We start from the raw sequence: 57671 nt of genomic DNA on the forward strand, positions 1-57671 counted from the left end.
ACAAGCTTGCCGACGTTCCTGCAGACAAGTTCCACGAAGAACTCCAGAACCTTCTCCAGAAGATCGTTAAGGAACACAAGCGCGTTATCTTCAACGGCAACGGCTATACCGACGAATGGGTTGAAGAAGCTGCAAAGCGCGGCCTCCCGAACACCCGCACTACCATGGAAGCCCTCCAGGCACTTACCAAGAAAGAAAACGTCGCCCTCTTCGAAAAGTACGGCGTGTTCAACAAGCGCGAACTCGATTCCCGCTACGAAGTCAACATGGAAGACTACCACAAGAAGATTCACATCGAAGGTGAAATCGCTCGCGACATGGCGAAGGACATCATTCTCCCGCAGGCTATCGAAGCTTACTCCGCTGCTCTCAAGGCAAACGAAATGGCTCTGAACCAGGGCTTCCCGGCTCTCGATTCTTACGCCAAGCCGCTTGGCGAAGGCATCAAGAAGTTGCTCGCAGCTATCGAAGTGATGGAAAAGGCTCTCGCCTCCAAGCACGAAGATATCTTGAACGGTATGCTCGACCTCCGCTTGGTTGTGGACTCTCTCGAAAAGATTGTTCCGGACGAAAAGTGGCCGCTTCCGAAGTACCGCGAGATGTTGTTCATCTACTAATGATTTAAGCACATCAAAACCGAAGACAAAATCACTCGTCGAAAGGCGGGTGATTTTTTTGCTAAACTTCTTTTTGTTGTAAAAACTTACATCGGGATTTTGTCTAAACCACTATAAAAAGTGGCGAAATGAAAATATAATTGTTTTCATGAAATCAACAAAACTTTGTGCATTCTCTCTTTCCTTGCTGTTCAGTGCCGCTATGGCCACTGCAGCTGATACCGCAGGTAATTTCTTTGATGAAAACGGCGCTTACTACGGCCCGGACTGCGAAAAAGATGGTTCCCAGTTCAACGGCGCATATTACACCGGCAACTATGAAAGCCCGTTCAAGACCTACTTGGGCAAGACCGACGCAGAAATCAAAGAAAAAATGGATGCGATGTGGGAACACTATTTTAAGGGCGACAACAATTCCAAGGTGTTCTTCGACAATGGTAACGAAGGTTACATCAAGGATATCAACAACAACGACGTTCGCTCCGAAGGTATGTCTTACGGCATGATGATTGCCGTGCAGACAGGTCACAAAGAAGAATTTGACAAGCTCTGGAAATGGGCCAAGAACCACATGTGGCACAAGGGTGGTGACTGGGACGGTTACTTTGCCTGGCAGCGTGGTGACAACGGCATGGGCGGTGACGACAACTGCGCACCTGATGGCGAAATGTACTTTATGATGTCACTCTTGTTCGCAGCAAACCGCTGGGACGATGATCAGTACAGAAAAGACGCTCTGTACATCATGGACAAGATGTGGAACAACCCAAGCCACAAGCTCTTTAACCAGGGCAACTACATTATCGTGTTCCAGCCGCTCGGCAACGGAAACGATTTCTCTGACCCGTCTTATGACTTGCCTGCTTACTTGGAACTCTTCTCCCGCTGGGCAGAAAAGGATACTGACAAGTGGAAAAAGGCAGTCACCGCTGCTCGCGATCACCTTTACAAGTCTTCTAACACGAGCTCAGGCTTGTTCGCCGACTATAGCTCCTTCAACGGTCAGCCGCAGTCCTATTCTTACAACTCCAACTCCACCAAGTACATGTACGACGCCATGCGTTGCGCTATGAACTTCGGTATGGACTACTACCTGTTCGGTGCTGACTCCACCAGAGAAATTGAAATGGCAAATCGCATCATCAATTTCTTTGAAAAGGACGGCTACAAGCACGCTCGCTTTAACTGGGATGGTTCCAATCCGCAGGAACAGTACACGCAGGGCGAAGCCGGTGCAAACGCAGTTGCCGCCATCGCTTTGAGAAGCACTGCTGATTCTGAAGAAAAGATCAAGAAGAATCTCCAGAACGCTTGGGACACGAAGTTCATGACCGGTCAGTACCGCTACTATGATGGCTTGGTCCACTACCTCGCCATGCTCCACTTGAGCGGTAACTTCAAGATTTGGAAGCCGAAGCCGACCGTCGAAGAAAAGTCTGTCGAAGCAAGCGAATACTGTGGCGTGAAGATTGAAAAGGATACCACGTTCTACGCTTTCGAATCTTGCAAGCTTTACAAGGTTAGCGCAAAGCCGGAAACCATCGCCATTGGGTCCAAGATTAAGTTGAACAACGCTGTGAGAGTTTGGTCTACCAATAGCGCCATCGTTATTGAAAACGCTGTGGTTGGCACCAAGTTCGCTGTTACGGATCTCAATGGTCGCGTGCTCAAGTCTGCAAAGACAAGCTCCGCCATGCAAGAAGTCCGCATCAATAGCAGAGGCAACTTCCTCGTCATCGTTGGCGATAAGACCTACAAGGTTGTGAAGTAATAAGACATAGAGATTCCTGCTTTGTGTCGGGATCTATAAATGGGCGTGCAGAAATGCGCGCTCTTTTTTTGTAAGTTGTGATTACATAAAATGTAAAACAAAATTGAAAATTTACATTTTATGTAAAATATTTTCGTGTGGAGTTTGCGTCCGTTATCGGAAAATTCGCAAAAATCGCCATATCTCCACTTTTGGCACGTCTTTTGCTTATAGCGACAAAAAGAATTACAATTTGTGTAAATTAGGAAAATTAAAATGGCATTACAGCATAGATACAACGGAAAGACTAAGTTTATTATCGTCACCGGAGGCGTCATCTCCGGACTCGGCAAAGGGGTAGCGGCAGCGTCCATCGGGGCGCTGCTTTCTGCTAGAATGAAGGTGGTTCCGGTCAAGTGTGATGGTTACCTCAACACAGATCCGGGCACGATGAACCCGACCGAACATGGTGAAGTTTTTGTTTTGGATGACGGTGGCGAATGCGACATGGACTTCGGCCACTACGAACGCTTTTTGAACGTGACCGCCAAGAAAGATTGGAGCCTCACGATGGGTCGCATCTTTAAGATGATCCTCGAGAAGGAACGCCGCGGCGACTATCTTGGCCATACGGTGCAGTTCATCCCGCACGTGACCGACCTTATCAAGGAACAGTTCTACAGAATTGCAAATCAGGAAAAAGCCGATGTGCTGTTGATTGAAATCGGCGGTACCGTGGGCGACCTTGAAAACCAGTTCTACATCGAAGCCGCTCGCCAGTTGAGCCATGAAGTTGGCGACCACAACGCCATTTTCGTACACCTCACCTACGTTCCGATTCCGTCTGGTGTGAACGAACAGAAGTCTAAGCCTACGCAGATGTCTGTGCGTGACTTGAACAAGCTCGGCATTTACCCGGAAATTGTTATCGGTCGTTGCGAAGAATATATCAAGCCGCACCTCAAGGCAAAAATCGGCTTGTTCTGCAATCTGCCGGCAGACCATATCATTTCGGGCATTGACGTGAAGCACGTTTACGAATGCCCGCTCGTTTACGATGCCGAAGGCATTCCTGAGATTCTTTCCAAGACGCTTGGCATTTACGCCCCGCCGAAACTTGATCAGTGGAGCAAGCTCGTGGACGCTCTCAAGCGCAATTCTGTAAATCCGCGCAAGACGCTTACCGTTGCCATTTGCGGCAAGTACCTTGCCCTAGAAGATTCTTACGCATCCGTCGTCGAAGCGATTACGCACGCCTCCGCCCATTTGGATTTGCATGCCAACATCCGCTGGGTCGATACGGAGAAAATTGAAAATGGTACAGTCTCTGTCGAAACGGCTCTCAAGGGCGTCGATGCAGTCATCGTGCCGGGCGGTTTCGGTAGCCGCGGTATCGAAGGTAAGATTCAGGTTATCCGCTACGTGCGCGAAAACAAGATTCCGTTCCTCGGCATCTGCTATGGCATGCAGCTCTCCGTCGTGGAATTTGCACGCCACGTCTGCGGTATGCAGGGCGCAGGTACGGTCGAAATGGAAAGCGAAACGAACCACGTCGAAGTTCCGGTCATTGCATTCCTCCCCGGCCAGGAACACATCAAAGATCTGGGTGCGACGATGCGCCTCGGTGGTCACGATGTCGTCATCAAGGAAAACAGCCTTGCCGCCCAGGTTTACGGTTCTACCGCCATCCGCGAACGCTTCCGCCACCGCTACGAAGTGAACCCGCAATATGTCGAACAGATTGAAAAGGGCGATCCGACCGGCGCAAACCAGCAAAAGCTCGTTTTCTCCGGAAAAGCTGCCAACGAAGACATTATGCAGATTATGGAACTCACGGACCACCCCTACTTTATGGCCTGCCAGTTCCACCCTGAACTGAAGTCCTCGCTGATTCACCCGGCACCGCTCTTCCTCGGACTCCTCAAAGCCGCAGACGAGAAAAATTAAAAGCAAAAAATCTTAAATAATGGATTGTCGTAAACCTGTCAATTTACTATAATTAGCCCCCGATGAAAAGAATGGAACTTGTCGACTTCGAACTCGCCTTCAAGGAAGCAGTTTCGGCCCACAAAAAGGTCGGTTGGGTTTCAGTTTTTGACAAGACTATTCATTTTTTTAAGAGTTTTATTTTTAAGGCAAAGGCATTTAGCTTTTGCCTTTCTTTTTATACACAGCCTTTTAACTATAGCAACGAGTAAATCATGAACGAAAAATTTCAATGGAAAGCAAAGCGCGAGCGCAAGGCTTTTATAGCCTTGGCTGACGGAGCCGTATTCCACGGTTACGCCTTTGGCGAAAAGAAAGACACCGTCGGCGAAGCCGTGTTCAACACAGGTATGGCTGGCTACAAGCAGATTTTGACCGACCCGTCTTACGCTGGTCAGTTCGTGGTTTTCACCACGGCCGAAGTTGGCGCTTACGCTACGAACTTTGAAAAGTCCGAATCCCGTCAGGTTTTCTTGAATGGCATTGTCGTGAACTCCCTCGACTGGGTTTCCAAGGAACTGAACGAAGAATCGCTTCATGATTACATGCTCGCCCAGAAGAAGGCTGGCATTGCAGGCGTTGATACTCGCGCCCTCACGCTCCACCTCCGCACGCACGGCGCCCAGAAAGCTTACCTCCACGTCGAAGACACGGAGATGACCGAAGCCGAAGCAATCGCAAAGGCAAAGGCTTGGGAAGGCCTCGATGGTCAGGACTACGCGAGCAAGGTGAGTGACCCGAACGGCTACGAATTCAATAACGAAGGCAAGTACCACATTGTCGCTCTCGATTTCGGTATCAAGACGAACATCTTGAGAAACCTCGCCGCTCAGGACCTGCGCATCACGGTCATGCCGATTGGCATGAGCTACGAAAAGATCATGGAACAGAAGCCGGATGGCGTGTTCCTCTCCAACGGCCCTGCCGACCCGAACAGCCTCCCGCAGGTTTACAACATGGTCAAGCAGCTCCTCGGCAAGATCCCTCTCATGGGTATTTGCCTTGGTAACCAGCTCCTCGGCCTTGCTCTCGGTGCTAAGGTTTCCAAGCTTAAGTTCGGCCACCACGGCTGCAACCATCCGGTCAAGAACCTCTTGACGGGCGCTGTCGAAATCACGTCACAGAACCACAACTACGCCATTGACGAAACGTCTCTCCCCGCCGATGTCGAAGTCACGCACATCAACCTGAACGACAATACGGTCGAAGGCATCCGCCACAAAAAGTTCCCGGCATTCAGCGTGCAGTACCATCCGGAATCTGCCCCGGGTCCGAACGATTCCATGTACTTGTTCGAAGAATTTAAGAAGATGATTGAAGATTTCAAGGGAGGCAAGAATGCCTAAGCGTACCGACATCAAGAAGATTATGCTCATCGGTTCTGGCCCGATTGTGATTGGCCAGGGCTGCGAATTCGACTACTCCGGCGTGCAGGCTTGCAAGGTGCTCCGTCGTGAAGGTTACGAAGTGGTGCTCGTGAACTCCAACCCGGCAACCATCATGACCGACCCGGAAATGGCTGACCGCACCTACATCGAACCGCTGAGCGTCGATATTCTCCACGAAATCATCCGTCGCGAACGCCCCGATGCATTGCTCCCGACTCTCGGTGGCCAGACCGCCTTGAACCTCGCCATGGAACTCAACGAACGCGGCATTCTCGACCGCTACCAGGTGGAACTCATCGGTGCTAAAGCCGAATCCATCCAGCGCGCCGAAGACCGTCACTTGTTCAAGGAAGCCATGCTCAAGATCGGGCTGGACCTCCCCCGCTCCGGTTCCGCACACTCCATGAGCGAAGCAACCGCTATCGCCCACACCATCGGAAGCTGGCCCTTGATCATCCGTCCGGGCTTTACGCTTGGTGGTACTGGTGGCGGTATCGCCCACAACGAAGAAGAATTCGAAACCATCGTGAACCGCGGTCTTGACGCCTCGCTCAACAACGAAGTGCTTATCGAAGAATCGCTCCTCGGCTGGAAAGAATTCGAAATGGAAGTCATGCGCGATAAGAAGGGCAATGCCGTTATCGTCTGCTCCATTGAAAACCTCGACCCGATGGGCGTTCATACGGGTGACTCCATCACGGTCGCTCCGATCCAGAGCCTTGATGACCGCGCTTACCAGGCCATGCGTGACGACTCCCTGAAGGTCATGGAAGCTATCGGCGTGGAAACCGGTGGATCTAACGTGCAGTGGGCTATCGAACCGAAGACCGGCCGTCGCATCATCATCGAAATGAACCCGCGTGTGTCCCGTTCTTCTGCTCTTGCATCCAAGGCAACGGGCTTCCCCATCGCAAAGATTGCAGCACTTCTCGCTGTGGGTTACACGCTTGACGAACTCCGCAACGACATCACGCAATCTACTCCGAGCTGCTTTGAACCGGCTCTCGACTACGTTGTCGTGAAGGTTCCGCGTTTCACATTCGAAAAGTTCCCGAAGGCAGATTCCACACTCGGCACCCAGATGAAGTCTGTGGGCGAAGCCATGGCAATCGGTACGAACTTCAAGCAGGCTATGCAGAAGGCTCTCCGCTCTCTCGAAACGGGATTCGGCGGATTCGGGGCCTGCGCCAAGTGCGAAAAGTTCAAGGAATATGACGACGAAACACTCGCCAAGGAAGTCGCACGCCCGAGTGCAGAACGCATCTTCGTAGTCTACGAAGCATTCCGCCGCGGTTGGGACATCGAAAAACTTTACGAAGTCACCAAGATTGACCGCTACTTCCTCCGTCACCTCGAAGAACTCGCCTGCTTCGAAGACGAAATCACGGCTGCAGGTTCTATCGAAAACCTCGCCAAGGATAAGGCACTCTTCCGCCAAGCCAAGGAATTCGGCTTCAGCGATATCCAGATCGGTTACCTCTTCCACAAGACTCCGGAAGAAGTCATGGGTGTGCGTAAGCAGATCGGTCTCGTCCCGAGCTACTACTCCGTCGATACTTGCGCCGGCGAATTCGAAGCCATCACGCCGTATTACTACAGCTGCTACGCCGACAATACCGAACCTGTCCGCGAAATTCCGGGTCACCAAAGCAAGAAGCGTATCATGGTGCTCGGCGGCGGTCCGAACAGAATCGGTCAAGGTATTGAATTTGACTACTGCTGCTGCCACGCTGCATTTACGCTCCGCAAGCACGGCTTTGAAGTCATCATGGTGAACTCCAACCCCGAAACGGTTTCTACCGACTACGATACTTCGGACAAGCTCTACTTTGAACCGCTTACGCTCGAAGACGTGATGGGCATTTACGAACGCGAAAAGTGCGCGGGCGTGATTGTTCAGTTCGGTGGTCAGACTCCGCTGAACCTTGCTATGCGTCTCAAGAAGGCTGGTGCAAATGTCATCGGTACAAGCCCCGAAGACATCGACCTCGCCGAAGACCGCGACTTCTTCAAGCAGCTCGTCACCAAGATTGGCATCAAGCAGGCTGAAAGCGGCATTGCACACAACGTCGAAGAAGCCCTCGCCATTGTCGATAAGATCGGCTACCCGGTTCTCGTGCGCCCGAGCTTCGTTCTCGGTGGCCGCGGCATGGTGATTGTTTACAAGGAAAAGTACCTTCGCAAGTTCGTGGAAGAAGCTGCCGCCATTGGCGAAGGCAAGCCGATTCTCATCGACCGCTTCCTCGAAGACGCAACCGAACTCGATGTGGACTGCATCAGCGATGGCAAGCACACCGTTATCGGCGCTATCATGGAACACGTGGAACCCGCAGGCATCCACTCTGGTGACTCCGCCAGCGTTATCCCGCCGATGACTCTCTCCAAGGAAATTCAGGACAAGGTCCGTGAATTCGCCAAGGAATTTGCAAAGGAACTCCACGTTGTCGGTCTCATGAACATGCAGCTCGCCGTCAAGGATGGCGAACTCTATATGATCGAAGTGAACCCGCGTGCATCACGTACGGTGCCGTTCGTTTCCAAGTCCATCGGCGTGCCGCTCGCAAGCTATGCAACACGCTGCATGACCGGCGAAACGCTCGAACAGATTGGCTTTACCGAAGAAGTCCGCGTACCTTACGTGAGCGTCAAGGAAGCTGTCTTCCCGTTCGTCAAGTTCCCGGGCGTCGACATCACGCTTTCTCCGGAAATGAAATCCACTGGTGAAGTCATGAGCCTCGATCGCGACCGCGGCCTTGCCTACCTCAAGAGCCAGCTGGCATCGGGCAACAAGGTCCCGAGCCAGGGCAACATTTTCGTCTCGCTCAAGGACGAAGACAAGCAGAAGGCAGTTCCGCTCATCAAGCGCCTCGTGGACATGGGCTACCAGATTTACGCCACCCGCGGCACCTCTACGATGCTCTACAACGAAGGCATCAAGACCCGCGCCGTGTTCCGCATCTCCCGTGGCCGCCCGAACCTGCTCGACCTTATCCACGATAAGGAAGTGCAGTGGATCGTGAACACCACCGAAACTGGCGCAGAAGCCATGGTCGACGAAATCCAGATGCGCTCCAAGGCCGTTGTCTCGGGCATTCCTATCACGACGACCATCGCCGCCCTCACCTCTACCGTTGAAGGTCTCATGGACAAGCATGACTTCGGAAGATTCGAAGTGTGCAGCCTCCAAGAGTATCATAGGCATGTGAAGAAGTGACACGACGTGTCATCCTGAGTCCCGGAATAAGTCCGGGATAAACTCCGCCCGTAAAGCGCGAAGTCGAAGGATCCAGAGTATTAAAAAAGAGAATTGCTTAATAGCAGTTCTCTTTTTCATATGGAGGGAAACAATATTATTTACCTTCACCTTCATTAAAACCGAATTTTTGGCGAGCCCATGTTTCCATATAGGGCAGAATTTCCTTGTAAGGTACCACAATCATCACGCTACCGTGGGTATGCCAGCCGATGTCGAACGACAAACCGTCAAAACCGATACCGTCCTTCAAAAAAGAAGGCTCCAGCTGGAAATCCATGCCGATGGCTTCGGCCCTGGCATCGTATTTTTCCGCATATTTGCGAAGAAGCGATATAATCGCTTTCTTTTCATTTGGATTGAAAATAGTGGAATCAACCAACGACCCGTCTTTCTTCGAGAAGGTCCGGTGATACTCGTAAAAGTATCCTCCGGCAGCACCGGCTTCGTACCCGGCGTTCGAAATATAATAAGTCGTCCACAGCAGTGAATCGAATGCGACATCTATACTGTCCTGGCGTTCGTAATGGAGGGTGGCGGCAACTTGCGTATGGGCGCTGTCATAGTACCAGTCATTGGGATAATTCCTGAGTTCGGACTCAATGTTCCTCATGTATTCTTCCGCCTGACGGTAAAGGGCTCTTTTATGAATTTCTCCTAAATGTTCAGAATCAAGGATCGTGTCGGCATCGGTCAATTCCTCGCCCAACAGCCCCTTGATGATTTTCCGGTGGACCCGTTTAGGATAAACCTGGAACCTCGGCAGCACCCAATGCAAGGAAACCGTGTAAAACCTGTTGCTGTCGCGTTCCGTTCCATAATTGGTAAATTGCAAACAGCCTTTCATTTTTGTGGGGTCGCACTCAATCAATTCGTCGTCATGTAAGGCAATCTCCGCTTTGATCCGCTCCAGATCATCCGGAGCCTGCAATGCAACGGTTGGTTCCGTTTTGGGGGCTTCTTCCGATTCTTTGAAATTGTTTTTGAAAAAAGTAAGTGGGCAGACAATTACCGCGATAAGGTATGCTGCCGATAAAAACGAGCTTGCGATTTTTTTTGCCTTGGAACCCGTTGGACTCGGCCTGTTCATAATAGCGAGCACGAACGCCACTATGGCAAGCGGAAGCAAGAATAGGTACATTCCGCCCCGCGACACAAGGCCAATGAGAATCCCTGCCATGATAAAAAGAGTTTCAAAAACTGCCATATTTTTCCTTCGGCTAATAAAAGCCCTATAAGATGTTTGGATTAATGTCGAGATTGGAAGTGGAGATGTTCGTTCACGGTTCCCTGGCTTTCCCATTCTACCTTATATTCCTTGGGCAGGGTTCCTTGTAGAATTTTGACGACTCGTCTTCTCTTGTAGTATGGTAGGTCCACGAGGCTGATATCGACAGCTCGACCTGTTTTATGATGGGACCACTTGTCATGTCTATCGAAGGAGTCATGGGCGGATATAATGGTCGGGGCGAAGTCCTCTCCGAACTGGCTTTTGAACACTTTGATGACATACACGAGGCCTCGTTCAAGGGCGGGTGTAAGCTCCATGACGACATAGCCCTTCTGGATGGTGTTCTCCATGATGTAGTCATGGTTTTCACCCACTTGGACAGGGACATTGGTTCGGAAGTCGTAGTTTTCTTCCTGGGTCTTGGGTTCCCTACGCTCGGGATTCGAATATGTCTGTTCTGCTACAGGTCTATGGGACCAGCTGCTGTTAGGTGATTCGGGTCTATACGGATCGAAGATGAGCTTATAACCCACGATAATCATGATGGCAATCATGATTAAGCCTAGGAAGATTTTGATAAGGTTGACAAGGCATCCCATGGTGACAACTCCGTTGTTGATGGTTCACTTCCCGTATTGTTCCTCATAGAGGCGTTGCAAAGCCTCCTTGTATTGTGCGTCTCGTTCAGCCTCGATTTTCTGTTTCTGGATTTCTTGAGAGTGATCCACATAAGGGTTCTTGTTGTGCCTGTTAGTTGCGAGGGCAAGCAAGACGACTGCGAGAACGATGATGATTAACAAGACCACCTGCGTGAAGAAATACGTTATGCGTTCTAGGATGTTACTGATGAAGTCAAACATGGTTATGCCTCTGTTGGTTTTCCTCTCTGTATAATTATCGATGGATATCCCGCCAATGTAAAGCAAGTCCGCACTCTTTATTTGAGAACATTATGACGCTTTAATATTTTTCGAAGCCGAATTTTTTCAGCACATCCTTACGGATTAGCGGAAGAATCTGGCTGTAAGGCACCACAACCAAGCCGTCTTTTGTGTTGAAATCGGTAGTGCCGATATCGAAATATTTGAATCCGACACCGTCTTTCAAGAATAAGGCGAGCCTTGGCTGGATTTCCTGGTTAATTTCGTGGACATTGACGTGCCCGGCCGCATTTTTTCGGATAAGGGCGGCTAGAAGGTCTTGCGACCCTGGCAAGAAAATGGAACTGTCTACTACGGAACCGTCTTGCTTGGAGAACGTCATGTAGAGGTTTCTTCTCCAATGGACGGCTTCACAGTCTTTGTCTTCCCTTTTGTGCAGCAGGTAGGTCGCCCAGGATTTCGTTTCGTATATGGGGGCAATGCTGTCAACCAATTTCATAGGTATGGTGTCATAGCTATAGCGTTGTTCTAAAACTTGAATATTTGTGGTGGTATCTGAAGGATACATACATCTGTGGATTTGGTCTTTGCGCACGTCATCGGCGAATCTTTTTAAAATCGCCTGCATGTGCGACTTATCTAATGTCAAATCGGTCTTTTGAACCTTGTCACCTAGAAGCGTGCGGATTATCCTGTTTCGGGCTGTTTTGCTTATACCCTTGGCGGGGAGCGTCCAATGAGCGTAAACTTCACTGAAAGGCCTTTGCACCGTGTCTATGGAGACTGTGAAGTGTTCAATGTCGTTGTTTTCCGCGAGAGCCTCGTGTGCGTATAGGCTGTTTTGGAATTCGTCTCTCAGCGAATCCTCAAGTAAGAACTGTCGAAGCGTGGAGTCCAAATTTTTTGACCGTTCCTGTGACAATTCTAATTGTTCCTGCAGGATAAGCTTCTGGTCATGCAGGGCGCTCTTCTGCTCCTGCGTTTTGAACAGCAGTTCCCTCGTCTTCCGTAGGTTGCTTTTTGTCTCTTCCTGGTCATGCTTGATTAAATTAAACAGCCAAAATGCATATATGCATGTAATCAGCACTATTACAATAGACGTAATTATTTTTTTCACGACCTGGTCTCCTGCGGAAATTCGCACGTTTATAATATAGTTTTATAGAATGTCATATTATGACATTTTGAGATTTTTGTAAAAAATGAGAAAAAAGTAAAAGCCTTGTGCAGATCCGCATCAAGGCTTTGTGTGCTAAGGAAGGGGTGCCCTGCAAAAGCTGGGCGTTTTTATTTATGAATTTTTTAACCGAACATGTTCGAGGTGTCGCAGTCAAGGCGTATTTTCCAATTGCTGATGATGTCTCCATTGAAATCACTACGGAAAAACATCTCGCTCATATCGGTCACATTGGACACATTCCACTTGCTGATATCACTATTGAACGCACTTCCTTCGAACATTCCGCTCATATCGGTCACATTGGACACATCCCACTTGCTGATATCACCATTGAACGGGGTACCGAGGAACATCCCGCTCATTCCGATTGCTTTGGACACATTCCACCTGCTTAAGTCTCCATTGAAATAGCTATTCCAAAACATGCAGCTCATTTTGGTTACTTTGGACACATTCCACCTACTTATGTCGCCGTTGAATGCGCTTTGGGAGAACATACTACTCATGTCGGTCACATTAGATACATTCCACCTACTGATGTCACCGTCGAATTTGCAATCCCAGAACATACAACTCATATCGGTCACATTGGACACGTTCCACTTGCTGATATCGCCATTGAACGGGCTACCGAAGAAAATCCCGCTCATTTTAGTCACATTGGACACGTTCCACTTGCTGATATCACCATTGAACTGGCTGCCGGAGAACATCCCGGTCATGTCGGTCACATTGGATACATTCCACTTGCTGATGTCGCCGTTGAATTGGCTGTCAAGGAACATTCCGCCCATATCGGTCACATTGGAAACGTTCCACTGACTGATGTCGCCTTTGAAGTTGTTTTCACGAAACATCCTACTCATATCGGTCACATTGGACACGTTCCACTTGCTGATGTCACCATTGAATTCGCATCCTTTGAACAACTCGCTCATGTCGGTGATGCCCGAAACATCAATGTCGTTCAAGTTGCACTCGGGCCCCTCGGTCTGAATGCGGTTCTCGATGATTTTCTTCAGTTCTTCCTTATTTGCGGGTTTGAGCATAGTCTATTCCTTTAAATAGTAATGAGCCACTAGTTGCAAAGTAAATATAATTCTTTTCATCGCTCCACTAACCTTGTGCTTAGTCCCCAAATAAGGAAACACTCGCCTAAGCCTCGCATAATAGGTCTTTTTCTCACATTTATCCATAGAAAAAGACCTACTTAACTCTATCAACTTGGTCTTTTTCCCACTTTTTTATCGAAAAAAAACAAGTTTGAGTAAAAAGCGGCGTTTTTGACGAAAATTCGACAATTTTAAAGAAAATTTAAAAAACTTAACGAATTTTTAACGAATTTCCAAAAATTTCGACGAAAAATTTTAAAATTTAACGAATTCAAAAATGCGTTAAAAACGAACAAAACTGCAATCTCTTGCATTTTGAAATTCTTTCATAGATATTTAAAAATATGAAAGAATTATTGAAAAATCAATCCGTCAATTTAGAGTTCAATGGCAACAATCCAGTCCTCACCAAGAAACTTATCGAGTCCATCGATGAGGGCGAAAAACTCGCTCACGCCCTGAATGCCAAAACATATTCGACACCACAGGAACTTTTGGACGAACTGGGCTTCTAACAAAAAAGTCGTCCCTTGCGGGGCGACCTTTTGCTTATTTCAACACCACTCGTTGCGTCTTCGCATTGCCGAGTTTGACCATGTACACGCCGCGGCTTAAGCCTGCGCTTGTCATGGCGTTGCGAAGTTCGCCGATGTGTTCCGCTTGGAATTCGCCGATAAACGTACCAATCGGGCTAAATACTTTATATGAGCTTTGATTTTTTTGTACAGAACGTATCCTGAAGGCTATGGCGTCTGTTGAATCTTTGGGCGGTTCCACCTTTGGCTCTTGCCATAGAATGAATTCGACTGTCGTTGCGCTGCGGGCCGGGACGCTGTAGCTGCACTTTGTACCGTCAACCTTGACTTCGTTCCCTTCCTTGAGGTTGTTATTGTCGTCGGTGACATAGGGCTTAAAGCTTCCAATCTTTGTGCTTCCGAAGTCAAAGTCCGCCTTGAATTCCTCATTCTTGGAATTGAGAATGACGACTGCGATTTTCGTCTTGAGGGAGTCGCGGTAGGCGGTGACCTTTACATCTCTTTCGGGATTCTTGGTAGCATCGATTCTCCAGGAGCCGGGGCGTGCGAAGCGGCTATAGTTTCCCATGACCCAGAGTCGTTTGGTGGGCTCCACGTTATCGGGGTTGCCTTGTCCTTGTGGCCAAAGCGCTCCGTTACCGCAGCTGGGTTCGCTGCATGAATAAATCCACCAGAAATGCCAGGCGTTCATATTCGAAATCGTAAGGGCGTCGTGGATCATGTTTGCAACGCGGAGAGCGCTTCCCATGCCAACGTCTTCCTTGTTGCTTCCGAGATCGTAGACTTCTGTTTCCCAGAATTCTTTGCCTGCTTCATGGATTTCGGGGTAAGCGGCTGGGTCTCCACCGTATTCGTGCGTTCCAAAAATGTCCGTGTATTTTAAGGCGGCAGGATTGTTGAAGAATGCTTTTTTGTAATTGGGGAATCCGTACCAGTTGATGGCTTCGGTGCCTATGATTTTGATGCCCGTGGTATCGAGGGTGGGACCAAGATAGTCGCCTACCCAACGAGCCAATTCATCGGGTTCGTAGTGGTTATCGCCGGTGCCGTCAGGCTCATTTTGCGACGAAATCGCGTACAGGTTGACTCCAGCTTTACGCATGTCTTGCGTAAACTTTAAGATGGTGTTTGCCCAGTCTTGAGCATGATTGAAATCCAGATGCTTTTTGTTGCCATCGTAATTTACGGTGTATTTGGATGTCCATGGAGCGGCCCAGACTTTGACGCCGTATTCACTCGCCTTTTTTGCGATACTTGTTTCGGAGGTGGAGCCGTCCGGAGCAATGCGGATGCGATGCAGCGTAAGCCCCGCGCCGCTAGTGGAGTCCCAAAGGAAGGCTGCGTTTTTGTCGGTAATGGAACCCGCCCATGCCGATGCTGCACCAAAGCCGCTGATGCGCTGGTATTCCTTGCCCATGTCAACGTTTATCGTTGCAGCACAGGCAAGAGTGCTCAAAAATGCGATGGAACCTGCAAAAAGAGAAAATCCCTTAATTGAAACCGTCATATAGCCTCCTTTGGACCTTACTTACTTTAAAGTAAGTTGAAAAGTTCACTTTTTATGAGGCTAAAAACGAATTTGTCTTGATAAAATGACAATGATAATGACTTTATTGCTTTATCATTGCAATGCGATTTCCGTCCTTTGCAATAAATTTCATCATGGCAGCCCATTCGATGGCTCTGTCGATGACATCCTTCATTTGCGAAGTGCATTTCGTAAATCCTGAAACTTTCGCAATCAATCGTTCCATTTCTTCGAGCTCGATGCTTATTTGACTATCGACAATCGCCTTGACTGCAAATGCAATCTCCTGCATGGGGATGTCGTCCACATTGCGCTTGAATCCGTCTGAAGGTCTCCTAAATTCAACAAGTCCCTTGCTATCCGGGTTCCAATAGAAAGTCTTTCCATTTTCTTGCTTTTCGGCAAAATGGAGATACTTACAAAAACCGTGTATGCGATTTATGAATTTTTGCGTGCGCTTGGCATTCCACAAATCCGAGAGACGAGCGTCGAGTACGGTAGACGAGATTGGAGATTCCGCTCTTACGATTTTCTCGATCTGACTTTTCAGAAGTTCTGTAGAAGACATATCATATATGTCGCGACCTTTGGGCGGGTGCTCCACATTTGCGAGCTGATACGTTTTGAACATCGACTGGAATGTTTTTAGCCCGGTGGTTTCATCGGAGACATTTGTCCCCGTATCACCACTTGCGTTTTCCGCCGGAAGCGCCGTTTCTTCGACTGGGCTTGTTTCGACATCATCAATTAAAACGGGCTGCTTTTCCTTTTCGATGATTTGGTCAATCTTTTGCTTTATTCCCTGCACAATGCGGTCGCGGTGTTCCCTGTTCAAGAACCATTCAAATGACCACAAGCGGACAATGTTCCATCCGAGTGTTTCTAGGATACTTTGTTGTAAAACGTTTCTGTCTTTTGCTGTGCGGGCTTTCTTGTAGTTTTTCCCGTCGCAAAGAATTCCCAAAATGAACTTCTTTTCGTTTTCGGGATGTACAATTGCCAAGTCCATTTTAAACTTCGAACAACCGACATCCAGTTCAACGTTATAGCCTAATTTTTTCAGTTCATTTGCAATTGAAATTTTGAAGAAATCTTTCGCAGACGTAGCCCCTGCAACATGCGATACCGGGAGCGCCCTCTTGCCGTATTTTGCATAAGTCAAGAACGCTTTGAGTCCAGCGACACCTTCGGACGAAGACCTATTCAAGTCAATCTGTTCCGGCTGCAATGTCGAATACACAAGCATTTCATAACGCGAACGGGAAACCGCCACGTTCAAGCGACGCCATCCGCCGGCATTGTTGATCGGTCCGAAATTGAGCGACACGTTTCCATTATGGTCCGGTCCGTACCCAATAGAGAAAATAATCACGTCGCGTTCATCACCCTGTACGCTTTCCAGATTCTTGATGAAAATCTCCTCGCCAGACGTTTTCGACCATTCTTCCAATTTCGGATTTTTGGAGAATTCATCATCGAGCAAGTCATCAATGAGATTCTGCTGAACAACGCTAAACGTGACGACCCCGATGCTTTTTTTGCGTTCGGATTTGTCTTTTAAGCGTCTGATTATTTCTTCCACTATTAGTTTCGCTTCGGCGAGGTTTTGGCGGGTCTTGCTTCGATCGTATGTACCCTTGACCGGAATGAACTTCACGCAACCTTCTATATCGCTTGGCGACGGGAACGTAAATAACTTATGGTCATAGTATTTGTAGTTACTAAAAGCAATGAGGCTTTCGTCTTTCGAACGGTAATGCCAAAGCAAGTGCATTTCGGGCATAGAGATTGCCAAGCAATCGTCCAAAATGCTTTCCAAGTCTTCCTTGTCTAGATTGTCTTCGTCAGTATATCCCTTTTTGAAGAAACTTGTCGGGGGCATTTGTTTGGGGTCGCCGACAACGATGAGATTTTCTCCGCGTGCAATCGCGCCAACCGCTTCGCAAGTCGGTAGCTGGGACGCTTCGTCAAAAATGACAAGGTCAAATTTTGGGAATGTCGGACCGATATATTGCGCCACAGAAATCGGGCTCATCAACATGCACGGGGTCAGCTTGCGTAGTAAAGTAGGGATTGAATCGAACAACTGGCGTATGGATTTTCCCTTGCATTTGCTTGCGATGCTCCTCTTCAAAATGCCAATTTCAGATGACGACGCGACCATTGTAGAAGATGGAATATTCGCCGAAAGTTTTGCAATAAGTTCTTTACGGGTAAGCTCGGCAAATTTTTCGATGGACTGCTTGTAATGCTTGATTTCGTGTTCAATCAAGCTAGCGTTGATGTTGCCTAATTCAGAATCTTCTTCGATGTAAAGGATTATCAGTCGATAAGCAACGTTTGTTCTAAACGCAGTCGTCACATCAGAAATTGCAACTCGTCCTGATTCAATCGCACGAGAAACGCATTTTATGCCTAAATCAGCGAGAGTCTTTTTGCAGGCATTGTAATTACACCAGTCACGCAATCCGTGGAGGTTGGCTTTCCATGAACGGATTTTTTCTAGGAGCCCTGTTGTCCAATTATCGCCAAATGGAATTTCTCGTTCCATGTTTGTTAAGGTGCGAATGAACCTCCAGAGATTTTGCATTTCCTCATAGGTTCGCTTAAAATCAGCGAGAACTTTGTTGTTTCTTTCGCGGAATGTTCCTAAGTCTGCTATATCTTTGCATGCAGCGCTAATGTCGTTTGGATCATTGTATAGGCGGCTTATTATTCCGTACTGTTTCGTGCCTAGAGCGTATTGTTGTTCAAGAAGATTCCAGTCGCTTTTGTACGATTTCCAGAAATTGCCATAGGCATTCGAAAGAACTGCTGCGGATTCGTCAATCGATTTTGAGTGCCGTTTGAATTCAACCAATTTGTCCAGTATTTCGGCGACGTGGTCTTTATCAATTTTCGGATTTTTCGCCAGACGCCTAAGTGCCGAAATTGTTTTTCTCTGACCGAAAAATTTCGGAATGAACCATTTGGCAGATGCGTCCTTCCATTCTCCGCGTAAAGCGACGGCATCGATGTCATAGATTTCAGGTTCAAATATGTTATCTATTTTATCCTGAATTTCATTTCTCAGGCGTCCATTTTTACAGGCATCCGCCAAAGCATTTTCAAAGTCAGAATTTCCCTTAAATAAAACGCCCAATGGCAATGCATCGATTGTTCCGAGATTATCACATAAAGATGATAACGCTTCGGCTTTATCTTGCGAATCAATATTCAGCGTTGTAAATTTTTGTTTGAGTTCCGAAAGGATTTCCGAAATGTGGATGACGCAATGTTCAAGTTGATCTAAGAAGTTTGAAATGTTTTCTCGCTCCGTCTCGGAATATTGGTAACAGTTCCAATCTGAAAGCGGATGACTAGACACATTTCCACAAAGTTCGCCCATGATTTTGAAACGATCACTAGCGTCGAACCATTCTTTCAATTTTGCGGAATCTGCGCTCTTTACAAGATTGTTCTTGACAGGAATTGCTCCGACAAATTCCGGATGTTCCTCGAAGAGTCCAATGACGTCGTAAAGGGAATATCCTGAAGCGCGAACCTTGTGGATTTTATCCATAAGGCTATTCAAATGGACGCGCATCTTGTGGAGATTTTCGGCTTCAGATTTGTATTCGCTCGGTGCTTGGCGTTTCCCAAATTCCAATGCTGAATTCAGTTGCTTCATGACCGAAGACTTGTTTGCCTTATTGGAATGGAGCTCAAGACAAAAAGCACCAAGTCCTTGCTTCTCAAGACGGTTTTGAACAACAGAAAGGGCCGCCATTTTCTCGGCAATAAACAGCACGGATTTTCCGTTGAACAAAGCATTTGCAATCATGTTTGTAATGGTCTGCGATTTTCCGGTTCCCGGAGGACCATGCAGCACAAAGCTACACCCTTTCGCAGCAGAACAGATTGCCGCCATCTGTGAAGAATCGGCGCTTAGCGGAATTGCCATGTCCGAAGGCTTGAACGATGCATCCAATGTTTCTGATGCAACAAGTTCCGGCAGAGTTTCTGGAAGTACTCCGTCAATAAGCCCCTTGACAATCTTATTCTTGGAAAGTTCTTCACTACGTTGTCTGATATCGTTCCACATGATATATTGCGAGAACGAGAACTGTCCAATAAATGCGTAATCTACAACATCCCAGCGCTTCTTGTTTTTGATAGCTTGGCGGACTGTCGCGAAAATTTTCTTTATATCTAAACCGCTCCCGTCAATTGGCAACGGATCAAGACCGTTTATGACAAGATTGAATTCCCCACGCAGTTTCTCAAGTAACGTAATGTTGAATTGCGGTTCTTCATCGCGTTCGCGAATGATAAAGTTTTGTCCAGCCGATTTATGGACAATTTCAAGAGGCAACAAAACAAGAGGAGCATAAAGAGCTTTTTCGCTGACCTTCGTCTCGTACCATTTTAAGAATCCAAGTGCGAGGTATAGCGTGTTGGAGCCGTTTTCTTCTAGGCTGGCTCTTGCGGCGCGGTACAGTGCACGAATTTTATTTTCTGTTTCCGTCTTCCCCATGAAAGTGCGAAGGCGTTTGTTCTGGAATTCATGATCCAGAAGTTCATCGATATCATCGTCTTTGGCGATGGAAATGAAGTTGTTTTCAAATTCCTTTTTCCGTCCGTCAAAAAATTCAACAATCTTGAATTCCTCTTTTGCTGTAAGGGCGTCTTCCAAAATTCCCAAATCATTGCAAATCAGCTGAATGGACTTGCCTGTCGGTTTGAAATTCAAAAGTGAATTTCGGAGCGTCATGTTCAGGAGCTTGTTCTGCCAAATTCTCTGCTTGCTGTGTTTTACGGGACCTTCGCTTTCGTCCTTTTCTGCAATTTCGATTTCTTCGGGAGCGCTCCACGTCGTTTCATCTAGCTTTTCTTCTTGATTTTCAGGCAGTTTTTCCAAATTGCCTTCTGCATCATATTTTCTCTGCGGAATCGGGCGAATTGAATTGCCAAATCTGGCTTGTTTTACATCGATAAAAAACTGAAAATAGTTTTCTTTCAAAAGATGATTTTTCGCTTCGTTGACGGCTTTGTCAAAATCAATCTGTGTTCCTTGTGCAAAAAGAGTACATTCAACAAGACAAATTTCACCGACATCGTTGCTGACGCGTTTCGAAAGAAGGCTTAGGTCATCCTGGACTGCACTGGCAAACGTCTCTTCAACAAGCCAACAGCCTGCAAATGCGTGGTCCTTTGTCAGAACGATAATCGGGTGGAGCCACGCTTGTTCCAAACATGAGGCGTAAAGAATCGAGAGGTCTAGGCAAGTTCCCAATTTTTGCGTTGCAATTTCATCACAAGTTCTGATTTTCTGTCCTGAAATTTCAAAGCCTTGCGGAGGCATGGAGTAATGGATATCCAACTCTTCTAGAGCTGCAAAAATGGCAGCCATCTGCTTTAGCACATGATTTTCACTTTTCCTCTGGTAACCACATAATGCCCCATCACCCGTCCACGATTTCAGCTTTTCCGATGCTCGGCGCAGTACCTGTGCTACAAGCGGATGATTCGGTGTAATGTAGGCGGCAAGTAATTCGGGCAAGACATAATCGCCACCCCATTCATTATAGGCAAGTAAACTAATTTCTTGCGTCAGCCGTTCTACTTCGACCGAGTTCACGGATACCACAATTTCAAGGAGCCCTGCAAAGCGTTCTGTAATACCCATGAAAAAATTGGGATCTAGATGCAAGTCGACCACTTCCGAAAATGTCTGCCGGTCATCTGGTGATGTAATATCCACCAATTCCTGTGGGTCGAGATTTTCAAAGGTGTATTTCGCTGGAGCTGAAAATTCCGGTTTTGCAAAAATTTCAACCGTTATCTTTTCCAAACGTTTTTCTGATATGTTGGCAATCTGCAATGAACGGATGACAGGAACACGATTCTGCTGCATTGCAAAGTTTAAGACTTTCGAAAAATCACACTTGACTTTAATTAACTTGCCCATGTAAACCTCGTGATGAAATATATATTAATGGGAATTCTCTTTTTTGCTGTGCTCTCCTCCCCTATATAAAACGCTTTGTTGCATATAGAAAATGTTTTGACAATTTTCTCAACAGAAATAGCGATATTTCAAAAATTTACACATTTTTGTTGTGTTGCTGAATTATATTTTAAGTTGTGTAAAACAAGAAGGAGGTGTTAACATGAAAAAGAAATGGTTGGCGGTTATAGCGTTTTCGCTATTGAGTACCGCTTGTAGCGACGATAATGGCGCTAATTTTGCGAGTACCGCGGGCATCGACGAAACTCCCGTAAGTGCGGGGATCGAAAGCTCCGGTGCAGAAAGCTCAAGTGTCGAAAGCTCTGCCGATAGTCCCAAAGCCGAAAGCAGTTCTGCAATGTCTTCTAGCATTGAAAGCTCTGCAGAAAGTTCTACAGAAAGCTCCGCTGAAAGTAGCTCGGGAACAGAAAGTTCCTCAAGTGTTACGCCCAAAAGCAGCGCGGCAAATACCACAGATACGCCTTTTGGTGACTATGAATTTGCCCTTACTGATAGCTACGAAGGCGGTGCGGGCGCTCCTGGTGGCTTTGGCGGCGGATTCTCTGATGCAACCACTTCTACGAAAGGCGGCGGTGCCGGTGGCGTAACAGGTGGTGCCGGAGGCGTTAGCGTAACAGGCGGATCTCCAGGGGGCGCTGGTGGTGTCGGCGGAACGAGCGGCGCGGGAGGCCTTGGTGGCACAAACAACAGAACATCGGGTTTGCTCACGGCTGGTGAATGGAACGATCTCGACAATTGGAAGTTCTGGAGCGACCTCCTCAACGAAAACAAGTATTACGAAAAAACGAGTTACTGGAAATTCTATCCCAAGAATTTAGTGGCAGTACAAGTTGTCGACGGGAATAACACGGCCATTGCAAACGTCCCCGTGGAACTCCTTAAGGGAGGCTCCGTACAATTCTCCACAAAGACGGATAATGCCGGGTTCGCTTACTGCTGGCAGAGCCTTTTTGCCAATGATGATAGCGATATCGTAGCGGCCGATTATTCTCTTAACGTCAATGGCGCAAGCTATATCGAACCGCTAAAGTTCACAATGCAGGGCGATGAACAAGTCAATCTTAACGTTGTCGTAAGTGCCGACGCCCAACAGGCCGCAGCAAAAGCCGATATCGCATTCATCGTGGATGCAACAGGCTCCATGACCGACGAAATCCGCTTCCTCATTTCGGACCTCAATTACATTATCGACCACGCTAGTTCGGGCAACAACATCGCTTTGCGCACTGCAGCATTGTTCTACCGCGATGTCCAAGACGAATACATCACTCGATACGATGATTTTTCAGATAACGTTTCTATGACTCAGGAATTTGTCGCCAAACAGAAAGCAGGCGGTGGTGGCGACTATCCCGAAGCTGTTGACTATGCACTTGAAGCTGCCTTGCAAAAGCTTTCCTGGAACGAATCGGCTCGTGCACGTATCGCTTTCTTAATTCTTGACGCCCCTGCGCACCATAAGGACAACGTCATCGAAAGCCTGCAAAAATCTATTGCACTCTTTGCCCAGAACGGCATCAAGATCATCCCGGTAGCTGCTAGCGGCGTGGACAAGGACACCGAATTTATGCTGAGATTCTTTGAACTTGCAACGGGCGGCACGTACGTCTTCCTCACTAACGATAGCGGCATCGGAAACAAGCATATTGAAGCTTCCGTCGGCGATTATGAAGTGGAAAAGCTAGCCGATTTGATGGTCCGCCTCATCAAGAAATATATAGAATAAATCGTAACCAATAACATACTCAAAGTGCCGCGACGTTAAGCCGCGGCACTTTTTTAATTCCTTTTTGGATTATTTTTCAAGAGGCGTTTCTTTAACGACTTTTTTAGCAATCCCCTTTATGACACTTTCCCAGTCGCCCTTTGTCATGGCAAAAGTGAAAGAGCTCTTGTCGTAAGCTCCGCCATAAGCTAACACTTTTGTATCATCCACAGAAACGATACTGTACATCACTTGTAGATTAAGGTTGTTGTTGCCTATGCAGCCGTTTCGGTTATGGCAAATGTCGGTGTCTCTCCAAAAGCGGATTGGATGGATGGAGACGACAATACCGCTTATTTCCTCGATCTTTTCTTTCTCTGGCAACGGGATAGCGATATAGCCATCTTCAAGAGGGGCTTGGCTCATGATAAAGGTTTCGTCTTTGGCTTGCATTACCGTATGAGGCACTTCTGTGTACGAAGAAAATGCGCTATCCATATATGCAAGCAACCATTGCTTAAATGAGTCCTCATCGCCAAAGTCATCCGTGACATCGTCGGAATTTGCAACATAAGGTTCCGAAATGAGAATCGTAAAATTCTTGGGCGGGGTTTTCCATTGCGGATCAACCGCCAAACGCTTGCCGCCACAGCCGACTAGCAAAAGCGAGAATACTGCAACTAAACATGCTCTAAACTTCATATAACCTCCTTAGTACCAAGATGCCGGCTTCGGTTTCCAGAATCGAATGCCAACACCAATGCTTAATGTCCATTGAATTCCGTCCCAGAATCTTTCGGTTTCTGCTTTATCGTCATTCCTGTTTGGGTCATTGCAATAATAACCGTAACCACGAGGATCGTAGTTCCAGTAGCTATCCCTGCAATAGTTTTCGACAAAATTCATGCGGGCTTGGGCAAATGCGGTAATGTCCCAGGAATCCGAAATCGGGAAATAGTAGTTCCCTTGTACAGCAAATGTCCAGGATTCATCATCGAGAATAGCGGCAGGCATGTCATTGCTTTTCGGGTAGACATCGACATACATGATACCGAACAGAATATCGACGGTAAACTTCTTTTTAGGGCCTATTGCGGCTCCTGCCATCAGAGAGTAAGACTTTTCCGAAATGGAGCCACCCTTGTTGTTATCGCCGATAGAAAAGTTATACTGGTATTGGAAAAATGCCCTACGGTAGCTTGCTCGTAGCGCAATTCCAAAAGCGTTCGAAACATCAAAGTTGTCGTCAAAGCCTGAAGTGGATGTCGAAGGTATACCGAACATCGCAATACCCGTCAATGCTACCCAGACATCGCGTTCTGCGATTTTCTTGGCAATTTCCTGTTCTCGAATTTGTTGCTTGATGAGCTTGTTTTCTTCTTTTGCTTGTCTCTTTTCTTCGGCGGTTCTATCAGCAAAGCCAGGCATCTGTGTTTCGACAAAGCCACGATATTCCGATTCCGGATATTTCTTCAAGAATGCATTCTTGTCTTCGCCAAGCCAGCTTGTATCGCACCTTATAGCAGGCTTGATGCTGCAGCGGTAATGGTAATCATATTTAGCTTTAAGGTACTTGAAAAAAAGTCTCAGCACATCTTTATCTTCGCGAGAGCCGTTCAATTCGGCTAGTTTTCTTTCGATGTATTCTGCTGAAACATGGCGCAAAGCGAGTTCTTCGTCATATGTGTTGAACTGGTCAAGAACGTTAAAGCCGGCTTCAGATTCCTGAACTTCTTTATAATGAGTTATGTACGATAGTAGTTCATTGAAGGCTAATGCTTTCAGGTCGTCTTCTTTTGCAGCCCAGTAAAACAGGTAAGAGTTTTTCTCGTCTGTAGAGTAAAAAGATGTATTCGGATGGTTTGTCTTGAGGCATGTCACAAGGGTCTTCAATGTGTCTATGTACTCTCTAAAGCACCTTTGTTCTTCAATCTGACCCGATTCGCCTTCTGCCACCGTGAAAAAGAGGATGGAGATTGAATAATGCGAATATTTTTCAGTGCATTCGCCAAATTTCTTTGCCAGATTTCTCTTTTGTAGTGAAAGTTGCGCTAAGTTATCCGAACATTTGGCTATTTGCGTTGATGCTGCTTGTTGATTCCCCGTCTCGGTTGGTGTGAAATTGTAGTAGAAATCTGCCAATGAGACTGAAATTGCAATTAAGATAAAGAAGAATATTTTATTTACCATAACGTAAATATAGTTTATTTCATAGCCAACTTGTTAAAAAAAATAAACACAAAATAAAAATCCCCGCTACCTTTGGGGTAACGAGGATTTTAAAGTTCCTAAAGGGAACAATTATGCCTTATTGAGGCGATCCTGGATCATGTCGATGATTTCAGAGAGTTCCTTCGGGAGGTGCTTGCCGAACTTCGGATAGTGGTTTTCCTTAACGTCAGCGAGTTCCTTCTTCCAGCCTTCCACGTCAACCTTCGTGATCTGCGGGAGAGTTTCCTTATAGTAGTCAGCGAGACCATCAGTATTGATGGCGCCTTCCTTCGGCATGTAACCGATCGGAGTTTCGACAGCGTTGTCAACACCGTTGCAGCGGTCGAAGATCCAAGCGAGCACACGGCTGTTGTCGCCGTAACCCGGCCACATGAAGCCACCCGGAAGCTTTTCGTTGTTGGCATCCTTGCGGAACCAGTTCACGTAGAAGATCTTCGGAAGCTTGTCTTCAGTGGACTTCTGACCGATTTCGATCCAGTGCTTGAAGTAGTCACCCATGTTGTAGCCGCAGAACGGGAGGATTGCGAACGGGTCGCGACGGATCTTACCGACCTGAGAGGCGTCAATCGTAGAGGCAGCCGTGATTTCGGAACCCACGATGGAGCCGAGGAACACGCCGTGGTTCCAGTTCAAGGACTGGTGAACCAGAGGAATGGTGGACGGACGACGACCGCCGAAGAGGATTGCGGAGATAGGAACGCCTGCCGGATCTTCCCATTCCTTAGCAATGCACGGGCACTGCTTAGCCGGAGCGGTGAAGCGAGCGTTCGGGTGAGCCATTTCTTCGCCCTTAGGAGCCTTGTCCTTCGGGAGAGCGTCACGGGTCTTGCCCTTCCAGTCAACGAGCTTGCCCTTAGCCGGGTAGCCGATGCCTTCCCACCACACGTCGCCGTCTTCAGTGAGAGCGCAGTTCGTGTAGATCGTGTTCTTTTCAGCAGAAACAAGAGCGTTCTTGTTGGATTCTGCAGAAGTACCCGGGGCAACGCCGAAGAAGCCAGCTTCCGGGTTGATAGCATAGAGACGGCCATCCTTGCCAAACTTCATCCATGCAATGTCGTCACCGATGGTTTCGACCTTCCAGCCCGGGATAGTCGGGATGAGCATGGCGAGGTTCGTCTTACCGCAAGCAGACGGGAATGCGCCAGTCACGTACTTGACTTCGCCCTTCGGGTTGGTGAGCTTGAGGATGAGCATGTGTTCAGCGAGCCAGCCTTCGTCGCGAGCGAGAACGGTAGCAATGCGGAGAGCAAAGCACTTCTTGCCGAGGAGGGCGTTTCCACCGTAACCGGAACCGTAGGACCAAATGAGGCGTTCTTCCGGGAACTGCGTGATGTACTTGTATTCAACGTCAGCGCACGGCCAGATGCCGTTGTCGCTTTCGCATTCGCGGAGCGGCTTACCAACGGAGTGGAGGCACGGAACGAAGTCAGCGTTCGGGTCAGCATTGAAGATATCGAGAACCTTCTTGCCAGCGCGAGTCATGATGTCCATGTTGAGAACGACGTATTCGGAGTCAGTGACTTCGATACCGTTCTTGGAAATCGGGGAGCCGAGCGGGCCCATGCAGAACGGGATCACGTACATGGTACGGCCGTGCATACAACCCTTGTAGAGCTTACGCATCGTCTGCTTGAGTTCAGACGGGTCGATCCAGTGGTTGGTCGGACCTGCATCTTCTTCCTTGACGGAGGAGATGAACGTACGGGATTCGACGCGAGCCACGTCAGACGGAAGAGAACGGAACAAGTAGCAGTTTTCCTTCTTGGCAAGCTTCGTTGCGAGGCCAGCCTTGACGCACTTCTGCATGAGGGCATCATATTCTTCCTGGGTACCGTCAACGACGACGACGTTGTCCGGTTCGCACATGGCAATCATTTCATTCACCCAAGTACTGATTTTCGGGTGCTTGATATCGTTAAGAGTAAGACTCATTATGAGCTCCTATTGGTTTAACGTGTTAGATTTCGAGATATTTCGAACGCGCTACAAGATAGCAAAAAATATGGGTATTGGTCAATGAATTTTAGCGATTAGTAGGCGGTAGGAAGTAGGCAGTAGGAAGAAAATGGAAAGATTCAACCTAAACATTAAACCTGTCATGCCCGCCGGAGCCTGTGCTGAGCGAAGTCGAAGTAAGCGGGCACCACCCTTTCAAGAACGGCATCACCTTATAACACAATGTAAGGCTCTGTCGGGCTAAACTGTACACTTGTGCCCGGCTAGCAAAAAATCCTCAATCCGTAAGCCCTTCCAAAACTGTTTTTCGGCTGCATGACCGATGTTTTTACGCTGAAATGACCGTTCGGCGGTCCGCAGCATGTTCGCAGCTATACGGCCTGGCCTAACAGAGCCAGAGGGTCATTTTCGCAGCTTTTTCGCAGTTTCGACCCAAAAGTACGGCCTGGCCCGACAGAGCCTCGGGCTAAACTGTACACTTGTGCCCGGCTAGCAAAAAATCCTCAATCCGTAAGCCCTTCCAAAACTGTTTTTCGGCTGCATGACCGATGTTTTTACGCTGAAATGACCGTTCGGCGGTCCGCAGCGTTTCCGTAGCCGTACAGAATGACTGGACAGAGCCAAAGGGCCATTTTCGCAGCTTTTTCGCAGTTTTGACCCCAAAGTACGGCCTGGCCCGACAGAGCCGTTTTTATTAGTGCTTTTTTGTTCATTACATTTAGCTCACCAAAAATAGTCCATTACCGTTTTTTTGCCTAGAATCGCCATATTCGTGTTTCGGGGTACCTCTGGACTCACGAAACAAAGCCCAAATAGTTGAACATGGTTTTAGCCCCAAAATCAGCCCAGAATCGCGCCGTGGAATCACAAATAAAGCTGTTTTTGCTAGTCCTAAAAAGACCGCCAGAAACAACGAAAAAAACGAGCTTTTACACCCGTTTCGTAACCCTGGGAAAACTCGTTTCCAATAATGTCTACAAACACCCCTACTCAGAGTCCTTGACACAGCGGACAGAAAGTCCGTCGTTTTCGTTATCGGCACAGACACTTATCATTCCTGCAGAACTATTGCTGAATTCGACTATCACAGGACAGTCATTATTTCTTGTGTCTATGGTAGATGTCCAGAAATAGGCGGAAGTTCCGGGCTCAAAAAACTTTTGGAATTCTGCGGAATATTCGCCGGCAGGCAGAGCGGCAAAGCCGTATTTGTCAATTGCTTTTTTCCAACCTTGGGCGGCATAATCGTAAAATGCCGAATAGCCCCCATTTCCACTGAACGGCCATTCCTCTATTGAAGGAAGGTGCCATCCTGAAGGACATACAGAATTGGCTGCCTTGAGAGTATATAGGCGCCCATACTTGTCGCAGTTTTCCGTCTTGTTTTCGTTACACCAGCTCTGGACTCCGTCTTCCATTTCGTAGTTGAGGTTTTCAGCCATCCAGACGCCTTCTTCTAATTGGACCGTCTTATAAGTTTTGCTATCACGGGAATCGTCCATAACGGAATAGTCGTGTTCGCGTTTTGTAGGCTCTGGAGCCGATCCTTCGCTGATTTCGTAGGTGATTCCGCTGAACCGAACAAACTTGACATTCTTGTTGTTCGCATCAATGTCGAACCAGTGATCACTATAGCACGAACATGTCGTTTCCATATAATGCTCTCCGTATTCGATTTCCAATGTATCACCGGAACGCTTTGTCAACAGGTCTGCTTCAACTTGACAGAGATCCATTACGTTCAAAATCATCACTTGGTAATTTCCTTTACCGTCTTGAAGAATGTAAGCCTTGGGCAATTCTTCTGATGAGTCTTCTACACTAGCAATGAGGGCAGATCGTTTGGCTAATACTCGTTGCTCTAAACCAGATGAAATGCAAAAGCCGAGTTTCAAGCCTCGTTTAGTGTCTTCTGCAAACGCATTTGAAGGCTCTGCTTTGTCACTAGAACTAGATTGCAACTCACTTGATGAAGAATGTTTGACGTCTACGGAACTGGACGAATTATCTACGGAGCTCGAAGAACTATCGTTCTGCGCCACGGTGTTGTCAATTTCTGTAGTCCCCGCCTCGTTAGGAGAATCGGAGCAGGCCCAGAGCAGAGCTACGGATAAAGCGATTACGAAATTTGTCTTATTCATATTCATTAGCCTTTCCTTGATTCAATGTTGCTAATCTTGTCTGTCAAAGGGAAAATTTGCAAATTCATTTGGTAGACCTGATCTATCTTTTGACACTCGTTGGCAATGTCGATAATCTTCTTGCGGAAAATTTCGATTTCCCTGGTGATACGATCATAAGTGCGCTTGTCAATGCCCATGGTGATTCCCGAAAAGTTGCGTTCCTCGACAGAATCGTTGGCGATGGAGCGTGCCGCCAGTTCGGTCATCTTTTTATTCATGGTTCGAATGACAAGGGGTATAGTTTCCTTGGAGCCCTTCACGGCCTTTTGCGTTTGCTCATATGTTTCGTCAGCATTCTTTTTGAGCAGGTCTGCCTTGACAAGGAACTGCAGGGTGTCGCGGACTTGTGCCGCCGTCGTCTCGCTACGGATTTTGGAAGCGATCTCACCAAAAGTAGCTCTCGGCATGACGGGCGCAAGTTCGCGGACGATAGGACAGGTCGGGTCTTCATAGTAGCGAAATGCATCTGCATCAATTATTCGGATCTTATTCATGCGGGCTTCGCGTTCAAGCGCCATAAGGGCCGCTTCCTTTTCGCTGTCGTTCTTGGCGTTGCCAAATCTTACGAGCAAGGCGAAATAGGTGAAATCAAAACCTTCTAGATTCATGGCACGAGCCACCTTAGCGACACCCGGCTTGCTCAAGCTTGTTTTGCCATCGCAGACCAGTTTCAGGTATGCCGGAGAAGCAAAACCAGCAAGGCTTGCGAATTTACGCCATGTGAAGTAAGAACTTCTTTTGCGTTCTTCATAGAAGTCTTGCATATATTGGCGGTAGTCTTGATATTCAGTAACGGGTCTCATGTTATGAAAAATAAAACAAAAATAGCGATTTTGCAACAAAAATCACCGTTTTTCAAAAAATTTTCAAAAGAAAAACGAATATGATACAAATGCGTTTCATAAACAACTTACAAAAAATCAACTTTCCACATTTGCGTTAGCCTGGCTCTGTCGGGCTAGGCTCTGTCGGGCTAAACTGTACACTTGTGCTCGGCTAGCAAAAAATCCTCAATCCGTAAGCCCTTCCAAAACTGTTTTTCGGCTGCATGACCGATGTTTTTACGCTGAAATGGTCATTCGGCGGTCCGCAGCATGTTCGCAGCTATACGGCCTGGCCTAACAGAGCCCAATGTAAACCTGCACATCTGGATAGAATTTTTAGCAAAAAACAATTATATATTAAAGCCTAGCTATGATTACAACGATTATTTTAACAGTCCTTTTCATTTTGGGCGATGCGGGCGTTCTGTTCCTAAGCCAAGATAGCTTTGGCAAGCTACCGCAAGGCAAGCGATTGGAACGCGTCAAAAAGTCCCCGCATTACGATGGCAAGCAGTTCGTGAATGACGAAGAAACGGAATTCATGACAGGCAACAAGAGCACGCTTACCGTCTGGCGTGAATTCATGTTCAACAAAAAAAAGAACACCGTCCCCGACACGGCTTTGCACGCGATCAAGACGGATTTGAGAAAACTCCCGAATGACAAGGATTGGATTGTTTGGTTCGGCCATTCGTCGTACCTTGTGAACCTTTCGGGTAAGAAAATTTTGGTGGACCCGGTGTTTTACAAGGGCTCCCCCGTCAAGTTTGCCAATAAGATGTTCAAGGGTACGGACATTTACAAGCCCGCCGACATGCCGGATATCGATTACCTGGTTATTACTCACGACCATTGGGATCACTTGGATTACGAGACCGTCACGGAGTTGGAACCGCGCGTCAAGAAGGTCATAACCGCACTTGGCGTAGGCTCGCATCTGGAATATTGGCACTACCCCGTGAGCAAACTTATTGAGCTCGACTGGTGGGAAAAAGCGCAGCTTGGCGACAGCACCCGCGTTACGGCAACGCCTGCAAGGCACTTCTCGGGGCGCGATTTGCACAAGAACAAGACGTTCTGGGCGTCGTTCGTTTATGAATCACCCAAACGTACAATTTGGATAGGCGGAGATGGCGGCTACGGATCGCACTACTCAAAAATCAAGGCAAACTTCCCGAACATCGATTTAGGGATTCTTGAAAACGGACAATACAATCCGGATTGGGCGCAAGTCCATACGATGCCGCAATATTTGGGTCGTGAAATGCTTGAGCTAGGCGCGAAGCGCTATCTGACGGTTCACCATTCCAAGTTCTGCCTGAGCAAGCATCCGTATTACGAGCCTCTCGAAAATGCGAAAAAGGCCGCCAAGGAATCTGGCAAGCCTTTGCTCATGCCGCTAATCGGCGAAGTTGTGTATTTAGATTAGTTACACCCCGCGCATGTCGGGGTCCCACACGATTTTGTGGAGTTGCACTTGGAAGCGTGCGTTGTTTTGTGTCATGACCTTGCTACTCACCATCCAATTGACAATTTGCTCGTTGGTGAGTTCGCCCCATACCGGCGAAATAAAAATGTGCGGCATATTATCTGGAGATGTTAGCGAGAGTCGCGCGACAACGCCTTCTGCTTCCAGCAAATCTTCTACACTCCCAACAACGAACTTGAGCACGTCATTTTTGCCGAGTGAAATGATATTTTCCATCTTCATTCGGGCAGACATGCCGCTGCTTTTGCACTTCCAGTCCATCGTGTAGAACAGCCCCGGTAACTGCCATTTGCAAGGAACCGTGCCGTTTGTTTCGATGTTGACTTCAAAGCCGGCATCACTGAATGCAGTAAGCAACTCGCCCACGCCTTCGTGAATCAGCGGTTCGCCTCCGGTGAGCGTCACGCATTTTACACCGGATTCGTTGCGATACGCTTCAACCGCTGCAAGGACCTCCCCCACGCTCATCTGCTTAAAGTCAGGACCTTCGACCGCATACTTCGAATCGCAATAGCTACAGCGCAAGTTGCAGCCGTGCAGGCGCACGAACACTGCCGACTGCCCCATGCGAATCCCTTCGCCCTCGATACTCTTAAAAATTTCGGAGACTTTCATAAAAACACCCATAACTTGACTGGATCCTATCGCTGCGCTCCAGGATGACAGTGCAAACCGCGGCACAGTCACCATTACACTTCGTACTCGACGGTATTGCCTTCGCTTTCCTGGACCTGCACCTTGTAGCAATGCGGCACCTGTTCGCAAATCCAGCGAGCCAAGTTCTCCGCCGTCGGATTAAAGTCCACCACATCGTTCAAGAACTGGTGATCGAGCTTGCCCTTCACAATTTTCTTGATGTGCGAGAAATCGACCACCATGCCGTTTTCGTCGAGAGTTTCGGACTGGCAGAACACCGTGATAATCCAGTTATGGCCATGCAGACCGCGGCACTTGCTTTCGTACGGGAGCGAGAGCTTGTGAGCCCCAGAAATTTCAATACGCTTGATAACTCTGTACATATTACGCCTCGTATTCCGTTGTGTCGTTGATGCCCGCTTCGGCGAGAGCCGCCTTGCGTTCCAGGCAGGTTGCGCACTTGCCGCAATGGATTTTACCGCCCTTGTAGCAAGACCAAGTTTCGCTGTAATCCAAGCCAAGAGCCTTACCCTTGCGAGCGATATCCGCCTTGGAAATGTTCGTGTACGGAGCATCAATTGTGATGTTTGCGTATGTACCCGCCGAAATCGCCGCCGACATGTTCTTCACGAATTCTTCGCGGCAGTCCGGGTAAATCGCATGGTCGCCAAAGTGGTTTGCCATCATCACGCGCTTGAGGTCACGGCTTTCGGCAAGCCCTGCCGCCACAGAAAGCATAATGCCATTGCGGAACGGCACCACCGTCGATTTCATGTTCTCGTCGGCGTAAGTCCCTTCTGGGATGGCATCTGCCCCCGAAAGGAGTGACGACGTAAAGTAATCGTGCATGAACTTGAGCGGAATCGTAATGTGCGGAATCCCGAGTTTTTCGCAATGCATGCGCGCAAAAGGAATTTCTTTGTCGTTATGGTTGCTGCCGTAATCAAATGAAACGGCAAGCGCAATATCCGCAGCGCGGTCGTAGAGCAAGGTCACACTGTCCATTCCACCGGACAAGACCAGCAAAGCGTCTTTCATAAAATCTCCTAGTTTTGTTTAGAGTCAGGATGGGTCTCGAACTGACTATTGCAAAGATAGAAATTTTGCGACACTTTTCAAATATTAAAAAGCGGACTCGCTCTAAAATACCTGTACGCCTAAATCGCTGTCGCCTTCCTTGACTTTTGCAAGAATTTCAAGCCCCGTCAAGTCCTGCATCATGCGGATATTGTCATCTTCCATTTCAAAATTGCCGCTACAGCCGTAACGGTTCACGATAATTCCACGGATATCTAGGCCGCGACTACGAGCGTATTCTATAGTGAGCACGCAAGCGTTGATGGAGCCGAGCGCCGCCGTTGTTACGATAAGCAGCGGAAGCTTGAGCGTCTTGATGATATCTTCGAGGAAAATTTTCTGGTCATCATAGCGGATGGGGCAAATGATTCCCCCGCTTCCTTCGGCAAAGATGAATTCGTGGCGCGAACAGGCCGCATTAAAGTCCGCTTGAACTTTCGAAAGTTCAACGGGATTGCCTTCTTTTTGTGCGGCCAGATGCGGTGAGACCGCCTCTTTGTAAACGTAACTGACGAGCTGTTCTTGCGTGTCCGGGAGATTTGCAATGCGCTTGACATAATCGGCATCGCCTGCAATCCACTTGCCATCACGGAGTTCAGCACCACTAAGAGCCGCTTTGTAATAGCCAGCGTCAATGCCGGAATCGCGCCATTTTTTCACCAAAAGACCCGTGATAAAAGTTTTACCGACATCCGTACCTGTCGCCGTAACGAAATAACCTTTGCTCATATCGCCTCCGCAATTTTAGCTGCAGCAAATTCAAGTTCTTCTTTTGTATGCGTTGCCATGAGGCTTGCGCGTAAGCGGGCCTGCCCTTTTGCAACCGTCGGATAACGGATTGCAGGAATCAAGACGCCCTCATTCTGGAGCGTTTCCGAAATCCGCAAAGCCTTCGCCTCATCCCCAATGATAATCGGGATAATCGCCGATTCCGTCTGCGGAACTTGCAACCCATGCAAGCGCAAAGCATCGCAAAAGAATTTCACGTTGTCACGCAATTGCTGGACGCGCTCCGGGTGCGCATCGATGAACTGCAAATTGCGGAGTGCAGCCGCCGCTACCGCAGGGGCCATCGCTGTCGTGAAAATGAAACTGCGAGACTTGTTTTTCAAGAATTCAATCAACTGCTTGGAGCCGGCGACAAAGCCGCCTTCGGCGGCCACGGCCTTGCTCAAAGTCCCGACGGTCACATCGGCATGTTCACAATTGTAATGTTCCGCAAGTCCGCGCCCCGTGCGCCCAAGGACGCCCGTGGCATGCGCCTCATCAATCATCAAAAGGCAATCGCGAGCGTGAGCAATGCGCAAAAGCTTCGGCAAATTCGCCAAATCGCCATCCATGCTGAAAACAGCATCCGTCACGATGAGCCCGCGGAAATTCGAAACCGCGTTTTCCGCAAGCTTTTCTCGTGCGCAGAACTCAGCCTTGGCCGCTCCAATCGCGCGTTCCAAATCCGCCATGTCATTGTGCTTGTACACAAAGCATTTTGCACGCGAAAGACGAATACCATCAATGATGCTTGCGTGATTCAGTTCATCGCTGAAAATAAAATCGTTCTTGCCGCACAACGCCGAAATCGCACCCACGTTTGCCATGTAACCCGTGTTGAACGCAATAGCCGCCTCTTCGCCTTTGAACTTTGCAATAAACTCTTCGAGTTCATCGTGCGGAGTCTTGTTGCCGGTCGTGAGGCGAGCGCCACCGCTCCCCGTACCCCATTCAAGGACCGCATCCGCCATCGCCTGCTTGAGTTCAGGAACGTTCGCCAAATCCAAGTAAGAATTCGAAGCGAGCAAAACCGTATCCTTGCCCGCAATCGTCACATGCGATGCTTCTGGCGACGAGATGTGACGCAACGTGCGGTACGTATTGTTCGCACGCGCCGCTTCAAGCGCATCTTTTGTGAAAAGGTCTAAAATTCGTTCGTTCATTTTTTACTTCTGAATTTCCACGAGTACTTTCTTTTTCTGCAAGTACTCGATGCATTCTTCGGCGGATGCTTTTCGAGAATCAAACAAGAAAATGCGGCCTCCGTTTTCGTCGCCCATTTCCTTCATCTTCATAATGCGAACATAGCCGAGTTCCTTGCTCGCGACATAGCCCGTCACGTAATTCGGGTCATCGCTTACGCAGAATTCTGCCACCATACCCGGTGCATTTGCCACCTTGGTCGCAAGGACAATCGCTTCGTTAAAGTGATTCTTGCAACTATCCACTTCGCTTGAATGAAGCGCATCCATATACGTCGCACGGACACCGCGATCTTTATCCGGTTCCAAGCGGTTTCCCGTTGCAATATCGTAAAGCATAGCCCCGCGCATCGGGAACGTTGCCCGCAAGAGTTCCTGCAATTTTTCGCGCAGTCCACAACCGGAGCCCATCAGCGGAGTAATCAAGCCAAACGCCTTTTCCAACCCTTCCTGCCACGTTTCCACATCCACGCGCGTTACAGGGAGCGATTTCAAGACCTGAATATCGCTTTCGTGAACCTTTTCAATTTTCACATTGATAAAATCCGGGTCGCCTTTGGAATGATTCATCGCACGGCGCACCATCGCCGCACACACAGCTTCCACGGAATCACGACCAACAATACGTTCAGCACCGGAAATATGCTGTTCATGGGAGTTTTCGCCTTCGCCAACATGCTGCGAGGCTCGCATTTTTAAACTGTAGTAATCCATAAGAGCCTTCTTTTACGCGCCACAATTTAGAAAAAAGGTCTTTATTTTTTCATTGAAATGAATATATTTTTGCTAGTAACGGGAGTAATGACTTTTCTTGGTAACTGATATGGGTGATTGCAAAAAGTTTATCGCGGACTTTCCTGTGGACTCTGCGGAGTTTTTCACAGCTATAACTTACGCCACATCTGAACTGTACATTTCAATGCATGTACTTGATCTTGAGAATAATACAGCGTTTCCTATCAAGACCAACGAATTCATCGATAAGTTCATGAAATGCGGCAGCACCCTACAGGATAGTATTACCAATATCATGGTGAACCTTGCATGCCCAGAAAGCGTTTCAACCATCAAGAATTTTACGATCCTTTCAACATTGTCGGAACGCATGAAGAATGCAAATGTTATTTCCGAAATTTTTCACGGGAAAATTCACGGTTGGAGTAAGGCAATGTTTGTACGCGTTGGTGATGACAAGCCACTACGTCGAGTCCTGTACGTTGTCGAAAACGTGAATGCGCAAATGACAAAGCTGGAACAAGAGAAAGAGCTCTTGGAGCAGAACCGCAAACAACAAAATATGATAAATGCGCTCATGAACGGATACGCCTCTGTAGTCGGAGTCGATTTCGTCACAGAAAAGGTGGAATTTTTCCGCACAAGCGATCGAATCAAAAGTGCTCTTGGCTTCATGAAAGAACCGCCTCCGTTCAAGATCCTTGTTGAAAAACTTATCAATACGGCTGTACACGAAGAGGATCGAAAAAGTATCCGAGAAGTGGCTGATGAGTCCTATATTAAGGAATACTTGCCAGTTGGCAATAGTTTGTCAAAAATATTTCACAACGAAGTCGGCCATTATGTTGAAATGAAAATTGTGCGAACCGGCGAAGAAACAACCGTGTTCGGTTTCACCGACAAAAATAACGAAATCACGGAAATAAACGATAAAATCTACAGGGATTCGTTGACTCAAGTGATGAACCGCAAGTATTTTGATGATAAACTATCATCGCGTAATAGTCAAGCCGTCGTAATGGCTGATATTGACTTTTTCAAAGATGTTAATGACAATTACGGCCACCAGTGTGGTGATGCAGCCATTGCTGCCGTTGCATCGATACTGAATTCATCTGTTCGTAATTTAGACCGCGTAGTACGTTATGGTGGCGATGAATTTTTAATTTCGTTCAAGGGTATTACTCATGAAGTGCTGAGAAACAGACTTGAACAGATGCGCGCTCGCGCAGAAAAAATTAAACTGCAAGATTACCCAGGTGTAAAGTTAACGATGAGCTTTGGCGGAACATTCGGAGACGGAATTGTTTCAGATATGCTCTCCTTTGCCGACAAGGCGCTCTACGTATCAAAGAAAAAACGGAACTGTGTGACCTTAGTTCCGTTTGAAGAAAAAATTTAAGTTGTATTTACTCGTGGAATTCGTCCTCGCCATCTACAATCGGTGCGGGTTCGCATTTTCCAATCATCTTAATCGCTTCACAAATGCGGTCCACTTCAGCATCGCTCGTGATGAACGGCGGCATCGTATAGACGTAATTGCAGAACGGACGTAGCCACACGCCAGTTTCTTTGATGACTTTCAGAATATCGTCTGCACTTGGCTTTGCCTTGAGTTCCAAAACGCCAATTGCACCGAGCACACGCACGTCCGCCGCATTTTCGAGCGAACGTAGCGGTTCCAAATTCGCCTTTAAGCGCTTTTCAATACGCGCCACGCTTGATGCATAATCGCGACTTTCAAACAGCGAAAGCGAAGCAATCCCAGCCGCGCACGCTAGCGGGTTTGCCATGTACGTCGGGCCATGCATAAATGCCGGAATCTTGCTATTCGTAATCGTGTCAGCGACCTTCTCGGATGCGACACATGCCGCCATAGTAATGCTACCGCCCGTAAGCGCCTTGCCGATGCACATAATGTCCGGCTTTATAAAGTCGGCGCAATCCTGTGTTGCGGTATGCATCATAGCAAATCGCGGGCCCGTGCGGTAAAATCCAGACGCAATTTCATCCAAAATAAGCAAAATGCCATAACGGTCGCAAAGTTCTCGGAGACGCTTGAGGTAGCCAGCATTGTAAAGCCACATGCCGTTTCCGCCCTGGAAAACAGGCTCGCAAATGACGGCCGCAATTTCATTTTTATGCTCTTCAACAACGCGTTCCATCGAAGCAAAATCGCTATCGTCCCAATCGCTATCAAAACGGCAATTCGGGCGTTCCGCAAAGTAATGGTGCGGCATGATTCCGCGGAAAAGCACGTGCATGCCATCGGGATCGCTCAAAGCCATTGCACCTGCTGTATCGCCGTGGTAGCCGCCCTTCAAGGCGACCAACTTACAGCGCTCCGGGCGACCCAGCGAATGCTGGTACTGCACCGCCATCTTGGCGGCGCATTCCACGGCGATGCTTCCCGAATCAGCAAAGAAAATCTTGTTCAAGCCTTCGGGCAAAAAGTTCACCAACTTTTCGCCAAGTTCAATTGCAGGCTCGTGCGTAAAACCGCCGAACATCACGTGGCACATCTTTTCGCTTTGCTTGCGAATCGCTTCAACAATTTCAGGAGCGTTATGCCCGTGAGCCATGCACCACCAGCTCGATACGGCATCAATCAATTTCAATCCATCGGCGGTTTCAATCGTCGTTCCGTGAGCCGACTTTGCAAGGAATCTTGCGGGAGTATTTTTCAGCGCAGCATACGGGTGCCACAAATGCTCGCTGTCGAAATTCAATAGCGTATTCATTTGAAGCGCAATATAGAAAATTGCGCGGGCATTCCCACGCGACTTCTCGTAATTAAATGTGCCGCGCGGCATTCACCGGCGGCATCTCGAAACAGCGCGGAGTCTCGCGAAGTTTCTATCGAATGAAGTTCGTGTAGACTTTCTGCTTGGCATCAGGCTGCGTCACGCCCGCCTGCTTGCCCGCATCAATGCTCTTGAGGAGCCATGCCATATTGCGGCCCAGTTCCTTCATAATCTGCACGCCTTCTTCGTCTTTCAGCACATCTTCCGGATTCGAACCATGGACCATGTTCCAGTAGCGCGAAGTCACGAGCGGCTGTTGCGCATAAGTCGGGTACTTGTTGAGCACATCGAGAGTTGCAGTCGTTCCTGCACGGCGTGCGGAAACCACGTTTGCGGCCGGCTTGAATAGCAGATTCGCTTCTGCGACACCATAAAGACGGTCGAGGAACATCAGCATTTCGCCACTCGGAGAGGCGTAATAAACCGGAGAACCGTAAACAACGCCGTCCGCCGTTTCCAAGAGTTCCTTGGCTTCGTGGACAACTTCGTTCACCTCGCCCTTGAGCACTCGCCCACCGACAAACACGATTTTCGTCTCGATTCCAGCGGCCTTGAGCTGGTTTGCGACGATGTTCAGAGCTGTATAAGTGCAGCCATTTTCACGACGGCTGCCGTTAAACAAGATGACCTTCATTTTAGAACCTCCGTTGATTCAAATTCTGCAAGGAATTTACGCCCCTGTTCCCATTCACCGAGATCGGAATCCGAATTGATATGTCCAAGAGCACCTGCGTTAAACAGCTTTACGCCCCAGGCGCTTGCAAAAAATTCAGAACGTTCCATCGAGACAAACGGGTCGTTTTCACTTGCCACGACACACGCCGGAATCGGCAGTTTTTCAAGCGGCATCGGCGCAAAGTTCCCAATAAGTTCTACGTTATCCACATCACTTGGCGAAACAAGGAAAGCCCCTTTGATGTACGGCGGAACGCCACCTTGCGATTTCGCCTTCAAAAGATAGTTGACCGTCGTGCAAACGCCCAAGCTATGCGCCACAAGAATCGTATCCGCATTCAACTGCTGGATGCACTTGTCTAAAGTCTCGACCCAGTCCGCTTTCTCGGGATGGTCCCAACAGTGCTGGATGACGCGAGTCGCATTCGGCAAGCTCTTTTCCCAGAAGCTCTGCCAGTGTTTCGGTCCGGAATTATTCAATCCAGGAACAATCAAGTAATTCATTATAGCCTCTTTTCCTACCAAATTAGTATAAAAATTAAATCACTTTCCCGTTAAAAAACAAATTTACGGCAAATTTCGCCCAAATTCGCGCTTTCCCTGCATAACACTACTGCACACTCGATACAGCTGATCTTTTAAATACATTCTATTTTATTGGTTATTTAATTTCGCTAACTTATCTTTATGTTCGGTTAAATGGGATTCTGTTTTGTACAGAAACTTCATGGAGATAAAATATGAACATCAAGAAAACTGCAGTTAAGAGCGCTCTCGCCGTAGCCGCCGCCGCAGCAGCCCTCACCACCAATGTTAGCGCAAAGGATTTTAGCGGTGCCGAACTCTACACGTTAGAAGAAGTTCAGTACGGTAAGTTTGAAGCCCGTATGAAGATGGCTGCCGCATCGGGAACGGTCAGTTCCATGTTCCTCTACCAGAATGGTTCCGAAATCGCCGATGGAAGGCCCTGGGTAGAAGTGGATATCGAAGTTCTCGGCAAGAATCCGGGCAGTTTCCAGTCCAACATCATTACCGGTAAGGCCGGCGCACAGAAGACTAGCGAAAAGCACCATGCAGTTAGCCCCGCCGCCGATCAGGCTTTCCACACCTACGGTCTCGAATGGACTCCGAATTACGTCCGCTGGACTGTTGACGGTCAAGAAGTCCGCAAGACTGAAGGTGGTCAGGTTTCCAACTTGACAGGTACACAGGGACTCCGTTTTAACCTTTGGTCGTCTGAGAGTGCGGCTTGGGTTGGCCAGTTTGATGAATCGAAGCTTCCGCTTTTCCAGTTCATCAACTGGGTCAAGGTTTATAAGTACACGCCGGGCCAGGGCGAAGGCGGCAGCGACTTTACGCTCGACTGGACCGACAATTTCGACACATTCGATGGCTCCCGCTGGGGCAAGGGTGACTGGACATTCGATGGCAACCGCGTCGACCTCACCGACAAAAACATCTACTCAAGAGACGGCATGTTGATCCTCGCCCTCACCCGCAAAGGTCAGGAAAGCTTCAACGGCCAGGTTCCGAAAGATGACGAACCGGCTCCGCAATCTTCTAGCAGCACTCCGGCATCTTCGAGTAGTGTTCCGGCAAGCTCCTCCTCTAGCGTCCCGGTCTCTTCGAGCAGCGAAATCATTCCGCCGAGCTCCTCGAGCGCCACAAACGCTATTCATGCAGTCCGTACAACTCCGACGGTTGCAAAGGAACGCCGTAGCATCGTGAACGCCAAGGGCGCCAAGGTGAATCCGAACGGTCACAAGCGCTATCGCGTGAACTTTGAATTCTAATCGTGTCAGTTTCTCTTTATAATTCTCCTTATCGTAAAAGCCATGTGGTTTACTCCACATGGTTTTTTGTTAAGTCCACTAAAATTAGGGGAATTTCGCCAATTTTTTTGAATTTTGACACTAAAATGTCAAACTAGATTTTGTATTTTTGATTTCGAAATTTTTAAAAATTAAAATAGGATAATTATATGGCTTATTTGAATAAGGTTATGCTCATCGGTAATATCGGTAAGGATCCGGAAGTTCGCGTCAATCCCAACGGCGGTCGCAAGCGCGTTTCATTCTCCCTCGCCACTTCTCGTCGCTATCGTGACAACAACGGCGAACAGAAGGAACAGACCGACTGGCATAACATCATTGGCTGGGGCAAAATCGCAGATATCGTTGAACAGCTTGGTATTCGCAAGGGCATGAGCCTCTATGTTGAAGGTTCCCTCACCAACCGCAGCTGGACCGACCAGACAAGCGGTCAGAAACGCTATGTCACAGAAATCAACATGGACACGTTCCAGCTCCTCACTCCGCGCGGCCAGGGTGGCGCTCCGGGTGCAGGTGGTTTCAGCCAGGCAAACAGCTACCAGCCCAACAGCTTTAACGGCATGCAGCAGAATAGCGCTCCGGCATACGATGCAGGCATGGCAGAAGACGACGTCGATCTTCCGTTCTAATCAAGACTATCTGAATGAATCAAGGAATTGCAGAAATAACGCTTATCTACGGGCTGCCGCTTGGAATATCGTTTGTAACGCTATTCGCCACGGCAACTAGTCCTGGGCGTCATACGAAGGTCATCGGAGCCATTCTATCGACTCTCACGATCGTTATAGACTGCTTGTTCTATTTCGTAAAGAATACCATCATCCTTCAAAATGTCGAAGGTGGTATTCTGCTGTCGTTCTTTTTGCTTTTCTTGTTCAGCATCTTTTGCATCGTACAAAGCGAAGAATGGTCCACTCGTGCTTCGTTCTTGCTGTTCTCCATGTGCATGCTCGTTGGCTGCATTGGTTCGGCATGTTACGAACGTCCGACCCTGGTGCTGACGTCTTCCTATTCGCCGACTGACTTGGTAACGCACAACAAAAAGTACGAAGACTACATTTCGTCTTTTGATAATGCGAACAGCGGAAGCAAGGAACCGGAAGCGGTAAGCGTCGCTGCAAAGAACAGCAACAAGTTTGCTAGCGATGATATTGATGAAGATGTTGACCTCGCTCCTGAAGTCATGGATCGCCTTGATACTTATACAGACAAGGCGGAAACGGTCATCGACAAGATGTTCGATATCATGCGTTCTATAGATTCCTTCGAACCCGTGGAACAAAACGCAAGTGAAATGGAACGAGAAAAGAGAAGCCAGCAAGCCCTCGCCATCAACAACAAGGCGACTTTGCTGAACCGTAAAGCCATTGGAATTTTCCATCCGATGGCGGCACGCGAAGCTCATTCAGAACTGGTCCAAGCATCTGAAACAATCCGTAGTGCTTCACACACTTTGTATTCATACTGCCTTCTGGAAGACCCGCAAGAAGCGATGAAGAAATACACACAAGCGCGCGACTTGATTGTGATAGCCAAAAGGCATATTGAAAAATTCAACAAGATCATTCAAAATTTAACGAACACTCAACCTCAACAATAAGAAAACAAAGGTTAAATCTATGATTCGTAACGTAGCGATCATGGGCGCCACTGGCGCAGTAGGTCAGGAACTCCTCAAGATTCTTGAACAACGTAACTTCCCGCTTCAGAACCTGAAGCTTCTCGCCTCCGAACGCAGTGTCGGCCGTGAATATGAATTCAAGGGCGAAAAGCTCAAAGTTGAACTGACTTGCAAGGACGCTTTCAAGAACGTTGACCTCGTGCTCTCTTCTGCAGGCGCAAGCGTTTCCAAGGAATTCGCTCCGATTGCTGTTGACGCTGGCGCAGTCGTCGTCGACAACACGAGCTTCTTCCGCATGGACCCGAACGTTCCGCTCGTTGTCCCGGAAGTGAACCCGGAAGACATCAAGCTCCACAAGGGCATCATCGCTAACCCGAACTGCACGACCATCATGATGGTTGTCGCTCTCAAGCCGATCAATGACTTGAGCAAGATTACCCGCATCCACGTCGCTACTTACCAAAGCGCAAGCGGTGCTGGTGCAACCGGTATGTCCGAACTCAAGCAGCAGTATCAGGAAATCGTCGAAGGCAAGCCGGTCACCGTAAAGAAGTTCGCACACCAGCTCGCTTATAACCTCATTCCGCACATCGACGTGTTCACCGACAACGGCTACACGAAGGAAGAAATGAAGATGTTCAACGAAACGCGCAAGATTATGCACAGCGATGTCCGCTGCGCTGCAACCTGCGTCCGCGTTTCCGCACTCCGCTGCCATTCCGAAGCTATCAGCTTCGAAACGGAACGTCCGCTTTCTATCGAAGAAGTTTCGAACGCCATCAAGAACGGCGAAGGTCTCCAGCTCTGCGACGACGTTGCAAACAACGTCTATCCGATGCCACTCAACCTCATGGGCACGGATGACGTCTATGTTGGCCGTATCCGCAAGGACCTCGCCTGTGACAACGGCATGAACATCTGGATTGTTGGTGACCAGATCCGCAAGGGTGCTGCTCTCAACGCTGTCCAGATTGCAGAACGCCTCTAATCGCGATTGCACTCCAGCCAAAGGCTGGGGAACGCTTTTAAAAAAGAGTCTAGCTTTTGCTAGGCTCTTTTTTTGCATGTCATCCCAGCCCCAGAGCCGGGATCGCCATTATACAATAACGCCTCCCATTCGGGAGGCGCTGTTGTTCATTTTGTGGAGATTCCCGCTCAAGGCGGGAATGACAATCCTAGCAATTAGAAGCGGACCATCGCACTGAAGTCGATGAACGTTCCATCAGCCTGGAAGTAGTTGCCAAGACCCGTGAAGAGCTTTTCGCCGAGACCAAGTTCAACAGCGAGGAAGTCCTTGTACTGGTAACGGAAACCGATAGAAGCATTGACGGCATCCATCTTGTCCATCATCTTGGAATAATCGGCATTCTTATTCTTCACATAACGGAATGCAACCCAGTCATAACCGACTTCACCGTAGAACATTAAGTTCTTGCTTTCGCCAACGAAAACTTCACCCATCATGCTCGGTTGGAGAACGGCGGTAAGGGCGTACATGTCAACCGGATCATCAAAGTTTCTGTAAGAGAAGATTGCTGCGGCACCGAGAAGAATGCGTGCATTTTCGTTTTCAAGAACGGAGAGACCGCCACGGATGTACGGAGCGAGATCCCAGTAAGAAGGAATCGGAGTGCCCGGTTGCTTTACATCGCCATCGATTTCCGTTTCATTATTGAAGCTGACGAATCGTGCACCGAGAGTCCAGGTAAAGTTCTTGGCAGTCGGAGCGTTGGTCAAGCTGAGGCCGACCGTGAGGCTGTCAAAGCGGTCTTCGGTTTCTGCACCAAGATCCGGATCAGTGTGGGTCTGAGTCTTCGTAGTGAGCCAGTCCACATTTGCAGCAATGTTCATGCCCAAGAAGCTCTTGGCGATAGCTGCTGCCCAGTCATCACCACCAAAGGTCTTCGATTTAACGCCAGGTGCAACTTCATCACCTTCAACGTTCTGTGTTACAGTACCGTCGTTGCTGACGCGGTCACGACCAAGACCTGCTCTGACATAGAAGCCAAAGCCCGGAGCGGCGTAACCGAGAGTGAGACGACCGAGCTGGCTGTCATCATACGGAGCCTTGCTAATGTCAAATGCGGTGAAGAAAGAACCGAGAGAAACAATGCCAAGCTTGTTGGTCGGTTCAATGTAGAAGAACTTGCGGTTTGCAAACAAGTTCGGGAAATCGAGCAAGAGGTCCGTATTGTTTGCTGCGGCCATGTTGCGGTTTCTGTTGTAGGACTTGCCGTGCAAGATAGCATTGAACGGAGTTCTTCTGGATTCCTTCGGAATTTCCGGAGCAACGAAAGGAACCGGAGCTGTGAGGCTTTCAGAAGAAGCAGCCTGTTCTTCCTGCTGTTGGAGCTGCTGTTCGCTATAGGACGGAGCTGTCGTAGCGGATTCAGAAGCTTCCTGTGCAAAAGCGACACCGAAGCTAACGAGGCCAATGCCAAACATCGTTTTCAAATTCATAGTCTTTCCTTGTAATAAGATTTTTTGAATTGTGTGAGAAAAATATAATTAAACAAGGTTCTCTGGATTCAAGCACTTGAGCTCATCGACCACAAAAAGACCATCCTTGCGGATGAGCTTGTCGTCGAACCAAATTTCGCCGCCACCGTATTCCGGGCGCATGATCAAGACCAAGTCCCAGTGGATGGCAGACTTGTTCCCGTTCGGGGCATCTTCGTAGCACATGCCCGGCGTAAAGTGGATGGAACCAGCAATCTTTTCGTCGAACAGAATGTCGCACATCGGAGAGAGCACAAACGGGTTGAAACCAATCGCGAATTCGCCCACGTAGCGAGCGCCTTCGTCCGTATCAAAGATGGCGTTCAGGCTCTTGTTGTCGCCCGTTTCGCAAGTCGCTTCGACAATTTTGCCTTGCTTGAAGACGAGACGGATATTGCTAAACTGCTTGCCTTCGTAAAGTGTCGGCGTGTTGTAATGGATGACGCCTTCGATACTCCCCTGCACCGGCGCCGTATAGACTTCGCCATCGGGAATGTTCATGTTGCCGCAGCACGGCACCGCCGGAATGTCCTTGATACTGAATGTGATGTCCGTGTCCTGCGCCACGAGACGCACCTTGTCCGTCTTGTTCATAAGGTCGACCAAAGCCTGGGCGGCGCGCTGCATCTTCGGGTAATCGGCAAGGCAAGCCTTGAAGTAGAAGTCTTCGAATGCATCCGTGCTCATCTTTGCGCCCTGTGCCATGGACGGGTTCGGCCAGCGGAGCACGCACCAGCGCGTGTTGTTCACGCGGTAGTTGAGCACATCCTGCGTGATGGTCCTGTAGGCAAGCATCTTCTTGTCATCGATGTCGCAGTTTTCCATCGCGTTGTTCATTGCGCGGATAGAAAGGTAAGCTTGCATCTGCTTCATCTCGTTCATCGCAAGGTCCGCAGAGAGCTTCATCTGTTCTTCGGAGGCGCTACGGATAACTTCGCGGCGCACACGGCTATTGTAATTGTGGACAAATGCGTTACCGCCAACTTTGGCAACAGCCTTGATGAGCTCAGTCGAGAGCTCGTCCGGCGTATCGGTCGTTTCGATTAAAATGTTTTCGCCCGCCTTGAGTGCAATGGCGTTATTTATCAAATTTTCTGCAAGTTGCGTAATGCGAGGATCTTTCATTCTTTACCCCATAAATTAAAATCACCGAAAGTCGGCGACAAAAATCGCCGACTTAAATTTAAAAATCTATTTGTCTTTATTCTACTCCAATTTCCATTCCATTACTCCGTAAAGGTAAACGGAATCGTCACTGTCGTATTTCCAGATTTGATCTTGCTGAATTTCCATCCACTCACAGACTTCTTGACTTCGCTATCGAATTCGGCATATCCCGTCGTAGAACCCACCACAGCGATGCTGATGATTTCGCCTCCCGGCGCAATAGTGAACTTCATTGTCACCTTGCCTTGGAATCCAGGTTTCTTCTTCAAGTATTTGTTGTAAATGTGGCGAAGTCCCGGTGTACGCTGCTTAACGACCTTCATGATTTCAGAAGCCGAACGTGATGCACTCGGAGATCCCATATCGATTTCATTCATCTTCGGTTCCTTCATAGTACCCATAGCCTGTGTCGAGATGGCTCCTGCAGAACCGCCGAGCAAGCCGTCAAGCATGTCGCCAATTCCACCAGAACCTCCCGCAATGCTTCCAGGATTGAATTTACCTCCTCTTTTGCCACGACGCTCACCAATTTTTGTCTTTCCAGATTTCATCACGCCATTGACATGAGTGAGAACTTCATGGATATCTTTAGCAAACTTCGTACCCATCAAATCGTAAGGAGACAAGCCTGCTTTACTTGTTCGTATGGCAAGTTCCTTAAGGACACCGCGGTTGACAGGAGCCCTCGGGTTACCTTCACCTTTAGGCTTTGCTGCACCTCCTTTATGTTTACGATTGATTTTTTCATCATTTTTCTTTACATCTTTTTTGACTTTCGGTTCCTCCTTTAAAGGTTCGTCAATTTTCATTGTTGTTGTGATTGTTGGACTTTCAGGTGCTGGTTCAAACATGACCTCACCAATCAACGCTTCATACGTAGATGCCCAGAAGCCAAGCATCAATGCGACAATAAGCGATGCACCAGAAATGCGCACCATCTTCTTGTCGGAATCTGGCATCAAGGATGCGATGAAAGCATCTTGTTTTTGCTTTGTTGTTTTCATGATTTTATCCTCCCTTTGCAGGAATTTGGATGTTTTTGTTTTTTGGGTATCAGCAAACCAACTACCCCGTGAGCGGAGTATCAATTTGCCGAATGGCAATACTTCGGAATAAGGCTACCCGAACAAGCCTTGATTGCGAAGTTTCACGCGATTACATATAATGTCAGAAAAAGTTTAATTACAAAGTAAGGTATTTACTTAAACAACCCACATCCTTACCACACCCATAAAGTACCAATAAAAAAATCGCAAAAACCACTCCAAAACAGTAAAGAAAATTTCATACGAAAGTTTGTAAACTCAGATAAAATAAGGCTTGGCGCGTAGTTATTGGGCTTGCTCGCGATTATCGATTTTTTCTCAGCTTTAGATTTTTACAAAACTTAGACCAGTATAATTTATTCCATATTAGAATAGAATTCACAAAACACCCTCTATATTTGCGTTTTTTTACCGATCGCGAGCCCATTTTTAAAATGGCTTACCTATATTTCCATTATCATGAAACTTTTAGCTACTCCTCCCGATTTAAATAAGATTGCTCGCCCGAACTGGATTGAAATCAACCTAGACGCCCTCTGCAACAACATTCAATTTATCAGAAGCCAGATTCCGGCTTCCACAAAGATTTTGCTCCCTGTCAAGGCCGACTCTTACGGTCACGGAAGCCTCGCCTGCTCTTTCGCCGCTAAGTTCGGTGGTGCCGATTACCTCGGTGTCGCCCACATCAGCGAAGGCATGCTGCTTCGCCAGTACGGCATGGACTTGCCGATTCTCGTGCTTGGTCCTTGCACACCTTCTGACTTTGCATACTTTGTCGAATACCAGCTCACGGCTGCCATTACCGACATCCGCACCGCAATGGCTTTCGACCAGTTCCTTGGTGAAACAGGCACCGAATGCAAGGCTCACCTCGCCATTGACACAGGCATGAACCGCTACGGTTTTGATGCCGAAGACTTCAACAACATCCGCGCTGCACTCAGCCTCAAGCATCTCAAGTTCGAAGGCATGTTCACGCATCTCGCTACAGCCGACATGCCGGGCAACCCGAAAACAGAAATTCAGATCCAGCGCTTTACACGACTCGTCGATGTGCTCGAAGCTGAAGGACTCCGTCCTGAAATTTGCCACTGCTCTAGCTCCGCAGGCACGCTCACACACCCCGAAAGCCATTTCGACATGGTGCGCCCTGGTCTCACGCTTTACGGCTACAATTGCATGGGTGCAGTCCCGACCACATTGCCGATCAAGCCGGTCATGAAAATCAAGTCCACCATCCGCCACGTGCACGACGTGAAGCCTGGCGAAACTGTTAGCTACGGCGGTTACTGGGCAGCCCAGCAGCTCACGCGCATCGCAACCATCGCAATCGGTTACGGCGACGGTTACCTCCGCGGCGAATACAACAAGGGCTTTGTCTTCATTCGCGGACAGCTTTGCCCGATTCTCGGACGCGTCTGCATGGATGCGACGATGGTCGACGTAAGCCACATCCCGGATGTGCAAGTTGGCGAAACTGTTGACGTCGTGAACGGTGAACTCGACTTCCGCATTTCGATGGAAAGCGTTGCTGAAGAACACCACACGATTCCGTACGAAATCACTAGCCGCGTGGCTCGCCGCCTGTACCGCAAGTACTACTGGAAGAACCGCCTCGTGCGCTGGGATTACCTCAAGGAAGAATTCGGCGTCAAGGAATTCAAGGAATATCCATTGCGCTAGGAGAAGCACCGCATGGTATGAAGTTTAATGACCCGAAATTCACAAAGATAAGCCACCGGAATGTCTGGGGCGAATGGACCTTTATCTTCGAAGGATCAAAGCTTTGTGGTCTAAAATTTCGGGAAACTTCAGATGAAGTAAAAGCGACTCCGAGCAACGTGCAGGCTTGCGCCTATGCAAGCCCCGACATGGAAACGCAATTAAATAGTCGCGTTCGCAGCGCCTACCGCAAGGCGGTGAACGAACTTAATTTGTACCTCGCAGGCAAGATCTGCGAGTTTTCTATACCCATAAAAATCTACGGCACCGACTTTCAGAAGAAAGTTCTCGAAGTCACACGCAAAATTCCATACGGTAAAACTTGTACGTACAAACAAGTTGCCGAAGCTGTCGGACATCCGCAGGCAGTCCGCGCCGTTGGGAATGTTCTGCACAACAATCCGATTCAGGTCGTCATCCCCTGCCACCGCGTGATTGACAGTCGCGGTCGACTGAGCGGTTATGCGCTTGGCGTCGGATTAAAAAGAAGGCTCCTCTGCATGGAGGGAGCCATTCCGAATGAATTAATGTTGGAATAATTTTATGCGCATTGCAGTGCACCGAGCATGTCATAGACTTGAGCTTCGATACTCAAAAGTTCCATGTCGTAATTCGGGGCCCACTCAAGAATCGGCACGTTGTTGCTTTGGGCATATTCGCGGAAGAGGCTCTTGTCGCCAACGGAATGGCCTAACAGCACCGGGCAAGTATTGTTATGAATGTTCAAGCCTTCGATGAGCTTGTCGGATTTAAATCCATAGGACAAATTGAACACGAAGTCGGCGTTGGCACATGCTTCATCGATAACATCCTTGTCGGAGTCTGCGTCACAGGCAAAGATTTCCCCAATTTCGATATTACCGATAGCGTTGAACACACCATCCTTAATGTCCTTGAGCATGGACAGGAGCCCATGACCCAGAATCGTATCGGATCCCCAGATCAAAACATTCATACATCCACCTTCTTTTTTGAGAATCAAGCAATGTTTGCCGGATGACATTCATTACTTTTTTCTTACGCGCCGCATATATAGTAAAATTTACTCTAATTTGGAATAAAAAGTTAAAAAAATCATACAAAAATTTGATTTTTATCACATTTCGTAAATAAATTAAAAGGCGAGTGCCGCGACCATACTTGTATGGTCATGGTCGAGCCGTAAGGTTGGCGCTTGCGCCAGGATGGGTTTAAGTTTTTCCGAGCTGGGGCCCCGCCCGCATGACGTACTTTTTGGTTCTTGAAAAGAATAATTACTATATTTACGCCGGATTTTAACCAAAAACCCGCCTTTTTGCGGGATTAACAAAAGGAATAAACAATGTCCGAAAATCTCTCTGTACTGACCAAGGCCCGTCAGGCCTATCAGCCGAAGCTCCCGGTCTCCCTCAAGAATGGTGCCCTGAGCGTGAAGATTAACAAGGGTGCAGCTACGGAATCCGTTAGCGACCAGGCAAAGATCAAGGAACTCTTCCCGAACACCTACGGTCTTCCGGTTGTTCAGTTCGAAGCTGCCGAAGCCAAGGCTGGCAAGGCTCTCCGCATGGGCGTGGTTCTCTCTGGTGGCCAGGCTCCGGGTGGACATAACGTTATCGCTGGTATCTACGACGGCATCAAGTCCGTTTCCAAGGATTCCGTCCTTTTCGGTTTCCTCGGCGGTCCGAGCGGTCTCGAAAACGGCAAGTACATTGAAATTGACGACGCCAAGATGGACGCCTACCGCAACGCCGGTGGCTTCGACATGATCCAGTCTGGTCGTACCAAGCTCGAAACTGAAGAACAGTTCAACAAGTGCATCGCTGTTGCTAACAAGCTCGACCTCGACGCTATCGTTATCATCGGTGGTGACGACTCCAACACGAACGCAGCTGTTCTCGGTGAATACTTCCAGTCCAAGGGCGTCAAGACCTGCGTTTGCGGTTGCCCGAAGACCATCGACGGTGACTTGAAGAACGAATACATCGAAACCTCTTTCGGTTTCGACACCGCTGTGAAGACCTACTCTGAACTCATCGGCAACATCATGCGCGATGCTAACTCCGCTCAGAAGTACTGGCACTTCATCAAGCTCATGGGCCGCTCTGCTTCCCATATCGCTCTCGAAGCCGCTCTCCAGACCCACCCGAACATCTGCCTTATCTCTGAAGAAGTCAAGGCTAAGCAGATGAAGCTCAAGGACGTGATCAAGCAGGTTGCTGACGTTGTCTATGCTCGTGCAGCTCAGGGCAAGAACTTCGGTGTCGCCCTCATTCCGGAAGGCCTCCTCGAATTCATCCCGGACGTTGGCGTCCTTATCTCTGAACTTTCTGAAGCCCTCGCCCACCACGAAGCTGAAGTCGAAGGTCTCGACACGGCTGCTAAGGTCGAAAAGCTCTGCGCATGGGTCAGCGCTGAATCCGCTGAAGTCCTCAAGAGCCTCCCGGCTGGCATCCAGGCTCAGCTCATGCTCGAACGCGACAGCCATGGCAACGTTCAGGTTTCTCTCATCGAAACTGAAAAGCTCATCATCGAAATGGTCAAGAAGGAACTCAAGAACCGTGGTGACTTCAAGGGCAAGTTCTCTGCTCTCAACCACTTCTTCGGTTACGAAGGCCGTTGCGCAGCTCCGTCCAACTTCGACGCAGACTACTGCTACAGCCTCGGCTTTGCTGCCTCTGTTCTCGCCCTCAATGGCATGAACGGCTACATGAGCTCAGTCCGCAACGTCACCAAGGGTATCGAAAACTGGGTCGCTGGCGGCCTTCCGATCACCATGATGATGAACATCGAACGCCGTCACGGTGCCGACAAGCCGGTTATCCGTAAGGCTCTCGTTGAACTCGAAGGCCCGATGAGCGCTCCGTTCAAGTACTTCGCCGCTCGCCGCGACGAATGGGCAAAGACTGAATCTTACACCTACCCGGGTCCGATCCAGTACTGGGGTCCGAGCGAAGTTTGCGATATCACGAACTTCACGATCAAGCTCGAACGCGGTGCAATGTAATCTTTGATTGCATAAAGCAAAAAAGAGAAGCTCAACAGAGCTTCTCTTTTTTTTCGAGATGTAGATGCCCGCTCGGTGGCGGGCATGACAGGCATGCAAAAAATGGCGGGCAAAGCCCGCCACATTTATTAATTTAACTGGATGGGGCTAAAGCCCCAACTCCTTGGCTCGGTTATAAAAAAGAGCACGCTCTTTTTTGCAACACTCGCCTTCTGAGTTGTCTTCGCTTCGCTCAGGATGACGAATCACGAAAGCAAGGCGCGTTACTGCTTATTCGCTTCGCTTGTGCTCAGCAGATAAGCGTCGATGAACGGCTTGATCTTTCCATCGAGCACGCCTGCCGTGTCAGACGTTTCAACGCCTGTGCGGAGGTCCTTCACGAGCTGGTACGGCTGCAACACGTAGCTGCGGATCTGGCTACCCCATTCGACCTTCTTTTTCTCGGCCATGCGGGCATCGCGCTTCGCTTCTTCTTCCAAGCGGTAGTGTTCTGCGACCATGGTCTTGAGCATCTTGTAGCAGGTTTCACGGTTTTGGATCTGGGAACGTTCCGTCTGGCAGCTCGCCATGATACCTGTCGGCAAGTGGGTCATGCGCACTGCGGAATCCGTCTTGTTGATGTACTGACCACCAGCACCACTACTGCGGTACGTGTCCACGCGCACTTCGGACATGTCGAGATCGAATTCCACATCTTCGTGTTCGGGGTACAGATAAACGGCAGTAAAGCTCGTATGACGGCGGGCATTGGCATCAAACGGGCTGATGCGCACCAAGCGATGAACGCCGATTTCCGAACGGAGCAAGCCGTAAGCGTTTTCGCAAGTGATTTCAATCGTAGCACTCTTGAGACCCGCATCTTCTGCTTCCTGGAAGTCCACAACCTTGAAATCCATCTTTTCGCGTTCAAAGAAATGCGTGTACATGCGGAAAAGCATGAGCGCCCAGTCCTGGGACTCTGTACCACCTGCACCCGGATGGATGGACATGAGGCATGCACAGGCATCGTCCGGACCGTTCAGCATCTTCTTGAATTCCATAGCTTCGACTCTAGACTTTAGGTCTGCAATGTCGGATTCAAGCGTCGCCGTAAGGTCGGCAGATTCTTCGTCCTTGCTCATTTCATAAAGCTCGGCAAGGTCGTCGCATGTCTGAGAAACTTCTTTCCAGGAATCAATGAGACCCTTGAGGTTCCCAATCTTTTTCATCATTGCCTGCGCCTTTTCCTGATCGTTCCACAGGTTCGGGTCGCCGGAATCCTTTTCAAGGACGTAGAGTTCTTCGGTCTTTGCCTCTAAGTCAAAGATACCCCCAGAGTTTATCGATGCGGCTGCGCAACTCGATAAGCCCGGTATGTGTAGTGTTGAATGCCATATCAAACCTCTAATATCAGCTAGTTAAAAAAAGAAGTGCCATCCTGAGTGCAGAACCGTAGATTCAAAATCGAAGGACCCAAAAGGATCTCTGGATTCTTCGACTTCGCTACGCTTCGCTCAGAATGACACGTACAAACAGTTCGTGCTATTACTTAGCAGAGCCGATTGCCTGAGGCGGTTCGTACTTCTTGTCGAGGTACTGGACCTTGTAGGTCTTGCCGAGGTCGTCGAGGTAAGCCTTGAGCTTAGCCTGGCGTTCCTGTTCAGCCTGCACACGCAAGATGTAATCGATCTGGTGCTTGTAGCTTTCAAACTTGCCGTCGTTCTTTTCAGTAAGCATGAAGATAGACACACCGTCATTTTCCGTAATGACTTCGGAAATTTCACCGACCTTGATCTTGCCAACAGCCTTGGCGAAAGCGGCACTCTTGGACTTGGCGAGGAACTTGTTCATGATACCGCCAGTCTTCTTAGCATCCTTGTCGTCGCTGTACATGGCAGCAAGCTGAGCAAACGTAGCCTTCTTGGAGCGAACCTGGGCTGCAAGACCCTTCAACATATCCTTAGCGTCGTTGATTTCCTGAGCGCTCTTACCCTTGGTAGAGATAAAGATGCGGGCACCGCTAATCGTATCGTTGATAGCGACCTTAGTCTTGTTGAGTTCCCAGAAAGCCTGGAGCTGCTTTTCGGTCGGAGCTTCCGGATACGGAACCTTCTTTTCGAGAATCTGTTCGCTCTTGAGCTGGTCTTCAATCTTGGACTTGAACTGAGCCATCGTCGTGTTAGACTTCTTGAGTTCCTTCTGGAAAGCTTCTTCGCTCGGGAACTGCTTCTTGAAGAGTGCGGTCAAGCTGTCCACCTTGGATGCGGAAACCTTGATGCCCATCTTCTTGGCTTCGAGCTTGATGAGTTCCTGACCCACGAGATTGTCAACAACGGCATAGCGAAGTTGAGTCATCATTTCTTCAGTCAACTTCTGGCCCGGAGCCTGCTGCTGACCGAGCATGGTTGCAAGGCTATCGATTTTACCAGCAGAAATACCGGTCTTTTCGACACGGATGACATCGATGCTTTTCGTATTCATCAACTGAGCAGAAGCAATACCGGCAGTAACGAGCACGGCAGCAACACCACGAGAAATGAGTTTAAGAGACATTATTTATCCTTTTATTAAAAATATCAAGGTTTTTAAAATTCAAGGGTTAATATAGAAAACTTACAACTCACACGCGTATCATAATCGTGATTTTACGCAAACAAAACAATGTTCTTACAAAAAATTGAAGTTATGACTCGTTTTTGCTAAATTATTGCACATGAACAAGATTAAAGTATATACGTTGCAAGGCAAATGGACCGGGGATTTCGATTCCAATAACAAGTGGTACAAGGACGAAGCGCTCAAGCTCAAGGGCAAAGACATCGATTTGCTCGTCCTCCCCGAACTTTTCCACACTCCGTACTTCCCGTTCGAAGAAAACGCAGACTTTTTCGATTTAGCGATTGAAAAGGATCACCCGATTGTCGCCGAATGGCAAGAAATTGCAAAGGAACTGAACGCCGTTGTCGTGTTCCCGTTCTTTGAAAAGCGCGCTCGTGGCATCTACCACAACTCGGCATTCGTGTTTGAACGTGACGGAAGCATCGCTGGGCTTTACCGCAAGAGCCACATTCCCGATGACCCCGCCTTCTACGAAAAGTATTACTTTATTCCGGGTGACACCGGTTTCGAACCGATCAAGACGAGCGCAGGTACGCTTGGCGTGCTTATTTGCTGGGACCAGTGGTTCCCTGAAGCCGCCCGTATCATGAGTCTCAAGGGTGCCGACGTGCTCATCTACCCGACCGCAATTGGCTGGATGGATTCTGAACCCAAGGAAATTTACCCGCGACAGCAAGATAGCTGGATGACAGTCATGCGCGGACATGCGATTGCAAACCGCACATTCGTGATTGCTGCTAACCGCTCGGGCGTCGAAGGACACCTCACGTTCTGGGGCACAAGCTTTGTCGCTGCACCGGACGGATACATCTTGCAAAAGTGCGATCCGGAATTCTTGGGTGCAAGCTATGTCGAGCTCGACCTTGCCGAAACCGAAGAAAATCGCCGTTGGTGGCCGCATTTCCGCGACAGACGCGTGGACTTGTACAAGGACATTTTGAAGATTTGGGCTGATTAGTTGTTAGCCGTTAGTCATTAGCTATTAGTAAAAAAGGCAGCAAAGCTGCAATTATAAGACTAAGGACCATTGACTAATGACTATTGACCAAAGATTTAATATAAAGGATTTTTTCCATGACGAAAAATTCAATTCGTTATCCGGCGGAATGGGAAAAGCAGAGTGCCACGTGGCTTGCATTCCCGCACAACAAGACGAACTGGTATGGTGAACGCGGCATCAACATCCGCAAGTTCTATGTAGAACTTATCCGTAATATCACGGAATTCCAGCCGGTGAATCTGTTGCTCCCCGCCAAAAACTTTTTGACCGACGAAGAAAAGGCATCTCTCGCCAATCGCCCGTTCCCGGTGAACTTTATCGTCATCAAGACAAACGACATCTGGATTCGCGACTACGGTCCGTTCTTTATGAAAAAAGGCGACAAGAAGGTCGTTACCGAAACGCAGTTTAACGCCTGGGGCGCCAAGTTCCCGCCATGGGGACTCGATAACGCCATCCCGCAGAAGATTGCCGAAAAGCAGGGGCTCCCGCTCAACGAAAGCGTCCCGTTCATCTTCGAAGGCGGCGCTATCGAAGTCAACGGAGATGGTCTCGGCATTACGACCGAAGATTGCCTCGTCGGCAAGAACCGCAACGATGAAAAAGACTTGAAGAAAGTCGTCAAAGCTCTTTGCAAGGCTTTTGGCCTCAAGGAAATGCTCGTACTCCCGCACGGATTACACGGCGACCACACGGACGGCCACATCGATAACGTTGCACGCTTTGTCGCTAAAGACAGAGTCGTCATGTGCATGACGGACAACAAGCGCTCCCCCAACTACGCGATTTTGACCGAAGCCCAGCAGTTCATCGAAAGCTGGCTTAAGGAACATTACGAAACCGCCAAGGTCGATACGCTCCCGCTCCCGCCGCAGCGCGTGCTAGATGACGGACAAATTCTCCCAGCATCGTACATGAACTACATCTACGTGAACGGTGGACTCATCTTCCCGAAATACAAGTGCCCGAACGATGCGAAGGCAAAGAAGTATTTCGAGAGCGTGTACCCGGATCGCAAGGTAATTGGTATTGATTGCCGCACTGTGATTGAAGAAGGCGGCAGCCTCCACTGCATGAGCAAGCACGAAAGCGAGTAGTTATTTCTTTCTCGCTTTTGCGATTGCTTCTTTTGCTAGTTTATCTACAAGTTCGTTCCACTTGACGCCAGTATGGGCGGCGACCTTTTCGAACTGCACACGGTGCAGATAAGGTTTTGCAGCCGCCACATACATCTTGGCGATATTGCTCTTGGCTTGCCATTCACCCTTAGCCCAGCGCGCAATGCCTTCGTAGTCGTGGCAAATAACGCCCTTCATATCGTGCGCATCTAGCCATCTCATCGCCTGGAACGAAGCCATCACTTCCCCATCGATATTCCTACTTTCAGCATCGAATGCCGTAATTCCCGAACCACGGGCAAGTTCATTGTCGTCTTCAGTTACAAC

46 protein-coding genes (2 of these 46 cut by a window edge) are annotated in these 57671 nt (G+C 48.5%); 18 read left to right on the top strand and 28 right to left on the bottom strand.

What is annotated here, in order from left to right:
* The 5 genes from B9Y77_RS02740 to carB form a co-directional block, all read left to right on the top strand.
* A protein-coding gene (locus B9Y77_RS02740; RefSeq protein WP_085490378.1) for a glutamine synthetase III family protein crosses the window boundary here: on the top strand, positions 1-617 show its 3' portion. Its footprint begins 1504 nt before the window's first position; 617 of the gene's 2121 nt are visible here — the last part of the coding sequence; the start codon falls outside the window, past its left edge; its stop codon occupies positions 615-617.
* A 148-nt stretch (positions 618-765) separates the two neighbouring features.
* Positions 766-2388 (top strand): glycosyl hydrolase family 8, encoded by a 1623-nt coding sequence (locus B9Y77_RS02745; protein WP_085490379.1) that lies wholly within the window; start codon positions 766-768, stop codon positions 2386-2388.
* 255 nt (positions 2389-2643) lie between these two features.
* Positions 2644-4314: a glutamine hydrolyzing CTP synthase gene (gene pyrG / locus B9Y77_RS02750; RefSeq protein ID WP_085490380.1), complete on the top strand. Its 1671-nt coding sequence runs from the start codon at positions 2644-2646 to the stop codon at positions 4312-4314.
* 254 nt (positions 4315-4568) lie between these two features.
* Complete coding sequence (carA, locus tag B9Y77_RS02760; RefSeq protein WP_085490381.1) at positions 4569-5699, top strand: glutamine-hydrolyzing carbamoyl-phosphate synthase small subunit; 1131 nt, start codon at positions 4569-4571, stop codon at positions 5697-5699.
* Complete coding sequence (gene carB, locus B9Y77_RS02765) at positions 5692-8955, top strand: carbamoyl-phosphate synthase large subunit (protein ID WP_085490382.1); 3264 nt, start codon at positions 5692-5694, stop codon at positions 8953-8955. The genes carA and carB overlap by 8 nt, the downstream gene beginning before the upstream one ends.
* A 136-nt stretch (positions 8956-9091) precedes the next feature.
* On the opposite strand, the gene B9Y77_RS02770 is transcribed toward carB, so the two are convergent.
* From B9Y77_RS02770 to B9Y77_RS02790, 5 genes are all read right to left on the bottom strand, one after another.
* Positions 9092-10201 carry a hypothetical protein gene (locus tag B9Y77_RS02770; protein ID WP_085490383.1) on the bottom strand — a complete coding sequence of 370 codons (1110 nt, stop codon included), beginning with the start codon at positions 10199-10201 and terminating at the stop codon, positions 9092-9094.
* 41 nt (positions 10202-10242) lie between these two features.
* A complete protein-coding gene (locus B9Y77_RS02775; RefSeq protein ID WP_085490384.1) occupies positions 10243-10824 on the bottom strand; it encodes a hypothetical protein in 582 nt (193 codons plus the stop codon).
* Between the two features lie 24 nt (positions 10825-10848).
* Complete coding sequence (locus B9Y77_RS02780) at positions 10849-11085, bottom strand: hypothetical protein (protein ID WP_085491421.1); 237 nt, start codon at positions 11083-11085, stop codon at positions 10849-10851.
* Positions 11086-11185: 100 nt separating this feature from the next.
* Positions 11186-12223 carry a hypothetical protein gene (locus B9Y77_RS02785; RefSeq protein WP_085490385.1) on the bottom strand — a complete coding sequence of 346 codons (1038 nt, stop codon included), beginning with the start codon at positions 12221-12223 and terminating at the stop codon, positions 11186-11188.
* Positions 12224-12408: 185 nt separating this feature from the next.
* Positions 12409-13335: a BspA family leucine-rich repeat surface protein gene (locus B9Y77_RS02790; protein WP_085490386.1), complete on the bottom strand. Its 927-nt coding sequence runs from the start codon at positions 13333-13335 to the stop codon at positions 12409-12411.
* A 407-nt stretch (positions 13336-13742) separates the two neighbouring features.
* Here B9Y77_RS02790 and B9Y77_RS15875 point away from each other — a divergent pair, with 407 nt between their 5' ends.
* Positions 13743-13913: a hypothetical protein gene (locus B9Y77_RS15875; protein ID WP_176221700.1), complete on the top strand. Its 171-nt coding sequence runs from the start codon at positions 13743-13745 to the stop codon at positions 13911-13913.
* A gap of 34 nt (positions 13914-13947) precedes the next feature.
* Here B9Y77_RS15875 and B9Y77_RS02795 read toward each other — a convergent pair whose 3' ends face one another.
* Together B9Y77_RS02795 and B9Y77_RS02800 are read right to left on the bottom strand one after the other, a co-directional pair.
* The gene (locus B9Y77_RS02795; RefSeq protein WP_085490387.1) at positions 13948-15441 is read right to left on the bottom strand and encodes a glycoside hydrolase; all 1494 of its coding nucleotides are present in this window, start codon (positions 15439-15441) and stop codon (positions 13948-13950) included.
* A gap of 103 nt (positions 15442-15544) precedes the next feature.
* Positions 15545-21412, bottom strand: a complete 5868-nt coding sequence (locus B9Y77_RS02800) for a DUF3320 domain-containing protein (protein WP_085490388.1) — start codon at positions 21410-21412, stop codon at positions 15545-15547.
* A gap of 202 nt (positions 21413-21614) precedes the next feature.
* On the opposite strand from B9Y77_RS02800, the gene B9Y77_RS02805 reads away from it, so the two are divergent.
* Positions 21615-23198: a vWA domain-containing protein gene (locus B9Y77_RS02805; RefSeq protein ID WP_085490389.1), complete on the top strand. Its 1584-nt coding sequence runs from the start codon at positions 21615-21617 to the stop codon at positions 23196-23198.
* 69 nt (positions 23199-23267) lie between these two features.
* Here the strand turns inward: B9Y77_RS02805 and B9Y77_RS02810 are convergent, their stop codons facing one another.
* From B9Y77_RS02810 to B9Y77_RS02830, 5 genes are all read right to left on the bottom strand, one after another.
* Positions 23268-23879, bottom strand: a complete 612-nt coding sequence (locus B9Y77_RS02810) for a hypothetical protein (RefSeq protein WP_085490390.1) — start codon at positions 23877-23879, stop codon at positions 23268-23270.
* 9 nt (positions 23880-23888) lie between these two features.
* Entirely contained in the window at positions 23889-25133 is a 1245-nt protein-coding gene (locus tag B9Y77_RS02815; RefSeq protein WP_176221701.1) for a TonB-dependent receptor, read from the bottom strand.
* A 345-nt stretch (positions 25134-25478) separates the two neighbouring features.
* Positions 25479-27341 (bottom strand): phosphoenolpyruvate carboxykinase (GTP), encoded by a 1863-nt coding sequence (locus B9Y77_RS02820; protein ID WP_074208437.1) that lies wholly within the window; start codon positions 27339-27341, stop codon positions 25479-25481.
* A gap of 1010 nt (positions 27342-28351) precedes the next feature.
* Entirely contained in the window at positions 28352-29512 is a 1161-nt protein-coding gene (locus B9Y77_RS02825) for an FISUMP domain-containing protein (protein ID WP_085490392.1), read from the bottom strand.
* The gene (locus B9Y77_RS02830; RefSeq protein WP_085490393.1) at positions 29512-30351 is read right to left on the bottom strand and encodes a TIGR02147 family protein; all 840 of its coding nucleotides are present in this window, start codon (positions 30349-30351) and stop codon (positions 29512-29514) included. Before B9Y77_RS02830 ends, B9Y77_RS02825 begins: the two co-directional genes overlap by 1 nt.
* A 391-nt stretch (positions 30352-30742) precedes the next feature.
* On the opposite strand from B9Y77_RS02830, the gene B9Y77_RS02835 reads away from it, so the two are divergent.
* Entirely contained in the window at positions 30743-31801 is a 1059-nt protein-coding gene (locus tag B9Y77_RS02835) for an MBL fold metallo-hydrolase (RefSeq protein ID WP_085490394.1), read from the top strand.
* On the opposite strand, the gene B9Y77_RS02840 is transcribed toward B9Y77_RS02835, so the two are convergent.
* From B9Y77_RS02840 to B9Y77_RS15885, 6 genes are all read right to left on the bottom strand, one after another.
* The gene (locus B9Y77_RS02840; RefSeq protein WP_085491422.1) at positions 31802-32476 is read right to left on the bottom strand and encodes a 7-carboxy-7-deazaguanine synthase QueE; all 675 of its coding nucleotides are present in this window, start codon (positions 32474-32476) and stop codon (positions 31802-31804) included.
* A gap of 74 nt (positions 32477-32550) precedes the next feature.
* A complete protein-coding gene (gene queD / locus B9Y77_RS02845; RefSeq protein ID WP_085490395.1) occupies positions 32551-32880 on the bottom strand; it encodes a 6-carboxytetrahydropterin synthase QueD in 330 nt (109 codons plus the stop codon).
* A 1-nt stretch (position 32881) separates the two neighbouring features.
* Positions 32882-33535, bottom strand: coding sequence for a 7-cyano-7-deazaguanine synthase QueC (queC, locus tag B9Y77_RS02850; protein WP_014545058.1), 654 nt, complete (start codon positions 33533-33535; stop codon positions 32882-32884).
* A gap of 102 nt (positions 33536-33637) precedes the next feature.
* Positions 33638-34303, bottom strand: a complete 666-nt coding sequence (gene bioD / locus B9Y77_RS02855; RefSeq protein WP_085490396.1) for a dethiobiotin synthase — start codon at positions 34301-34303, stop codon at positions 33638-33640.
* Positions 34300-35505, bottom strand: a complete 1206-nt coding sequence (bioF, locus tag B9Y77_RS15880) for an 8-amino-7-oxononanoate synthase (protein WP_176221702.1) — start codon at positions 35503-35505, stop codon at positions 34300-34302. The genes bioD and bioF overlap by 4 nt, the downstream gene beginning before the upstream one ends.
* Before the next feature lie 3 nt (positions 35506-35508).
* Complete coding sequence (locus B9Y77_RS15885; protein WP_176221703.1) at positions 35509-36258, bottom strand: 6-carboxyhexanoate--CoA ligase; 750 nt, start codon at positions 36256-36258, stop codon at positions 35509-35511.
* A gap of 109 nt (positions 36259-36367) precedes the next feature.
* Between B9Y77_RS15885 and B9Y77_RS02865 the strand changes: the two genes are divergently transcribed.
* Entirely contained in the window at positions 36368-37681 is a 1314-nt protein-coding gene (locus tag B9Y77_RS02865) for a GGDEF domain-containing protein (RefSeq protein WP_085490397.1), read from the top strand.
* Positions 37682-37688: 7 nt separating this feature from the next.
* Here the strand turns inward: B9Y77_RS02865 and bioA are convergent, their stop codons facing one another.
* The 3 genes from bioA to B9Y77_RS02880 form a co-directional block, all read right to left on the bottom strand.
* Positions 37689-39020, bottom strand: a complete 1332-nt coding sequence (gene bioA, locus B9Y77_RS02870; protein WP_085491423.1) for an adenosylmethionine--8-amino-7-oxononanoate transaminase — start codon at positions 39018-39020, stop codon at positions 37689-37691.
* A 115-nt stretch (positions 39021-39135) separates the two neighbouring features.
* Entirely contained in the window at positions 39136-39717 is a 582-nt protein-coding gene (locus B9Y77_RS02875) for a flavodoxin family protein (RefSeq protein ID WP_085490398.1), read from the bottom strand.
* Complete coding sequence (locus B9Y77_RS02880; protein ID WP_085490399.1) at positions 39714-40262, bottom strand: RBBP9/YdeN family alpha/beta hydrolase; 549 nt, start codon at positions 40260-40262, stop codon at positions 39714-39716. Before B9Y77_RS02880 ends, B9Y77_RS02875 begins: the two co-directional genes overlap by 4 nt.
* Before the next feature lie 236 nt (positions 40263-40498).
* Here B9Y77_RS02880 and B9Y77_RS02885 point away from each other — a divergent pair, with 236 nt between their 5' ends.
* The 4 genes from B9Y77_RS02885 (at position 40499) to B9Y77_RS02900 (ending at position 44199) form a co-directional block, all read left to right on the top strand.
* Positions 40499-41551 carry a glycoside hydrolase family 16 protein gene (locus tag B9Y77_RS02885; protein ID WP_085490400.1) on the top strand — a complete coding sequence of 351 codons (1053 nt, stop codon included), beginning with the start codon at positions 40499-40501 and terminating at the stop codon, positions 41549-41551.
* Between the two features lie 188 nt (positions 41552-41739).
* Positions 41740-42219 carry a single-stranded DNA-binding protein gene (locus tag B9Y77_RS02890; RefSeq protein WP_014545067.1) on the top strand — a complete coding sequence of 160 codons (480 nt, stop codon included), beginning with the start codon at positions 41740-41742 and terminating at the stop codon, positions 42217-42219.
* Positions 42220-42233: 14 nt separating this feature from the next.
* Positions 42234-43190 (top strand): hypothetical protein, encoded by a 957-nt coding sequence (locus tag B9Y77_RS02895; RefSeq protein WP_085490401.1) that lies wholly within the window; start codon positions 42234-42236, stop codon positions 43188-43190.
* A gap of 19 nt (positions 43191-43209) precedes the next feature.
* Positions 43210-44199, top strand: coding sequence for an aspartate-semialdehyde dehydrogenase (locus B9Y77_RS02900; protein ID WP_085490402.1), 990 nt, complete (start codon positions 43210-43212; stop codon positions 44197-44199).
* 194 nt (positions 44200-44393) lie between these two features.
* Here the strand turns inward: B9Y77_RS02900 and B9Y77_RS02905 are convergent, their stop codons facing one another.
* The 3 genes from B9Y77_RS02905 to B9Y77_RS02915 form a co-directional block, all read right to left on the bottom strand.
* Entirely contained in the window at positions 44394-45671 is a 1278-nt protein-coding gene (locus B9Y77_RS02905; RefSeq protein WP_073424173.1) for a hypothetical protein, read from the bottom strand.
* Between the two features lie 48 nt (positions 45672-45719).
* Positions 45720-46835, bottom strand: coding sequence for an aminopeptidase (locus B9Y77_RS02910; RefSeq protein WP_085490403.1), 1116 nt, complete (start codon positions 46833-46835; stop codon positions 45720-45722).
* Between the two features lie 101 nt (positions 46836-46936).
* Complete coding sequence (locus B9Y77_RS02915) at positions 46937-47881, bottom strand: AgmX/PglI C-terminal domain-containing protein (RefSeq protein WP_085490404.1); 945 nt, start codon at positions 47879-47881, stop codon at positions 46937-46939.
* Positions 47882-48382: 501 nt separating this feature from the next.
* On the opposite strand from B9Y77_RS02915, the gene alr reads away from it, so the two are divergent.
* Complete coding sequence (alr, locus tag B9Y77_RS02920) at positions 48383-49606, top strand: alanine racemase (RefSeq protein WP_085490405.1); 1224 nt, start codon at positions 48383-48385, stop codon at positions 49604-49606.
* Positions 49607-49623: 17 nt separating this feature from the next.
* Positions 49624-50184 carry a methylated-DNA--[protein]-cysteine S-methyltransferase gene (locus tag B9Y77_RS02925; protein WP_085490406.1) on the top strand — a complete coding sequence of 187 codons (561 nt, stop codon included), beginning with the start codon at positions 49624-49626 and terminating at the stop codon, positions 50182-50184.
* Positions 50185-50186: 2 nt separating this feature from the next.
* Here the strand turns inward: B9Y77_RS02925 and B9Y77_RS02930 are convergent, their stop codons facing one another.
* Positions 50187-50600, bottom strand: a complete 414-nt coding sequence (locus tag B9Y77_RS02930) for a Rossmann-fold NAD(P)-binding domain-containing protein (protein WP_085491424.1) — start codon at positions 50598-50600, stop codon at positions 50187-50189.
* Between the two features lie 366 nt (positions 50601-50966).
* Here B9Y77_RS02930 and B9Y77_RS02935 point away from each other — a divergent pair, with 366 nt between their 5' ends.
* Positions 50967-52628 (top strand): diphosphate--fructose-6-phosphate 1-phosphotransferase, encoded by a 1662-nt coding sequence (locus tag B9Y77_RS02935; RefSeq protein WP_085490407.1) that lies wholly within the window; start codon positions 50967-50969, stop codon positions 52626-52628.
* A 263-nt stretch (positions 52629-52891) separates the two neighbouring features.
* On the opposite strand, the gene prfB is transcribed toward B9Y77_RS02935, so the two are convergent.
* Together prfB and B9Y77_RS02945 are read right to left on the bottom strand one after the other, a co-directional pair.
* Positions 52892-54002 (bottom strand): peptide chain release factor 2 gene (gene prfB / locus B9Y77_RS02940; protein ID WP_139829247.1). Its coding sequence is split into 2 segments (ribosomal slippage): positions 52892-53929 and positions 53931-54002, totalling 1110 coding nucleotides; the frame shifts between segments, so codons are not numbered across the junction.
* A gap of 150 nt (positions 54003-54152) precedes the next feature.
* Positions 54153-55160 carry a peptidylprolyl isomerase gene (locus B9Y77_RS02945; protein WP_085490408.1) on the bottom strand — a complete coding sequence of 336 codons (1008 nt, stop codon included), beginning with the start codon at positions 55158-55160 and terminating at the stop codon, positions 54153-54155.
* 160 nt (positions 55161-55320) lie between these two features.
* Between B9Y77_RS02945 and B9Y77_RS02950 the strand changes: the two genes are divergently transcribed.
* Positions 55321-56184, top strand: a complete 864-nt coding sequence (locus B9Y77_RS02950) for a carbon-nitrogen hydrolase (RefSeq protein WP_015732470.1) — start codon at positions 55321-55323, stop codon at positions 56182-56184.
* A gap of 116 nt (positions 56185-56300) precedes the next feature.
* Positions 56301-57323, top strand: coding sequence for an agmatine deiminase family protein (locus B9Y77_RS02955; RefSeq protein ID WP_085490409.1), 1023 nt, complete (start codon positions 56301-56303; stop codon positions 57321-57323).
* Here B9Y77_RS02955 and B9Y77_RS02960 read toward each other — a convergent pair whose 3' ends face one another.
* On the bottom strand, positions 57324-57671 hold the 3' portion of the coding sequence (locus B9Y77_RS02960; protein WP_085490410.1) for a ribonuclease H1 domain-containing protein. The gene runs 237 nt beyond the window's last position; 348 of the gene's 585 nt are visible here — the last part of the coding sequence; its start codon lies off the right edge, out of view; the stop codon is at positions 57324-57326.

It is taken from the genome of Fibrobacter sp. UWB13, from assembly GCF_900177805.1.
Classification (GTDB): Bacteria; Fibrobacterota; Fibrobacteria; order Fibrobacterales; family Fibrobacteraceae; genus Fibrobacter.

Coding starts and splice junctions, on each gene's coding strand:
- B9Y77_RS02745 (WP_085490379.1), top strand. CDS start 766: ATGAAATCAACAAAACTTTGTGCATTCTCTCTTTCCTTGCTGTTCAGT.
- pyrG (WP_085490380.1), top strand. CDS start 2,644: ATGGCATTACAGCATAGATACAACGGAAAGACTAAGTTTATTATCGTC.
- carA (WP_085490381.1), top strand. CDS start 4,569: ATGAACGAAAAATTTCAATGGAAAGCAAAGCGCGAGCGCAAGGCTTTT.
- carB (WP_085490382.1), top strand. CDS start 5,692: ATGCCTAAGCGTACCGACATCAAGAAGATTATGCTCATCGGTTCTGGC.
- B9Y77_RS02770 (WP_085490383.1), bottom strand. CDS start 10,201: ATGGCAGTTTTTGAAACTCTTTTTATCATGGCAGGGATTCTCATTGGC.
- B9Y77_RS02775 (WP_085490384.1), bottom strand. CDS start 10,824: ATGGGATGCCTTGTCAACCTTATCAAAATCTTCCTAGGCTTAATCATG.
- B9Y77_RS02780 (WP_085491421.1), bottom strand. CDS start 11,085: ATGTTTGACTTCATCAGTAACATCCTAGAACGCATAACGTATTTCTTC.
- B9Y77_RS02790 (WP_085490386.1), bottom strand. CDS start 13,335: ATGCTCAAACCCGCAAATAAGGAAGAACTGAAGAAAATCATCGAGAAC.
- B9Y77_RS15875 (WP_176221700.1), top strand. CDS start 13,743: ATGAAAGAATTATTGAAAAATCAATCCGTCAATTTAGAGTTCAATGGC.
- B9Y77_RS02795 (WP_085490387.1), bottom strand. CDS start 15,441: ATGACGGTTTCAATTAAGGGATTTTCTCTTTTTGCAGGTTCCATCGCA.
- B9Y77_RS02800 (WP_085490388.1), bottom strand. CDS start 21,412: ATGGGCAAGTTAATTAAAGTCAAGTGTGATTTTTCGAAAGTCTTAAAC.
- B9Y77_RS02805 (WP_085490389.1), top strand. CDS start 21,615: ATGAAAAAGAAATGGTTGGCGGTTATAGCGTTTTCGCTATTGAGTACC.
- B9Y77_RS02810 (WP_085490390.1), bottom strand. CDS start 23,879: ATGAAGTTTAGAGCATGTTTAGTTGCAGTATTCTCGCTTTTGCTAGTC.
- B9Y77_RS02820 (WP_074208437.1), bottom strand. CDS start 27,341: ATGAGTCTTACTCTTAACGATATCAAGCACCCGAAAATCAGTACTTGG.
- B9Y77_RS02825 (WP_085490392.1), bottom strand. CDS start 29,512: ATGAATATGAATAAGACAAATTTCGTAATCGCTTTATCCGTAGCTCTG.
- B9Y77_RS02830 (WP_085490393.1), bottom strand. CDS start 30,351: ATGAGACCCGTTACTGAATATCAAGACTACCGCCAATATATGCAAGAC.
- B9Y77_RS02835 (WP_085490394.1), top strand. CDS start 30,743: ATGATTACAACGATTATTTTAACAGTCCTTTTCATTTTGGGCGATGCG.
- B9Y77_RS02840 (WP_085491422.1), bottom strand. CDS start 32,476: ATGAAAGTCTCCGAAATTTTTAAGAGTATCGAGGGCGAAGGGATTCGC.
- queD (WP_085490395.1), bottom strand. CDS start 32,880: ATGTACAGAGTTATCAAGCGTATTGAAATTTCTGGGGCTCACAAGCTC.
- queC (WP_014545058.1), bottom strand. CDS start 33,535: ATGAAAGACGCTTTGCTGGTCTTGTCCGGTGGAATGGACAGTGTGACC.
- bioD (WP_085490396.1), bottom strand. CDS start 34,303: ATGAGCAAAGGTTATTTCGTTACGGCGACAGGTACGGATGTCGGTAAA.
- bioF (WP_176221702.1), bottom strand. CDS start 35,505: ATGAACGAACGAATTTTAGACCTTTTCACAAAAGATGCGCTTGAAGCG.
- B9Y77_RS15885 (WP_176221703.1), bottom strand. CDS start 36,258: ATGGATTACTACAGTTTAAAAATGCGAGCCTCGCAGCATGTTGGCGAA.
- B9Y77_RS02865 (WP_085490397.1), top strand. CDS start 36,368: ATGGGTGATTGCAAAAAGTTTATCGCGGACTTTCCTGTGGACTCTGCG.
- bioA (WP_085491423.1), bottom strand. CDS start 39,020: ATGAATACGCTATTGAATTTCGACAGCGAGCATTTGTGGCACCCGTAT.
- B9Y77_RS02875 (WP_085490398.1), bottom strand. CDS start 39,717: ATGAAGGTCATCTTGTTTAACGGCAGCCGTCGTGAAAATGGCTGCACT.
- B9Y77_RS02880 (WP_085490399.1), bottom strand. CDS start 40,262: ATGAATTACTTGATTGTTCCTGGATTGAATAATTCCGGACCGAAACAC.
- B9Y77_RS02885 (WP_085490400.1), top strand. CDS start 40,499: ATGAACATCAAGAAAACTGCAGTTAAGAGCGCTCTCGCCGTAGCCGCC.
- B9Y77_RS02890 (WP_014545067.1), top strand. CDS start 41,740: ATGGCTTATTTGAATAAGGTTATGCTCATCGGTAATATCGGTAAGGAT.
- B9Y77_RS02895 (WP_085490401.1), top strand. CDS start 42,234: ATGAATCAAGGAATTGCAGAAATAACGCTTATCTACGGGCTGCCGCTT.
- B9Y77_RS02900 (WP_085490402.1), top strand. CDS start 43,210: ATGATTCGTAACGTAGCGATCATGGGCGCCACTGGCGCAGTAGGTCAG.
- B9Y77_RS02905 (WP_073424173.1), bottom strand. CDS start 45,671: ATGAATTTGAAAACGATGTTTGGCATTGGCCTCGTTAGCTTCGGTGTC.
- B9Y77_RS02910 (WP_085490403.1), bottom strand. CDS start 46,835: ATGAAAGATCCTCGCATTACGCAACTTGCAGAAAATTTGATAAATAAC.
- B9Y77_RS02915 (WP_085490404.1), bottom strand. CDS start 47,881: ATGAAAACAACAAAGCAAAAACAAGATGCTTTCATCGCATCCTTGATG.
- alr (WP_085490405.1), top strand. CDS start 48,383: ATGAAACTTTTAGCTACTCCTCCCGATTTAAATAAGATTGCTCGCCCG.
- B9Y77_RS02925 (WP_085490406.1), top strand. CDS start 49,624: ATGAAGTTTAATGACCCGAAATTCACAAAGATAAGCCACCGGAATGTC.
- B9Y77_RS02930 (WP_085491424.1), bottom strand. CDS start 50,600: ATGAATGTTTTGATCTGGGGATCCGATACGATTCTGGGTCATGGGCTC.
- B9Y77_RS02935 (WP_085490407.1), top strand. CDS start 50,967: ATGTCCGAAAATCTCTCTGTACTGACCAAGGCCCGTCAGGCCTATCAG.
- B9Y77_RS02945 (WP_085490408.1), bottom strand. CDS start 55,160: ATGTCTCTTAAACTCATTTCTCGTGGTGTTGCTGCCGTGCTCGTTACT.
- B9Y77_RS02950 (WP_015732470.1), top strand. CDS start 55,321: ATGAACAAGATTAAAGTATATACGTTGCAAGGCAAATGGACCGGGGAT.
- B9Y77_RS02955 (WP_085490409.1), top strand. CDS start 56,301: ATGACGAAAAATTCAATTCGTTATCCGGCGGAATGGGAAAAGCAGAGT.